At 76.3% G+C, this 57,671-nt stretch carries 49 protein-coding genes and 1 pseudogene (1 of these 50 running past the window's edge); 40 read left to right on the forward strand and 10 right to left on the reverse strand.

Going from position 1 to position 57,671, the window contains the following annotated elements; translation table 11 throughout:
- Positions 1-198 (reverse strand): annotated as a pseudogene (locus AB0J00_RS18140) (YbaK/EbsC family protein); the annotation flags it as partial.
- 351 nt (positions 199-549) lie between these two features.
- Here AB0J00_RS18140 and AB0J00_RS18145 point away from each other — a divergent pair.
- From AB0J00_RS18145 to AB0J00_RS18170, 6 genes are read left to right on the forward strand one after another with little or no spacing between them, the layout of a single operon-like run.
- Entirely contained in the window at positions 550-882 is a 333-nt protein-coding gene (locus AB0J00_RS18145; protein WP_357747348.1) for a DUF6504 family protein, read from the forward strand.
- Positions 882-1,721 carry an SAV_6107 family HEPN domain-containing protein gene (locus AB0J00_RS18150; RefSeq protein ID WP_357747350.1) on the forward strand — a complete coding sequence of 280 codons (840 nt, stop codon included), beginning with the start codon at positions 882-884 and terminating at the stop codon, positions 1,719-1,721. The genes AB0J00_RS18145 and AB0J00_RS18150 overlap by 1 nt, the downstream gene beginning before the upstream one ends.
- Positions 1,718-5,479 (forward strand): DNA polymerase III subunit alpha, encoded by a 3,762-nt coding sequence (locus tag AB0J00_RS18155; RefSeq protein WP_357747352.1) that lies wholly within the window; start codon positions 1,718-1,720, stop codon positions 5,477-5,479. Before AB0J00_RS18150 ends, AB0J00_RS18155 begins: the two co-directional genes overlap by 4 nt.
- Positions 5,480-5,530: 51 nt before the next feature.
- Positions 5,531-6,040 carry a hypothetical protein gene (locus tag AB0J00_RS18160; RefSeq protein ID WP_357747355.1) on the forward strand — a complete coding sequence of 170 codons (510 nt, stop codon included), beginning with the start codon at positions 5,531-5,533 and terminating at the stop codon, positions 6,038-6,040.
- Positions 6,041-6,070: 30 nt separating this feature from the next.
- Positions 6,071-6,814, forward strand: a complete 744-nt coding sequence (locus AB0J00_RS18165) for a methyltransferase domain-containing protein (protein WP_357747357.1) — start codon at positions 6,071-6,073, stop codon at positions 6,812-6,814.
- A complete protein-coding gene (locus AB0J00_RS18170; protein WP_357747359.1) occupies positions 6,811-7,962 on the forward strand; it encodes a nucleotide pyrophosphatase/phosphodiesterase family protein in 1,152 nt (383 codons plus the stop codon). Before AB0J00_RS18165 ends, AB0J00_RS18170 begins: the two co-directional genes overlap by 4 nt.
- A gap of 3 nt (positions 7,963-7,965) precedes the next feature.
- Here AB0J00_RS18170 and AB0J00_RS18175 read toward each other — a convergent pair whose 3' ends face one another.
- From AB0J00_RS18175 to AB0J00_RS18185, 3 genes are read right to left on the reverse strand one after another with little or no spacing between them, the layout of a single operon-like run.
- Complete coding sequence (locus AB0J00_RS18175; RefSeq protein ID WP_357747362.1) at positions 7,966-8,955, reverse strand: sucrase ferredoxin; 990 nt, start codon at positions 8,953-8,955, stop codon at positions 7,966-7,968.
- Positions 8,936-10,267: a cupin domain-containing protein gene (locus tag AB0J00_RS18180; RefSeq protein WP_357747364.1), complete on the reverse strand. Its 1,332-nt coding sequence runs from the start codon at positions 10,265-10,267 to the stop codon at positions 8,936-8,938. Before AB0J00_RS18180 ends, AB0J00_RS18175 begins: the two co-directional genes overlap by 20 nt.
- A gap of 4 nt (positions 10,268-10,271) precedes the next feature.
- Positions 10,272-10,562 (reverse strand): BatC protein, encoded by a 291-nt coding sequence (locus AB0J00_RS18185; RefSeq protein WP_357747367.1) that lies wholly within the window; start codon positions 10,560-10,562, stop codon positions 10,272-10,274.
- A 123-nt stretch (positions 10,563-10,685) separates the two neighbouring features.
- On the opposite strand from AB0J00_RS18185, the gene AB0J00_RS18190 reads away from it, so the two are divergent.
- The 6 genes from AB0J00_RS18190 to AB0J00_RS18215 all read left to right on the forward strand — a co-directional run bounded on the left by AB0J00_RS18190 (position 10,686) and on the right by AB0J00_RS18215 (position 15,809).
- Positions 10,686-11,681, forward strand: coding sequence for an acyl-CoA dehydrogenase family protein (locus tag AB0J00_RS18190; protein WP_357747369.1), 996 nt, complete (start codon positions 10,686-10,688; stop codon positions 11,679-11,681).
- Positions 11,678-12,421, forward strand: coding sequence for a PIG-L family deacetylase (locus AB0J00_RS18195; protein WP_357747371.1), 744 nt, complete (start codon positions 11,678-11,680; stop codon positions 12,419-12,421). The genes AB0J00_RS18190 and AB0J00_RS18195 overlap by 4 nt, the downstream gene beginning before the upstream one ends.
- Positions 12,418-13,032, forward strand: a complete 615-nt coding sequence (locus tag AB0J00_RS18200) for an SAM-dependent methyltransferase (protein WP_357747373.1) — start codon at positions 12,418-12,420, stop codon at positions 13,030-13,032. Before AB0J00_RS18195 ends, AB0J00_RS18200 begins: the two co-directional genes overlap by 4 nt.
- A complete protein-coding gene (locus AB0J00_RS18205; protein WP_357747375.1) occupies positions 13,029-13,757 on the forward strand; it encodes a glycosyltransferase in 729 nt (242 codons plus the stop codon). Before AB0J00_RS18200 ends, AB0J00_RS18205 begins: the two co-directional genes overlap by 4 nt.
- A 219-nt stretch (positions 13,758-13,976) precedes the next feature.
- Entirely contained in the window at positions 13,977-15,254 is a 1,278-nt protein-coding gene (gene dinB / locus AB0J00_RS18210; protein ID WP_357747378.1) for a DNA polymerase IV, read from the forward strand.
- 144 nt (positions 15,255-15,398) lie between these two features.
- Complete coding sequence (locus AB0J00_RS18215) at positions 15,399-15,809, forward strand: DUF3040 domain-containing protein (protein ID WP_357747380.1); 411 nt, start codon at positions 15,399-15,401, stop codon at positions 15,807-15,809.
- Positions 15,810-16,009: 200 nt separating this feature from the next.
- On the opposite strand, the gene AB0J00_RS18220 is transcribed toward AB0J00_RS18215, so the two are convergent.
- From AB0J00_RS18220 to AB0J00_RS18230, 3 genes are read right to left on the reverse strand one after another with little or no spacing between them, the layout of a single operon-like run.
- Complete coding sequence (locus AB0J00_RS18220; RefSeq protein WP_357747382.1) at positions 16,010-18,361, reverse strand: DUF3488 and transglutaminase-like domain-containing protein; 2,352 nt, start codon at positions 18,359-18,361, stop codon at positions 16,010-16,012.
- Positions 18,358-19,719, reverse strand: coding sequence for a DUF58 domain-containing protein (locus tag AB0J00_RS18225; RefSeq protein ID WP_357747384.1), 1,362 nt, complete (start codon positions 19,717-19,719; stop codon positions 18,358-18,360). Before AB0J00_RS18225 ends, AB0J00_RS18220 begins: the two co-directional genes overlap by 4 nt.
- A 5-nt stretch (positions 19,720-19,724) precedes the next feature.
- On the reverse strand, positions 19,725-20,705 hold the full coding sequence (locus tag AB0J00_RS18230) for an AAA family ATPase (RefSeq protein WP_357747565.1): 981 nt from the start codon (positions 20,703-20,705) through the stop codon (positions 19,725-19,727).
- 470 nt (positions 20,706-21,175) lie between these two features.
- Between AB0J00_RS18230 and mraZ the strand changes: the two genes are divergently transcribed.
- The 20 genes from mraZ (at position 21,176) to AB0J00_RS18330 (ending at position 42,639) form a co-directional block, all read left to right on the forward strand.
- Positions 21,176-21,610, forward strand: a complete 435-nt coding sequence (mraZ, locus tag AB0J00_RS18235; protein WP_357747386.1) for a division/cell wall cluster transcriptional repressor MraZ — start codon at positions 21,176-21,178, stop codon at positions 21,608-21,610.
- Between the two features lie 347 nt (positions 21,611-21,957).
- Entirely contained in the window at positions 21,958-22,941 is a 984-nt protein-coding gene (rsmH, locus tag AB0J00_RS18240; RefSeq protein WP_357747389.1) for a 16S rRNA (cytosine(1402)-N(4))-methyltransferase RsmH, read from the forward strand.
- Positions 22,938-23,519, forward strand: a complete 582-nt coding sequence (locus tag AB0J00_RS18245) for a hypothetical protein (RefSeq protein WP_357747391.1) — start codon at positions 22,938-22,940, stop codon at positions 23,517-23,519. Before rsmH ends, AB0J00_RS18245 begins: the two co-directional genes overlap by 4 nt.
- A 2-nt stretch (positions 23,520-23,521) precedes the next feature.
- Complete coding sequence (locus AB0J00_RS18250; protein WP_357747394.1) at positions 23,522-25,384, forward strand: penicillin-binding protein 2; 1,863 nt, start codon at positions 23,522-23,524, stop codon at positions 25,382-25,384.
- A gap of 178 nt (positions 25,385-25,562) precedes the next feature.
- Complete coding sequence (locus tag AB0J00_RS18255) at positions 25,563-27,116, forward strand: UDP-N-acetylmuramoyl-L-alanyl-D-glutamate--2,6-diaminopimelate ligase (protein ID WP_357747396.1); 1,554 nt, start codon at positions 25,563-25,565, stop codon at positions 27,114-27,116.
- Positions 27,113-28,534: a UDP-N-acetylmuramoyl-tripeptide--D-alanyl-D-alanine ligase gene (gene murF / locus AB0J00_RS18260; protein WP_357747398.1), complete on the forward strand. Its 1,422-nt coding sequence runs from the start codon at positions 27,113-27,115 to the stop codon at positions 28,532-28,534. Before AB0J00_RS18255 ends, murF begins: the two co-directional genes overlap by 4 nt.
- Positions 28,531-29,610 carry a phospho-N-acetylmuramoyl-pentapeptide-transferase gene (gene mraY, locus AB0J00_RS18265; RefSeq protein ID WP_357747400.1) on the forward strand — a complete coding sequence of 360 codons (1,080 nt, stop codon included), beginning with the start codon at positions 28,531-28,533 and terminating at the stop codon, positions 29,608-29,610. The genes murF and mraY overlap by 4 nt, the downstream gene beginning before the upstream one ends.
- Positions 29,611-29,646: 36 nt before the next feature.
- Positions 29,647-31,077 carry a UDP-N-acetylmuramoyl-L-alanine--D-glutamate ligase gene (murD, locus tag AB0J00_RS18270; RefSeq protein WP_357747403.1) on the forward strand — a complete coding sequence of 477 codons (1,431 nt, stop codon included), beginning with the start codon at positions 29,647-29,649 and terminating at the stop codon, positions 31,075-31,077.
- Between the two features lie 7 nt (positions 31,078-31,084).
- Positions 31,085-32,812, forward strand: a complete 1,728-nt coding sequence (ftsW, locus tag AB0J00_RS18275) for a putative lipid II flippase FtsW (RefSeq protein ID WP_357747406.1) — start codon at positions 31,085-31,087, stop codon at positions 32,810-32,812.
- Positions 32,769-33,926, forward strand: coding sequence for an undecaprenyldiphospho-muramoylpentapeptide beta-N-acetylglucosaminyltransferase (gene murG, locus AB0J00_RS18280; RefSeq protein WP_357747408.1), 1,158 nt, complete (start codon positions 32,769-32,771; stop codon positions 33,924-33,926). The genes ftsW and murG overlap by 44 nt, the downstream gene beginning before the upstream one ends.
- Before the next feature lie 79 nt (positions 33,927-34,005).
- Positions 34,006-35,457 carry a UDP-N-acetylmuramate--L-alanine ligase gene (gene murC / locus AB0J00_RS18285; protein ID WP_357747411.1) on the forward strand — a complete coding sequence of 484 codons (1,452 nt, stop codon included), beginning with the start codon at positions 34,006-34,008 and terminating at the stop codon, positions 35,455-35,457.
- Positions 35,454-36,257: an FtsQ-type POTRA domain-containing protein gene (locus AB0J00_RS18290; protein ID WP_357747414.1), complete on the forward strand. Its 804-nt coding sequence runs from the start codon at positions 35,454-35,456 to the stop codon at positions 36,255-36,257. The genes murC and AB0J00_RS18290 overlap by 4 nt, the downstream gene beginning before the upstream one ends.
- A gap of 322 nt (positions 36,258-36,579) precedes the next feature.
- The gene (ftsZ, locus tag AB0J00_RS18295; protein ID WP_357747415.1) at positions 36,580-37,863 is read left to right on the forward strand and encodes a cell division protein FtsZ; all 1,284 of its coding nucleotides are present in this window, start codon (positions 36,580-36,582) and stop codon (positions 37,861-37,863) included.
- 16 nt (positions 37,864-37,879) lie between these two features.
- A complete protein-coding gene (gene pgeF, locus AB0J00_RS18300; protein ID WP_357747417.1) occupies positions 37,880-38,611 on the forward strand; it encodes a peptidoglycan editing factor PgeF in 732 nt (243 codons plus the stop codon).
- Entirely contained in the window at positions 38,608-39,339 is a 732-nt protein-coding gene (locus AB0J00_RS18305; protein WP_357747419.1) for a YggS family pyridoxal phosphate-dependent enzyme, read from the forward strand. Before pgeF ends, AB0J00_RS18305 begins: the two co-directional genes overlap by 4 nt.
- An 80-nt stretch (positions 39,340-39,419) precedes the next feature.
- The gene (gene sepF, locus AB0J00_RS18310; RefSeq protein WP_357747421.1) at positions 39,420-40,286 is read left to right on the forward strand and encodes a cell division protein SepF; all 867 of its coding nucleotides are present in this window, start codon (positions 39,420-39,422) and stop codon (positions 40,284-40,286) included.
- 62 nt (positions 40,287-40,348) lie between these two features.
- Positions 40,349-40,648 carry a YggT family protein gene (locus tag AB0J00_RS18315; protein WP_357747424.1) on the forward strand — a complete coding sequence of 100 codons (300 nt, stop codon included), beginning with the start codon at positions 40,349-40,351 and terminating at the stop codon, positions 40,646-40,648.
- Between the two features lie 97 nt (positions 40,649-40,745).
- Positions 40,746-41,468: a DivIVA domain-containing protein gene (locus AB0J00_RS18320; protein WP_357747427.1), complete on the forward strand. Its 723-nt coding sequence runs from the start codon at positions 40,746-40,748 to the stop codon at positions 41,466-41,468.
- Positions 41,469-41,575: 107 nt separating this feature from the next.
- The gene (locus AB0J00_RS18325; RefSeq protein ID WP_357747430.1) at positions 41,576-42,238 is read left to right on the forward strand and encodes a hypothetical protein; all 663 of its coding nucleotides are present in this window, start codon (positions 41,576-41,578) and stop codon (positions 42,236-42,238) included.
- A 53-nt stretch (positions 42,239-42,291) separates the two neighbouring features.
- Positions 42,292-42,639: a hypothetical protein gene (locus tag AB0J00_RS18330; RefSeq protein ID WP_357747432.1), complete on the forward strand. Its 348-nt coding sequence runs from the start codon at positions 42,292-42,294 to the stop codon at positions 42,637-42,639.
- A 29-nt stretch (positions 42,640-42,668) separates the two neighbouring features.
- Here AB0J00_RS18330 and ileS read toward each other — a convergent pair whose 3' ends face one another.
- On the reverse strand, positions 42,669-45,818 hold the full coding sequence (gene ileS / locus AB0J00_RS18335; RefSeq protein WP_357747434.1) for an isoleucine--tRNA ligase: 3,150 nt from the start codon (positions 45,816-45,818) through the stop codon (positions 42,669-42,671).
- Positions 45,819-45,895: 77 nt separating this feature from the next.
- Here ileS and AB0J00_RS18340 point away from each other — a divergent pair, with 77 nt between their 5' ends.
- Positions 45,896-47,407: a potassium/proton antiporter gene (locus AB0J00_RS18340; protein ID WP_357747436.1), complete on the forward strand. Its 1,512-nt coding sequence runs from the start codon at positions 45,896-45,898 to the stop codon at positions 47,405-47,407.
- Here the strand turns inward: AB0J00_RS18340 and mqo are convergent.
- Entirely contained in the window at positions 47,404-48,924 is a 1,521-nt protein-coding gene (gene mqo / locus AB0J00_RS18345) for a malate dehydrogenase (quinone) (protein WP_357747437.1), read from the reverse strand. The genes AB0J00_RS18340 and mqo overlap by 4 nt on opposite strands.
- A 238-nt stretch (positions 48,925-49,162) precedes the next feature.
- Here mqo and lspA point away from each other — a divergent pair, with 238 nt between their 5' ends.
- The 6 genes from lspA to AB0J00_RS18375 all read left to right on the forward strand — a co-directional run bounded on the left by lspA (position 49,163) and on the right by AB0J00_RS18375 (position 56,415).
- The gene (gene lspA, locus AB0J00_RS18350; RefSeq protein ID WP_357747440.1) at positions 49,163-49,750 is read left to right on the forward strand and encodes a signal peptidase II; all 588 of its coding nucleotides are present in this window, start codon (positions 49,163-49,165) and stop codon (positions 49,748-49,750) included.
- Positions 49,751-49,805: 55 nt separating this feature from the next.
- Positions 49,806-50,759, forward strand: a complete 954-nt coding sequence (locus tag AB0J00_RS18355) for an RluA family pseudouridine synthase (RefSeq protein ID WP_357747443.1) — start codon at positions 49,806-49,808, stop codon at positions 50,757-50,759.
- Positions 50,760-50,780: 21 nt separating this feature from the next.
- Complete coding sequence (locus AB0J00_RS18360; RefSeq protein WP_357747445.1) at positions 50,781-51,602, forward strand: CPBP family intramembrane glutamic endopeptidase; 822 nt, start codon at positions 50,781-50,783, stop codon at positions 51,600-51,602.
- A 14-nt stretch (positions 51,603-51,616) separates the two neighbouring features.
- Positions 51,617-52,039 (forward strand): GNAT family N-acetyltransferase, encoded by a 423-nt coding sequence (locus AB0J00_RS18365; protein ID WP_357747448.1) that lies wholly within the window; start codon positions 51,617-51,619, stop codon positions 52,037-52,039.
- Between the two features lie 139 nt (positions 52,040-52,178).
- Positions 52,179-55,739 (forward strand): DNA polymerase III subunit alpha, encoded by a 3,561-nt coding sequence (dnaE, locus tag AB0J00_RS18370; RefSeq protein WP_357747451.1) that lies wholly within the window; start codon positions 52,179-52,181, stop codon positions 55,737-55,739.
- Between the two features lie 46 nt (positions 55,740-55,785).
- Positions 55,786-56,415, forward strand: coding sequence for a DUF2567 domain-containing protein (locus AB0J00_RS18375; protein WP_357747454.1), 630 nt, complete (start codon positions 55,786-55,788; stop codon positions 56,413-56,415).
- Here the strand turns inward: AB0J00_RS18375 and AB0J00_RS18380 are convergent.
- Complete coding sequence (locus tag AB0J00_RS18380) at positions 56,412-57,281, reverse strand: LON peptidase substrate-binding domain-containing protein (RefSeq protein ID WP_357747457.1); 870 nt, start codon at positions 57,279-57,281, stop codon at positions 56,412-56,414. The two genes, AB0J00_RS18375 and AB0J00_RS18380, sit on opposite strands and share 4 nt — an antisense overlap.
- Before the next feature lie 97 nt (positions 57,282-57,378).
- Here AB0J00_RS18380 and hisD point away from each other — a divergent pair, with 97 nt between their 5' ends.
- Positions 57,379-57,671, forward strand: the beginning of a protein-coding gene (gene hisD / locus AB0J00_RS18385) for a histidinol dehydrogenase (protein WP_357747460.1). 1,009 nt of this gene lie beyond the right edge of the window; the window shows 293 of its 1,302 coding nt (coding positions 1-293); the start codon lies at positions 57,379-57,381; its stop codon lies beyond the right edge, outside the window.

Genomic DNA, 57,671 nt, shown 5'->3' on the forward strand with positions numbered 1-57,671 from the left:
GGTGAGCCCCAGCCGCGGCGCGCCGTCCCCGACTAACCCCAGGCTGGTGCCCCCCGCCCCCCCCGCCCCCCCCCGGGGGGGGGCGGCGGTCGCCGCGGGGGGGGCGCTGCCGGGCAGCGCCCGCACCTCGCCGGCGGCCCCGGCGGCGCGCAGCGCGCGGACCACCTCGGCCACCCGGGGGTGCTCGGGCGCGGTCATGGCGGTGATCCTGCCATCGACGCGGCGGCGGCGCCCCGGCCGGACCGGTGCACACCGCTCCGCGGTCCCCTCGCGGGCCGGTCCGTGGACGAGCTCGTCCCGATCGTCAGAGGTGGGGTGCAGGATGCGCCGGTGTCCGGGCTGGTCAGGCCGGTGGCGCGGTCGTTGCTGTGACTGCACCGACACGGTCCACGGACACGCCGCGTCGGCTTGACGCTGTCGGTGGGGTCCGGTCTACTTCTCGGTGTTCGAACACCTGTTCGAACACCGAGCACGTGACCCGGCGCCTCGCGAGGCGGCTTCCCTGTCGGGGTGCGGCACTCGGTGGGGGGCGAGAGTGCGGAGTCTGTCATGAGCCGGGTGCTCGTCGGGGCCGGTGGCCACGTCAGTGAAGAGGTGCAGGTCGAGCGGGGGCCGTCGGGGCCGGCCGGGTTCTGGCGCGGCCAGACCCGCTACGAGGTGGGGGAGCTGCTCGACTCCTGGGTGGAGACCGCGCCGTGGTGGGAGGGCGTGACCGGCGGGGGCCGGCAGGGCGGCGCGTCGGCCGACCTGGTCGCCACCCGGCAGGTGTGGCGGGTGGAGGCGGTGCGGGTCGGCCGGTCGCGGCGCACCTTCGCCGGGGTGTTCGACCTGTCCTGGGAGCCGGCGGGCAACCAGTGGCTGCTGGTCCGGGTGCACGACTGATGGGCGCCGGTCTGGTGGGCGCCGGTCTGGTGGGTGCTGGTCTGGTGGGTGCTGGAGAGGCCCTCAGCCTGCTGCCCGCCGACGAGCTGCCGGCACCGGTGCGCCGGGCGCGGGCCGGGCGGGGCGCGCAGCGCGAGCCGAACCGGGTGGCCCGGCTCGAGTCGGCCGGGAGCGGTGCGGTGCAGGGCGAGCTGGAGCTGGTGCCGGCGCAGCCGGAGCCGGCCACGACGCACGGGACGCACGACGGGACGGGGTGGGGACGCGTGGACCAGGAGCGGACGACGAGGGCGCAGGCCCCGGTCGAGGCACCCGCGGTGGCGCCCGCGCCCGCACCGGCGCCCGCTCGGGCCGCCGCGCCGTCGCAGCCGCAGCTGCCGCTCCCGCCGGCCCTGCCGGTGGCCGCGGCGCAGCTGCTCGGCCAGGCCCACCGCGGGCTGGCCGAGGCGGCCGCCGAGCCGGCCGCCGGCTGGCGGTACGCCACCGCCCACCTGGCCGCGCTGCGCGGCGCCGCGGCGGTGCTGGCCGCCCGCACCCAGCCGGAGACCGGTCGGCGCCGCCCGCGCAGCGCGTGGGTGCTGATCAGCCAGGTCGCCCCCGAGCTGGGGGAGTGGGCCACCTTCTTCGCGGCCGGGGCGCCGAAGCGGGCCGCGGCCGAGGCGGGGCTGTCCTCGGCGGTCACCGACCGCGAGGCCGACGACCTGGTGCGCGACGCCGCCACCTTCCTGCGGGTGGTCGAGACGGCGATCAGCCGGACGCCGCCGAGCGCCCCGGTGCGCCCGCGACCGGGGGCCGGCGACGGCCGCCGTCCGGGGCCCGGCCGGCCGCGTCCCCGCCCGTGAGCGGCGGCACCGACCCCTTCGTCCACCTGCACACCGCCTCGGGCTACTCGATGCGGCACGGCGCCAACCACCCGGCCGACCTCGTCGCCCGGGCCGCCGAGCACGGCATGGGCGCGCTGGCGCTCACCGACCGCGACGGGCTGTACGGCGCGGTCAAGTTCGCGGTGGCCTGCCGGTCGGCCGGCATCCGCCCGCTGTTCGGTGTCGACCTCGCCGTCGACCCGCTCGCCGGCGGCGAGCCGGAGGAGCCGGGGCGGATCCGCGCCGCGGAGCTGCACCGGCGCGCCCACCCGGCGGGCCGGCGGCTGCCCGCCCGCGGCGGGGCCAGCGTCGACCCGCGGCTGCCCCGGGTCACCTTCCTCGCCCGCGACGGCGCGGGCTGGGCGTCGCTGTGCCGGCTGACCAGCGCCACCCACCTGGGCGGCACCCGCGGTGAGCCGGTGAGCTCGCTGCGGCTGGCCGCCCAGCACGCGACCGGGCTGCTCGCGCTGCTCGGGCCCGGCTCCTCGGTGGGCCGGGCGCTCGCCGCCGGGCAGGCCGACCTGGCCCGGGCCCGGCTGGCGGCCTGGCGGTCGGTGTTCGGCGAGGCGGGAGGTCAGCTGGCGGTCGAGGTGGTCCACCACCTCGGCCAGGGCGACCGCACCCGCGCCCAGGCGCTGCTGCGGCTGGCCGAGGAGGCGGGGGTGCCGGCGGTGCTCACCAACGCCGTCCGGTACGTCGACGCCCTCGACGCGCCCACCGCCGACGTGCTCGACGCCGCCCGCCGGCTGGTGCCGCTGGGCCAGCGGCACGTCGACCGGCGCACCGCCGAGGGGTACCTGAAGTCGGGGAAGGAGATGGCCGCGGTCGCCGACGACCTCGCCGGGCCCGACCGCGACGTCGCGGCCCGGTTGCTGGCCACCACTGCGAAGGTCGCCGAGCAGTGCGCCGTCGACGTCCGCGAGGACCTCGGCATCGGCACCGTCCGCTACCCCGAGCTCGACGTGGTCACCACCGCGGCCGAGCGGGGAGCGGGTCCGGCCCAGGTGCTGCGGGCCCGCTGCGAGGCCGGCTTCGGCCGGCGCGGCATGGCCGGCACCACCGCCGTCCGCCGCCGGCTGGACGAGGAGCTCGCCGTCATCGAGCAGCTGGGCTACCCGTCGTACTTCCTCACCGTCGCCGACGTGGTGGCGCTGGTCAAGCAGCTGCGGGTGCGTGCGGCCGCCCGGGGCTCGGGCGCCGGCAGCCTGGTCACCTACCTGCTGGGCATCTCCGACGTCGACCCGATGCGCTACGGCCTGCTGATGGAGCGGTTCCTCTCGCCGCTGCGCCACCAGCTGCCCGACATCGACATCGACGTGGAGTCCGCCCGGCGGATGGAGGTCTACGACGCGGTCATCGACCGGTTCGGGGCGCACCGGGTCAGCTGCATCTCGATGATGGACACCTACCGGGTGCGGCACGCCATCCGCGACGTCGGCGCCGCGCTCGGGCTGCCGCCGGGCGAGGTCGACGCGGTGGCCAAGGCGTTCCCGCACATCCGGGCCAACCAGGTGCACGCGGCGCTGCGCGACCTGCCGGAGCTGCGGGCCAGCCGGCTGGGCAACCGCCGCGGCGGCGGCACCGGCGACCTCGACCTGATGTTCGACCTGGTCGCCCGGCTCGACGGGCTGCCCCGGCACATCGCGCTGCACCCGTGCGGCGTGCTGCTGTCCGACGCCACGCTGCTCGACCGCACCCCGGTGGAGAACAGCTACCTCGGCTACCCGATGAGCCAGTTCGACAAGGACGACGTCGAGGAGCTGGGGCTGCTCAAGCTCGACCTGCTGGGCATCCGGATGCAGTCGTCCATCGCGCACGCGATGGACGAGGTGGCCCGGGTCGACGGGACGGAGCTCGACATCGACGCGGTGCCGCGCGACGACCCGGCGACCTTCGAGCTGATCCGCAGCACCCGCACGCTCGGCATGTTCCAGATCGAGTCGCCCGGGCAGCGGGAGCTGGTCGGCAAGTTCGGCCCGCAGACGTTCGAGGACCTGATCATCGACATCTCGCTGTTCCGGCCCGGACCGGTGAAGAGCGACATGGTCACCCCGTTCCTGATGGCCCGGAACGGCTGGCGCGACCCGGAGTACCCCCACCCCGACCTGGCGTTCGCCCTCGAGGAGACCGCCGGCGTGGTGGTCTTCCACGAGCAGGTGCTGCAGATCGTGGCCCGGATGGCCGGCTGCACCCTGGCCGAGGCCGACGAGGTGCGCCGGGCGCTGGGGGAGAAGGACGCCCATCCCGAGGTGCGGGCCTGGTTCATGCCCCGGGTGCTGGGCGCCGGCTACGCCGAGGAGGTGGCCGAGCGGGTGTGGGAGGTGCTGGTCGCCTTCGGCTCGTTCGGCTTCTGCAAGGCGCACGCGGCGGCGTTCGCGCTGCCCACCTACCAGTCGGCCTGGCTGAAGACCCACCACACCGCGGCCTTCCTGGCCGGGGTGCTCACCCACGACCCGGGCATGTACCCGAAGCGGCTGATCCTCGACGACGCCCGCAACTTCGGGGTGCGGGTGCTGGGGCTGGACGTGAACGCCTCGGCCGGCACCTACCGGGTGGAGCGGGTCGAGCCCGACCCGGAGGAGCCGCCCGCCGAGCGGCCCGGGTGGATGCCGCCGGCGATGCCCGCCCCGGGCCGGTACGGCATCCGGTTGTCGCTGGCCGACGTGAAGGGGATCAACGACGACGAGGTGGCCCGGATCGTCGCCGGGCAGCCCTACCGGTCGCTGGCCGACTTCTGGACCCGGGCCCACGTGTCCCGGCCGGTGGTGGAGCGGCTGGTGCTCGCCGGCGGGTTCGACTCGGTCTACGGGTTCGGGGTGCGCGACAGCGAGGGCGGGCGGCCGACCCGGCGGCGGCAGTCGGTCACCCGCCGCGACCTGCTGCTGCAGATCGGCGAGCTCGACCGGTGGAGCCGCAGCGGCGCGAAGGCCGCCGGCACCGGCCAGCTGGGCCTCGACCTCTTCGGGCTGGCGGAACCGGGCCCGGCGGAGGACGCCCCGGGGCTGTTCGACGTCGCCGGCACCGATGCCGGCGGCCCGCCGGAGTTCGTCAGCTCCGGGTTGCCGGAGTTCACCGACGCCGAGCGGGTGCGCGCCGAGCTCGAGGTGCTGGGGCTGGACGCCAGCCGGCACGTGGTGGAGTTCTACCGGCCGTTCCTGGCCGCGCTCGGGGCCGTGCCGGCGGGCGAGCTGCTGGGCTCGCGCAGCGGCGCGGAGGTGCTGGTGGCCGGGGTGAAGGTGGCCACCCAGACGCCGCCGATCCGCTCCGGGCGGCGGGTGGTCTTCGTGACCCTCGACGACGGCACCGGCTGCACCGACTCGACCTTCTTCGAGGACGTGCAGGGCCCCTATGCGGCCACCGTCTTCCACTCGTGGCTGCTGGTGGTCCGCGGGGTGGTCCGCCGCACCGGGCCGCGGGGGGTCTCGATGCGGGCCACCGGGGCGTGGGAGCTGCCGGCGTTGCACGAGGCGTGGGAGGCCGGCGGGTTGGCCGCGGTCGCCGAGGCGATGGTCGCCCCGGGCGAGTACACCGAGCAGGCGATCACCGGCGCGGCGGCCTCCCGCAGCTCGCGCCCGGTGATGACCCGCCCGGTGCTGGTGCACCCGACCGGTTTCCGGATGTCGCCGTACGCCGACATCAAGCCGGCCGGCGAGGACGCCGCGACGGCGGCCCGCCGCGCGGCGAGCGCACCGCCGCGCAAGCTCTGGCACTCCAGCCCGGGCAGCTCGGGTCACTGAGCGGTGGGGCGTCGACCAGGAACGTCAGCAGCTGGTGCCAGGGTCCACGGCATGACCGGCACCGGTACCGACGCCTTCGACTTCCTGCACGGGCGCTGGGAGGTGCACAACCGCAAGCTCCGCGACGTCACCGACCCCGGCTGCACCGAGTGGGTGGAGTTCGCCGCCACCAGCGAGGTGCGCCCGGTCCAGCACGGGCTCGGCAACGTCGACCAGATGGAGGTGCCCGACCCGCCGGACGGCCCGCCGTTCGAGGGCCTGAGCCTGCGGCTGTGCGACCCGGGCACCGGCACCTGGAGCATCTGGTGGAGCTCCACCCGCGCCCCCGGCCGGCTGGACCCGCCGGTGGTGGGCCGCTTCACCGGGCAGCAGGGTCTCTTCGAGTGCGCGGACGTCCTCGGTGGCCGTCCGGTGCTGGTCCGCTTCGAGTGGCGGGCCGACGCGCACACCCCGGTCTGGCAGCAGTCGTTCTCCTTCGACCAGGGCCTGACCTGGACGGTCAACTGGGTGATGTCGTTCCGCCGTCCGGCGGGTGGGCCCCCGCCGGTGCGGACCCGGTGAGGGGGCGCTCCCGCCACTAAGCTCCGACGGGTGCCCCTGACCGACTCCGCCGCCGCCCAGGCCCCCGCCCGCACGGCCGCGATCTGGGCCGCGCTCGACCCGCTGGTCTCCGCCGGCACCCCGCTGCGGGTGCTCGACGTCGGCGGCGGGAGCGGCATGTTCGCCGTCCCGCTGGCGCAGCTCGGCCACGCGGTGACCGTGCTGGACCCGAGCGCCGACGCGCTGGCCACGCTGGCCCGCCGGGCCGCCACCGCCGGCGCCGGCGACCGCATCCAGGGCGTGCAGGGCGACGGCGACCGGGTGCTGGCCGTGCTGCCCGACGCCGGCCGGCAGCAGTACGACCTGGTGCTGTGCCACTTCGTCCTCGAGGTCGTCGACGACCCGGCGAGCACGCTGCGGTCCATCGCCGACGTGCTGCGCCCCGGTGGCACCCTCAGCACCGCGTCGGCGAACCGGGCCGGCGCCGTCCTCGCCCGCGCGGTGAGCGGCCACCCGGTCGAGGCGCGGGCGCTGCTCACCGGCGCCGACCCCGCCCCCGGCCGCGACCACCGCCCGGCCCGCCGCCGGTTCAGCCCCGAGGAGCTGCTCGGCCTGGTCGCCGCAGCCGGCCTGCAGCCGGGGGAGTGGCGCGGCGTCGCCGTCGTCGCCGAGCTGCTCGGCGCCGCCTCCACCGCCGACCCCGACGCCGTCCGGGCCCTCGAGCTCGCCCTGGCGCCCACCTCGCCCTACCGGGACGTCGCCGGTGGGGTGCACGTGCTCGCCACCCGTCCGTGACCCTGCCGGGCGACCTGCACCTCCCGCCCTACGGCGCGGGCACCCTCGCCGACGTGCTGCCCGGTGCGGCCGCGGTCCTGGGCGCCCCGCGCGGCGGGCCGGCCGACCCGCTCGGGCTGGTCCCGGCCCTCGACGGCGTCCGCCGGGTCGCGGTGCTGCTGGTCGACGGGCTGGGTGCTGACCTGCTGGCCGCCCACCCCGACGACGCCCCGGTGCTCACCGCGCTGGCCACCCCGGCCGGCGTCCTGTCCGCCCCCTGCCCGAGCACCACCCCGGTCAGCCTCGCCAGCCTCGGCACCGGCCTGCCCCCGGGCAGCCACGGCGTCCTCGGCTTCGTCACCGAGGTGCCCGGCCGGCACCGGGTGCTCAACCACGTGCAGTGGACCGACGACCCCGACCCGCGCGCGTGGCAGGCCCAGCCGACCGTCTTCGAGCAGCTGACCGCCGACGGCGTGGCCTGCACCGTGCTGGCACCGCACGCCTTCGAGCGCTCTGGGCTGACCCGGGCGGTCTACCGCGGCGCGCAGTTCCGGTCGGCGGTCGGCCCCGGTGACCTGGTCGCCGGGCTGCACCAGGCGCTGGCGGCCGGCCCCCGCGCCCTGGCCTACGGCTACGTGTCCGAGCTGGACACCACCGGCCACGTCCGCGGCGTCGACTCGCCGGCCTGGCGGCACCAGCTCGCGCTGGTCGACCGGCTGGTCGAGCAGGTCGTCGCGGAGCTGCCCGCCGACGCCGCGCTGCTGGTCACCGCCGACCACGGGATGGTCGACGTCCCGGCCGCCACCCGGCTGGACACCGAGGCCGATCCGCGGCTGACCGCCGGCGTCCGGCTGCTCACCGGCGAGCCGCGTGCCCGCTACGTGCACACCGAGCCCGGCGCCGCCGACGACGTGCTGGCCGCCTGGACCGAGGTGCTCGGCGACCGCGCCTGGGTGGCCGGCCGCGACGAGGCGGTGGCCGCCGGGGTGTTCGGCCCGGTCGCCGACGGGCTGGCCGGGCGCATCGGGAACGTCGTCGCCTTCGCCCGCGGCAGCTGGGCGTTCGTCGCACCCGCGCACGAGCCGGGGCCCGCCCGGCTGGCCGCCTTCCACGGCTCGCTCACCCGCCCGGAGCTGGCCATCCCGCTGCTGGTCGCGCGCGGCGCCTGACGGTCAGCGCGCCGCGACGGGCGCGGTGCTGGGGGTGAGCGACACCAGGTGCCAGGTGCGCCAGTGCACCGGGTGCAGCGCGCGGCAGGTGGTCAGCGCCGCCACCTCCGAGGGGCGGCTCTCCACGGTGACCAGCACGTCGCCGTCCGGCCCGGCCAGGGTGACCGCCCACCGGTCGACCCCGGTGGCCGGGGACGGCAGGTGGTCGACCTCGCGCGGGTCGAGGTCGTGCACGCCGAGCAGGCCCAGCTCCTCGCGGGCGCACTGCTGGGCGGCCTGCGCGGCCGGCGACCAGCCGGCGCGCCCGCGCAGCCAGGGCAGCGCCACCTCGCCGCGGGAGTGCGCGGCCACCAGCTCCGCGCCGTCCGCCGGCACCTGCCCGTAGACGTGCCCGGTGGGCAGCACCAGCACGTTGGCCGCGAACCGGTCGCCGCCCAGGTGGCTGGTCTCCCACACCTCGGCCGCGCCCGCGGCGGTCAGGCCCTGCGCCAGCGGCCGGCCGCGCACGGCGCAGCACGCGTCGTGCGCACCGTGGGTGCACACCAGGTACGTGGGGACGGCGGACGGCTCGCCCACCGACCCGTCCCACGCCACCTCGAGCAGGTCGGCGTCCGCCTCGCGGGTCGACCACCACACCGTCTCCACGCCCGGGGTGGTGTCGGCGATCGCCCAGCGCATGCCGGAGTCGCCCAGCCTGCCGCCGGGGCGGCGCACCAGCTGGATCCGGACGCCGGCCGCCCGGGCCCGCGCCGCCAGCGGCCGGGCCACCGCCGGGTCGAACCGCGAGCCCAGCAGCGCGTCGGGCCCCCACGGGCCGGGCTGCTCGACCAGCAGCCAGCGGCGCGCGGGGGGAGCCGTCGCCGTGACGGCGTCCCCCCGCAGCAGCGCCTGCACCGAGCAGCGCCCGGCGTCCAGCCGCCCGGCCGGGCGGGCCGGCGCGACCGGCTCCTCCTGGCAGAAGTCGGGGGAGTCCTCACCCACCGACCGCGTCATGCCCTCCATCGTGCCCCGTCGCCGCCAGCGGGGGCTCGGCCACCGCGTCGGGGACCACCGCGACCGACTCGGTGACCAGCCGGCGGGCCAGCGTCAGCTGGTCGGCCGGTTCCAGGCCGGGCAGGTCGCCCACCTTGAGCTCGCCGGCCGCGACCAGCGCCGCGAGCGCCGGGGCGGTCGCCGCCGGGAGGTCGTGGTTCCGCCGGCCGCCGACCAGGGTGACCCGGTCGGCCACCGGCTCGCGCAGCTGCACCCGCAGCCGTGGCCGCAGCCGCAGGACCGTGTCGGCGTCCAGCGCGGCAGCGGCCGCGGACTGGGCCAGCGGGGCGACCGGCTGCGGGCGCACCTGCGCCCAGGTCCGCGCGCGCAGCGCCTCGGCGACGGCGGCCGGGTCGACCCGGTCCAGCCAGGTCCGCAGCCCCGCCACCACCGCGGCGACGTCGTCGGCGACGACGTCGGGCCGGGAGAGGTCCAGGCCCAGCGGCATCGCGTGCCGCAGCTCGGGGTCGTCGGCGGCCAGCGTGCGCACCTGGTCGAGCACCTGTTCCGCGGCCGCCCAGCGGGTGACCGAGTGGACGCCGATGGTCAGGTGCGCGCTGATCTGCCCGAGCGCGGTCGCCGAGTGCAGGTAGCCGCGGGGGAGGTAGAGGACGTCGCCGGGCTGCAGCACCGCGTCGATCACCGGCTCGCGCTCGGCGGCAGCGGCCACCGCGGCGGCGCGGTCGTTCCACGGCTGGGTGCGCAGCGGCTCGGTCAGCACCGGCTCGTGGATGGTCCAGTGCTTCTCGCCGGCGACCTGCAGCACGAACACGTCGTGCACGTCGTAGTGCGGGTTGAACCCGCGGGAGGCCGGCGGGGTGACGTAGGCGTTGACCTGCGTGGGGTGCCCGAGGTCGGCGGCGAGCTGGTCGGCGAACTCGACCACCGGCGGCCACAGCCGGTGCAGGCCCTGCAGCACGACGGTGGCCCCGTCGGCGAACAGCCGCAGCACCGAGTCGGAGGAGACCTGGTCGGCCACCTCGGCGCCGGCGCCGCCGGTCGTGGTGAACCGCTTGGGGTCGATGACGGCGCCGTCCTTGGCCATCCGCAGGAACGGCGTGCGCAGCCCGCGGCGGGACAGCAGCTCGTCGACGTCGGCGAGGGTGAGCAGGTCGGCGAACGAGGCGCCGGTGTCCGCGGCGCGCACCAGCAGCGGCCGGCGCGACCAGTACTCGGCGGCGAAGACCTCGGGGTCGAGGGCGGTGGCGCGGCGCAGGGCCGGGCGGTCGTCCTCCGCGGAGGACGCCGCCCGGCCCGGGGAGCTCAGGGACACGGGGTCAGGCCGAGCCGTCCGCGCCGCCGTCGTGCACGCCCGCGGCGCCGCCGTCGGCCGCACCCGAGTCGGCCGGGCCCTCGGCCCCGCCGTCCGCGCCGCCGTCGGCCCCGCCGTCCGCGCCGCCGTCGTGGCCGGCGCCGCCGTCAGCGCCGCCGTCCGCGCCGCCGTCGTGGCCCGCGCCGCCGTCAGCGCTGCCGTCGGCACCGCCGTCGTGCTGGCCGGGCGTGCCCTCGCCGGCGCCGGAGTCGGCCGGCCCCTCGGTGCTGGTCATGTCCTCGTCGTCGAGCGCCATCGGGTTCTCCGATCGTCGTCGTACCGGCCACCGTGCGGTGGCCGCCGGGGTCTTCCTACCGCAGTGATCCACTCGTCACACATGCCGGTCGCGCGCAACCGGTCTGTGGCAAGGTCAACCCCGATGTCCACCTCGCTGGACGCCGGTGAGCCGCGCCGGACACCCCACGAGGACGCCGTCCGGCGTGCCTCGTCGGCGTTCCGCGCGCTGCTCGACGCCGGCTGGTCCCTCCCCCTGCCGGGCGCCGGCGCCACCCTCGACCGCTGGTGCGCGCTCGCCGACCTCGGCGCGCGCGACCTGGCGCTGGCCCGGCTCGCCGAGGGGCACGCCGACGCGGTGGCGGTCCTCGCGGAGCTGGGCGGTCCGCCGGTGCCGGCGACGGCCCGGCTGGGGGTGTGGGCGGCCGAGCCCCCCGGGGGCGGGGTGCGCGCCCGGGAGGCGGCGGACGGCTGGCGGCTCACCGGCCGCAAGCAGTGGTGCTCGGGCGCCCGGGTGCTCACCGCCGCCCTGGTCACCGCCACCGCGGACGACGGGCGCCGGCTCTTCCTGGTCGACCTGGCCGACCCGGGGGCCGCGGCGCGGCCGGGGAGCTGGGCGAACGCCGGGATGGCCGGCAGCGACACCGCCGACGTGCTGCTCGACGGGGTGCCGGCCGTACCGGTGGGCGGACCACGCGCCTACCTGGACCGGCCGGGGTTCTGGCACGGCGGGATCGGGGTCGCCGCGGTCTGGGCGGGCGGTGCCCGCGGCGTGGCCGCGGCGCTGACCGCGGCCGCTCGCGAGAGGGGGCCCGACCCGCTGCGGGACGCCGCGCTCGGCGAGGTCGACGTCCAGCTGTCCGGGGTGGACGCGGCGCTGCAGGTCGCGGCCGCCGAGGTCGACGCCGACCCGCTCGACCGCGCGGGCACCGCCCAGCTCCGGGCGCAGCGGGTGCGCGCGCTCACCGCCACCGCGGCGGAGCGGGTGCTGGCCGTCGTGGGCCGGACGCTGGGCGCCGGTCCCCTCGCGCACGACGGGGAGCACGCCCAGCGGGTCGCCGACCTGACCGTGTACCTCCGCCAGCACCACGGCGAGCGGGACCTCGCCGCGCTCGGCGCGCTGGTGCGGGAGCGGGCGTGACCGAGGACCGGATCGCCGCCCCGGGCACCGGGGAACCGGTCTGGACGGCGTGGCTGGACGGGCAGCGCTGGCCGCGGTGGGCGCCGGACCCCACCTGGCGGCGGGTGGCGGTCTGCGCGGCGCACCCGGACGACGAGGTGCTGGGTGCCGGCGGCGTGATGGCGCTGCTGGCTGCGGCGGGCGTGGCGCTCACCCTGGTCGCCGCCACCGACGGCGAGGGCAGCCACCCCGGCAGCACCGTGCACACCCCCGGGGAGCTGGCCGCGCTGCGGGTCGCCGAGACGGGGCACGCGCTGGCCGCGCTCGGCGTCGCCGCGGAGACCACCCGGCTGCGGCTGCCCGACTCGGGGCTGGCCGCGCGCGAGCCCGAGCTCACCGACCGGCTCGCTGCCGCGGTGGGCGGCTGCGACGCCGTCCTGGCGCCGTGGACCGGGGACGCGCACCCGGACCACGAGGCCGTCGGCCGCGCCGCGGTGGCCGCCGGCCGGGCGCTCGGGGTGCCCGTGTGGCAGTACCCGGTGTGGACCTGGCACTGGGCGGTCCCGGACGACCCGCGGGTGCCGTGGCGGAGCGCGCACCGGGTCGACCTGCCGCCGGCGGTGCGCGCCGCCAAGCGGGAGGCCGTCGGGCGGTTCACCACCCAGGTGCGCCCCGTGGGCCCCGCCCCGGCCGACCGCGCGGTGCTGCCGCCGGACGTGCTCGCCCACTTCGACCGGGACACCGAGGTGCTGCTGGCATGACGCTGCCGCCGAGCTTCTTCGACGCGATGTACGCCGCCGCGGACGACCCGTGGTCGATGCGCACCCGCTGGTACGAGGAGCGCAAGTACGCGCTGACCACCGCCGTGCTGCCGCTCCGGCGGTACGCCGAGGCGCTCGAGGTGGGCTGCTCGGTCGGCGAGCTCACCGCCCGGCTCGCGCCCCGCTGCGACCGGCTCACCGCCTGGGACGCCAGCGGCGCGGCGGTGCGGCGCGCTGCCGCGCGGGTCGCCGGCGACCCGCACGTGCGCGTCGAGCAGGCCGTGGTGCCGCACCGCCCGCTGCCCGCGGTCGACCTGCTGGTGCTGTCCGAGGTCCTCTACTACCTGGGGGACGACGACCTGCAGGCGTTCCTCGCCCAGGCGCGCACCGCGGTCCGGCCCGGCGGCACGCTGGTCGCGGTGCACTGGCGGCACCCGGTGCCGGAGTACCCGCAGACCGGGGACGCCGTCCACGCGGCGCTGCGGGCCGCGCTGCCGTGGCCGCGGGTCGCCACCCACGAGGAGCCGGACCTGCTGCTGGACTGCTGGGTCGCGGCGCCCGCCGGCGACGTGCGGGCGGCCTCGGTGGCCGCCGCCGAGGACCTCTGGTGAGCCGGGTCGACGTGCTCGCGGTCGTGGTGCCCGCCCGCGACGAGGCGGCGTTGCTGCCCGGCTGCCTGGCCGCGCTGGCCGCCGCGGCGGCCCACCCGGGCCTGACCGGGGTGGCGGTGGGGGTGCTGGTCGTGGCCGACGGCTGCACCGACCGGACCGCGGCCGTCGCCGAGGCGGCCGGGGTCGCCGTCGTGCCCGGAGCCGGCCGGGGCGTGGGTGCGGCCCGTGACCTCGGGGCCCGGCAGGCCCTGCGCACCGCGGCGCGGGAGTGGGTCCCCGCCGACCGGGTCTGGCTGGCGTGCACCGACGCCGACAGCCGGGTGCCCCCGGACTGGCTGGTCGGGCAGCGGACGGCCGCCGAGTCGGGGGCCGACGCGGTCGCCGGCACGGTGGTCGTCGACGACTGGTCGGGCTTCCCGCCGGGGGCCGAGGCGGGGTTCACCGCCGGCTACGACGGCTGGCGGGCCGTGCCGGGTGCCGAGCACCCGCACGTGCACGGCGCGAACCTCGGCGTCCGGGGCAGTGCCTACCTCGCGGCCGGCGGGTTCCCGCCGGTGCTGGTCGGCGAGGACCACGGCCTGGTCGACGCGCTGGTGGCCGCCGGGGCGGAGGTGCTGCGCAGCCCGGTGGCGCCGGTGCGGACGTCGTCCCGGCGGGTGGCCCGCGCGCGCCACGGCTTCGCCGCGGACCTCGACCGGCTCGCCTCCCGGCTCGCGGCGGACTGACCCGCTACCCTGTCGAACACGTGTTCGACGTGGGGACGTCGGGTGCGTGCGGGCAGGGGTACCGGGAGCAGGGGAGCAGGGCGCGGGCCGGGCGTGGGGACGCCGCGGCACGGTGACCCCTGCCCTCGGGACGGCGGGGAGGCGACGAGGGTGGGCTGGGCGGGCAGAACAGGAGCCGGGGCGGCGGGGAGCGGGACCGGTCGCGCGGCGGGGTGCACGGTGCTGCACGTCGACATGGACGCGTTCTTCGCCAGCGTCGAGGTCCGCCGGCACCCCGAGCTGGCCGGGACGCCGGTCATCGTCGGCGGCGCCGGCAACCGCGGCGTGGTCACCTCGGCCACCTACGAGGCCCGGGCGTACGGGGTGCACAGCGCGATGCCGACGTCCCGGGCGCTGCGGCTGTGCCCGACCGCCACCGTGCTGCCCGGCGACCTGGCGCTGTACGCCGAGGTCTCCCGCTCGGTGATGGCGCTGTTCCGCTCGATCACCCCGCTGGTCGAGCCGCTGAGCCTGGACGAGGCGTTCCTGGACGTCTCCGGGGCCGGGCGCCGGCTCGGCAACCCGGTCGCCATCGGCGAGTACATCAGGGGCCGGGTCTTCGACGAGCAGGGCATCACCTGCTCGGTCGGCGTGGCCGGCAGCAAGTTCGTCGCCAAGCTCGCCTCCACCCGGGCCAAGCCCGACGGGCTGCTGGTGGTGTGCCCGGCGGAGGTCATGGACTTCCTGCACCCGCTGCCGGTCGGCGCGCTGTGGGGGGTCGGGGCGAAGACCGAGGAGGTGCTGCTGCGGCTGGGCCTGCGCACCGTCGGCGACCTGGCGCACGTGCCGGCGCGCACCCTGCAGCGCGCGCTCGGGCCGGCCGCCGGGGCGCACCTGCACGAGCTGGCCTGGGGGCGCGACCCGCGGCGGGTGGTGCCCGACGAGCCGGAGAAGTCGACCGGGGCGGAGGAGACCTTCGGCACCGACGTCGACGACCCGGCGGTGGTGCACCGCGAGCTGCTGCACCTGGCCGAGCGGACCGCCGGGCGGCTGCGGTCGGCCGGGCACCTGGCGCGCACGGTGAGCATCAAGGTCCGGTTCGCCGACTTCACCACGATCACCCGCTCGCGCACCCTGGAGGTGCCCACCGACGTCGGGCAGGAGCTGTACGACACGGCGCGGGCGCTGTACGACGCCCTCGGGCTGGACCGGGCCCGGATCCGGCTGGTCGGGGTGCGGGCCGAGCGGCTGGTCGAGGCCGACGGCACGCCGCGGCAGCTGGAGCTGGGGGCGCGGGAGCACGGACGCCGGGACGCCGAGCTCGCCGCCGACCGCGCCGCCCGCCGGTTCGGTGCCGGTGCGGTGCGGCCCGCCACGCTGCTGGCCCGCACCCGGGTGCCGGGGGGCGGCACCGGGGCCGCGCTGCCCTCCCGCGGCGACCTCCGGGCGGGCACCCCGCCGACCAGCGCGGACACCGGTCGTGGGCACCGTCCGGACGCGCCGAGGCCGCCGGGCTGACCGACCGTGCGGCTCATGTCACCCTCCGGACGGGGACACCGTGCCCGCTCGCCTTTCGCAGCCCGCGAACGGCTCGTATCCTCGGAGGCACCGCGGGCGGATCGCCGCCGGTGGCCCTTTTGCATTGCGCCCATGGAGGTCGACGTGCCGCTCTCCGAACACGAGCAGCGTCTGCTGGAGCAGATCGAGCGCAGCCTCGTCGATGAGGACCCGAAGTTCGCCTCCGCCGTGCGCAGTGGCAGCCGCAGGTCCAAGGCCCGCCGCCGGTTCCAGCTCGGGGTGGTGCTCATCCCGATCGGCCTGGCCGGCATGGTCGGTGGCGTCGCCGTCCCGTCGGTGGTGCTCGGCGTCATCGGTGCCCTGGTGATGTTCGCCGGCGGGGCCCTCGCCGTCCTGAACTTCAAGACCGGCACCAGCAACGCCCCCGAGGCGGCCGCGCCCGGTGCGCGTCCCGCCGGCGGCCGCCGCGGCGCCGGCCCGAAGGGCCCCAAGGCCCGCAAGCAGCCGCTGAAGAACCGGCTCGAGGAGCGCTTCCGCCGCCGCTACGACCAGTAGCCCGTACTCCGCCGAACGGCCGCCGTCCTCCGGGACGGCGGCCGTTCGCCGTTCCGGGTGCGGACGACGTGCAGCGCGGCTCGACCCGGCCGGCGGCAGGGTCGAGCCGGGTGACCGGAGGTCGAGCCGTGCCGTGGCGCGGCCCTACGTCAGCTCCAGCGGGTCGACCCGGCCGGGGGGAGGGTCGAGCCGCGCGGGCGTCAGGCGGCGGGGCGGGTCCGGCGGGGAGTGTGCGCCGCGACCCACTCCGCCGCCGCGGTCAGCGTCGACGCCGGCGCGAGCGCCGCCCGCACCCGCTGGCCGCGGGTCGCCGCACGGCCCACCGACCGCAGCACGGTGCGCAGCGCCGCGCGCAGCTCGTCCGGGTCGGCCGCGGCCGCGGGCGCGTAGACCGACCGCTCCTCCGCCGTGGCCAGCGTGCGGACCGCCGGCAGCACCTCGGGATCGCTGCCGCCGAGCCGTTCGGAGAGCTCGCGGCCCAGCTGCCGGGGCGTGGCCGTGCCGGCGGCGGGGGTGCCGAGGTCGGTGAGGCGGGCCAGCAGCTCGTCCCACAGCGCGCCCGGGCTGCCCTCGGCCAGCCGCCGGGCCCGCTGCCGCCGGCGTACCAGCGCCGGGGTGAGCGCCAGCACGAGCACCACGCCCGTGAGCGCTGCGGCGACCAGCCACCCGGTCGGCGTCTCGTCCTGCACCGCCTGCGCGGTCGGCAGCGGCACGTAGTCCTGCTCCTCGGGGAGCTGCGCGGGCGCGGGGGCGGGCTCCTGCGCCGGCGCATCCGCGGTGTCCGGGGTGCTGGTCATCGGCTGGGCGGAGTCCGCCCGCGGCGCCCAGGCGAGGGTCGCGGCGCGGCCGTCGGCGATGGGCGTCGGGTCGAAGGGCACCCAGCCGATCCCGGAGAAGAAGGCCTCCACCCAGGCGTGCGCGTCGCTGGTGCTGATCACCCGGTCGTCGCCGCGCTTCTCACCCGCGGTGTAGCCCAGCACCACCCGGGCCGGCACCCCGGCCGCCCGCACCAGCACTGCCATCGACCCGGCGTACTGCTCGCAGTAGCCGCGCTTGTTCCGCAGGAAGTCGACCAGCTGGTCGCCGCTGGTGCCCGGGGACGTCGACAGGCTGTAGGTGAAGCCGTTGCTCCGGTCGGTCAGGTAGTCGTAGATCCCCATGACCCGCTCGTAGGGCGACTGGCCGGGGTCGGTCAGCTCGTCGACCAGGTCGGTGACCTCGGGGGCCAGCGGCGGCACCTGGGTGAAGCGGCGGGTGAACCGGTCGCCGGGGGAGGGTTCCGGTGCCGCCGCGAGCGCCTCCGGCGAGGGGGTCGGCTCGGCGGCGCTCACCGTGTAGGTCTTCCCGGCGGTGGTCTGGCCGCGCCCGAAGATGGTGCCGGTGTCCGGGTCGTACCGCCACGCCGCGCCGCCGCCCTGCATGCGCACCCGCAGCGGGCCGTAGGGGACCGGGAGGAACTGGTCGTCGTGCTCGACCACCTGGACGGTCTCGGTGATCGACCGGTAGGAGCCCTGGTCCACCGGCTGCTGCAGCAGCCCCGGGCCGGCGATCGACTGGTCGCCGTCCAGCCGGCCCATCCGCCACCCGCCGTCGGTGTAGTCGTCGAGCGCGACCGCCCGCAGGTAGCCGGGGTCTTCGACCGAGGAGCGCACCCGCAGCAGCGCCACCGGGTCGGGCTGGGTCAGCTGCCCCTGCAGCTCGGCCACCGGGTCGAGCTTGGTGCCGGTGCTCGCGGGCCCGCCGCCGTCGCCGAACCCCTTGGCCAGCGACCCCTCGCCGAGCATCGGCACGACCAGCGGCAGGGCGACGCCGGCCACCAGGGCCAGCGCGCCGATCCGCAGCGCCGCCAGCGTGCCGGTGCCCAGCGGCGAGCCGGCGCCGGCCCGGCTGGCGGGCAGCCGCGAGCGCTGGTCGGCCCACAGCAGCAGGGCCAGGCCGCAGGCCGGGGCGAGGAACGCGACCAGCGGCACGTGGCCGGTGATCGTGCTGACCGGGACGCAGTAGACGACCAGCAGGGCCAGACCGCCGAGCGCCGGTTGCCGGGCCGCGACCAGCAGGTCGACGGCGAGCGCGATGAGCGCCACGAACACGGTGGTGAGCGCGACGAGACCGGTCAGCGGCAGCGCGGGGGTGGCCTGCTCGTTCACCGCAGTGACGCCGGTGGAGAGCACGTGGCCGAGGTCGGCGGTGCTCGCCCAGGTGGGGACGACGCCGGCCCACGCCTGCTCGGGTGCGTAGCCCGCGGTGAGCATCGCGAACACCAGCAGCAGCTGCACGAGCGGCACCAGCGGCCGGGTCAGGGCGCGCGCGGGGCCGTCGAGCCGGGCGGCGAGCGCCCGCAGCCCGGCGCCGGACAGCGCCACCAGGGCCACCGCCGTCACCACCGGGGGCAGCCACGACCGGCCGGCGAACACCGGGTCCAGCGCGAGCGAGCCGAGCACCACCGCGACACCGCCGGCGATCGCGGTGCCCGCGGCCGGGCGGCCGTCGGGGTGGACGGCGGAGGTGGCCGAGGCGCGCACCGTCGCCCGGGGCGGCAGGGTGGCGGTCACGCCGGCACCCCCGTGGCCCAGGGGACGGGCGCCGCGGCCGGTGCGGCCAGCTGGGCCCACACCTGCTCGACGGTCCGGTCGGCGCGGGCGGCCACGACCTGCCAGCCCGCGGCCCGCAGGGTGCGGGTGGCGGCGTCCTGCCGCTCGAGGAGGTAGGTGCGGGCGCTGGCGTTCATCGGCCGCCGCCCGCGGGTGGCGCCGGCGTCCAGCCAGCTCGCCGGGTCGATGAGCACCGCGATGTCCTGGCCGGGGCCGGAGCGGCTGCCGGCCAGGGCGGCGACGTCCTCGGGCTCGACGGCGCCGAGCAGGCAGACCAGCGGACCGTTCCCGGCGCGCCGCAGCGCCTCCAGGCCGACCTGCAGCCCGGCCGAGCGGGACGGCGTCAGCACCGCGAGCTGCTCGAGCAGGTCGCCGGTCGTCAGCCCGCCGCGCCGGGTCGCCGGCAGCAGCTCGCCGGTGTCGGTGACCACCCGCACCGCCGCGCCGCGCTCGAGCAGGTGGGCGCCGATGGTGGCCGCGGCCTCGACCAGCCACTCCAGCGTGTCCGGGGGCGCCCCGGGGTCGGCGGGCGTGGCCGCGCCCCGGCCGCCGAGCAGGTGGGCGGTCGCGCGGGTGTCGAGCAGGACGGTGGCCGAGGCGCGGGAGGGCCGCTCCTCCTGCCGGACCATCAGCTCGCCGGTGCGGGCGGTGGCCCGCCAGTGCACCAGGCGCAGGTCGTCGCCGTGCCGGTACTCCCGGGTGCTCACGTCGTCCTCGCCGTGGACGGCGATCGACCGTCGGGCGCCCTCGCCGCCGTCGCCGCCCGCGCCGGCGAGCGACGGGCCGCCCTGCAGGGTGCGCACCCGCGGCACCACCAGCAGCGACGCGGTGTCGGTGCCGGCGACGGTGCGCCGCACCAGGCCGAAGGGGTCGACCAGCCGCAGCCGCAGCGGGCCGAGGGTGAACCGGCCGCGCCGGCCGCCGTGCAGGCCGTAGCGCAGCGCGGCGGTCGCGCCGCTGCCCAGCCGGTCGACGACGAAGCGCGGCCGGGCCTGCAGCTCCGGCGCGAGCTGCTCGGACAGCACCCAGAGACCACCGGCGCGGCGGTCGGTGTTCGAGACCTCCAGCAGCACCTCGGCGTCGGCGCCGCGGGCCAGCCGGGGCGGGGTGACGGTGCGCCGGGAGGCGAGCCGGAACCGCTGCCGGGCCACGCCGACCGCGGACAGCACCGGCAGCGCCAGCACGAACAGCGCGAGCTGCACCAGCGACCGCTCGCCGAGCAGCGCACCGAGCACGAGCAGGGTCAGGCCGCCGGCGACCAGGCAGCGGCCGCGCACGGTCAGGGTCGAGGCGGCGTCCGCCAGACGCCCGCGTGCCACGGCGGTCAGTGCCGGGGGACCGGGACGGAGGCGACCAGGTCGGTCACCACGCGCGCGGCGTCCCGGCGGGCCAGCGCGGCCTCGGGGGAGAGCAGCAGCCGGTGGGCCAGCACCGGCACGGCCATCGCCTGCACGTCGTCGGGGAGGACGTGGTCGCGGCCGGCCAGCGCGGCGGTGGCCCGGGCGGCGCGCAGCAGCTGCAGCCCGGCCCGGGGCGAGGCGCCCAGCCGCAGGTCGGGGGAACGGCGGGTGGCCTCGACCAGCGACACCACGTAGCGCCGCAGCGCCTCGGCGACGTGCAGCCGGCCGACCGCGCTGACCAGCGCGCGGACCATGGCGGCGTCGGCGACCGGGGTGAGCGCGGTGAGCGGGTCGGTGACCGCCCGCTCGTCGAGCATGGCGATCTCGGCGTCCCGGCCGGGGTAGCCCATCGACACCCGGGCGGTGAACCGGTCGCGCTGCGCCTCGGGGAGGGGGTAGGTGCCCTCCATCTCCAGCGGGTTCTGCGTGGCGACCACCATGAACGGCCGGGCCAGCTCGTAGGTGACGCCGTCGACGGTGACCTGGCGCTCCTCCATGCACTCCAGCAGCGCGGACTGGGTCTTCGGCGAGGCGCGGTTGATCTCGTCGGCGACCACCAGGTTGGCGAAGACCGCGCCCGGCTTGAACTCGAACGCCCGGCTCTCCTGGTCGTAGACCGCCACGCCGGTGACGTCGCTGGGCAGCAGGTCGGGGGTGAACTGGATGCGGCGCACGGTGCCGTCGATCGAGCGGGCCAGCGCCTTGGCCAGGGTCGTCTTCCCGACGCCCGGCACGTCCTCGATGAGCAGGTGGCCCTCGGCCAGCAGCACCACCAGGGCCAGCCGGACGACGTCGGGCTTGCCCTCGACGACCCGGCTGATGGAGGCCGCGAGCCGGGCGCCCTCGGCGGCGACGTCGAGCTGCGCGGGGTCGAGCCGCGCGGGGTCGGCCTCCGCGCGCTCCAGGTCGGGGACGGGCACGGGGTGCAGCGCCCCCAGTCCGGTGCGGCCCGACTCCAGCTCTGCGGTCCCCTCGCTCACCGGACCACGGTACGTCGAAATCGTTATCGAGCGGTGACCAAGCCGGGCGGCCCGTGCGGGGGCCGACCCACCCCGCCCCACGGTCGCTCCCCACCCCGCCCCACGAACCGCCCCACCGGCCCCCACCAGGAGCCGGTCGCGGCTCCCACCTCCCCCCACCGGAGCCCGCCCGGCCGCCACCGCGGGCCGGCGCCGGGTGCCGGCGGACCCCCGGACGGCGTCCTGAGCAGTCAGGACGCCTCCCGTCGGCACGGCGGGGAGGGGAGAGGGGCGCGACACGGGTCAGAGTGGTGTCGAGTGGGGGCCAGTGGGTTAGTGTGTGGAGCAATGGGGAGGCAGGGTCCACGGAGCGGGCCCAGCAGAGCCACGGGAGGCCAGATGCGGGGGGTGCACCGGTGTTCGTCGGCAGCTACCCCCTGCGCCTCGACGAGAAGGGCCGGCTCGCCCTCCCGGTCCGCTACCGCGAGCTCGTGGCCGACGGCATGGTGATCAAGAAGGGCCAGGAGCGCTGCATCTACGGGCTGACCATGGCCCGGGTCGCCGAGCAGAGCGCCGCCCTCAAGTCGATGGCCCCCGCCGACACCAACGCCGCGCGCATGCACGCGCGGATGAGCTTCGGGTCGATGGTCGAGGTCGAGCCGGACAAGACCGGCCGCATCACCATCCCCGCCAACCTGCGGGAGTACGCCGGCCTGGACCGCGACGTGGTCGTGGTCGGGGTCGACACCCGCTTCGAGATCTGGGACGCCCCCTCGTGGGACGCCTACGTCGAAGAGCAAGAGGCCGTGTTCGCCGCCATGGAGAGCGAGGGGATGCCGACCCTGTCGTAGCTCCCCGTCCACCCCTCGAGACCCCTGCACCACCAGCACCACCCGGTCCTCCGGCCGAGCCGTCTTCCCCGCGGCTCGACCACCCCGGGCAGGCGAGCCGACTTCCCCCCGGCTCGACGCCCACCCCGCACGGGTCGGGTCCCCACCCGACCGCCCGCCCGGCCGCCCCGGCAGGGTCCCCTCCTGGCACCGCTTCCCCGGCGCCAGGGCGGCCCTGCGGGGCGGCGGGCCGGCGGAGCGCCCCGGGCGCCCACCCCCACCAGCACCAGCCCACCTGCTCCCTCTCCCCAGGGGGCCGTCGCCGGGCAGTCCCTCCGCGAGGGGCCCGGCACCCCGAGGAGACGACGATGAGCAGCCACGAGCCCGCCGGGCCCGCGCTGCACGTCCCCGTCCTCCTCGACCGGGTCACCGAGCTGCTCGCCCCCGCCCTGGCCACCGACGGCGCCGTCCTCGTCGACTGCACGCTGGGCCTGGCCGGGCACTCCATCGCCCAGCTGCGGGCCCACCCCGGGCTGCGGCTGATCGGTCTGGACCGCGATCCCGACGCCCGCGCCGAGGCGGCCGCCCGCCTCGAGGCCGCCGGCGTGGCCGACCGCGCCACCCTCGTTCCCGCCGTCTTCGACGAGCTGCCCGACGTGCTCGAGCGGCTCGGCGTCGACGAGGTGCAGGGCGTGCTGTTCGACCTCGGCGTCTCCTCGCTGCAGCTGGACCGCCCCACCCGCGGCTTCAGCTACTCCACCGACGCCCCGCTGGACATGCGGATGGACCCCAGCGGTCCGCGCACGGCCGCCGACGTCGTCAACACCTACTCCCGGGGTGAGCTCACCCGGGTGCTCAAGGTCTACGGCGAGGAGCGCTTCGCCGGCCGGATCGCCGCCGCCATCGAGCGGGAGCGGGCCCGCGAGCCGTTCACCACCACCGGCCGGCTGGCCGAGCTCGTGCGCGCCTCGATCCCCGCGGCCACCCGGCGCACCGGCGGGCACCCGGCCAAGCGCACCTTCCAGGCGCTGCGCATCGAGGTGAACGACGAGCTCGGCGCGCTCACCCGGGCGCTGCCCGCGGCGATCGACGCGCTGGCCGTCGGCGGCCGGGTCGCCGTCATCACCTTCCACTCGCTCGAGGACCGGATCGTCAAGCAGACCCTGGCCGCCGAGGCCACCGACCGCACCCCACCGGAGATCCCCGTGCCCCTGCCCGAGCACGCCCCCGTCCTCCGGCTGCTGACCCGGGGCGGCGAGGCCCCGGAGGACGCCGAGACCACCGCCAACCCGCGGGCCGCCTCGGCGCGCGTGCGGGCCGCCGAGCGCATCCGGCGGGAGGGCCGGCGGTGAGCGCCCCCGCTCGGGCGCGCACCGCCCGCACCGCCACCGGCCCGGTGCCGGTCCGGCGCAGCACCGGCCCGGTCGCCGTCCGCCCGCAGCTGCGGCTGGTCGACGCCCAGCGCACCCCCGTGCGCACCGGCCGGGCGCCGCGCACGGCCGCCCGCCGCCGCGCCCCGTTCGTGCTGCTGGTCGTCGGGCTGATCGTCGTCACGGCGCTGTCGCTGCTCGCGCTGAACACCGCGATCGCGGTCGACTCGCTGGACGCCACCCGCCAGGAGACGGCCAACCGGACCGCCCAGGACCGGGTCGACCGGCTCGAGCAGCAGGTCGTCTCCGGCGGCACCACCGCCGAGCTGGCCCGCCGGGCCGCCGAGAACGGGCTGGTGCCCGCCGGGGTGCCCGGCCACCTGGTGCTCGGCCCCGACGGCAGCTCCCGGCTGCAGGGCACGCCGGCCCCCGCGCCGACCCCCGCCCCGGCGTCCACCCCCGCCCCCGCCTCCGGCGAGGCGCAGCAGCCCGGCGAGCCCCCGCAGTCCGGCGAGGCCCCGCAGTCCGGCGAGGCGCCGCCCGCGGCGGAGGGGGACTGACCGTGACGTCCCCGCGCACCCCCGGCGGCCGACCCGGGGCCCGCCGGGGCTCCGGCCGGCCGACCAGCGGCGGCGCCGGGCCCTCCCGCTGGGCGCCGCCGGGCGGAGGCGGCGGCCGGACCCCGCGCACCCGGGGCCTGCTGTCCGGCCGTGGCCGCGAGCGGCGGCACCGGCTGGGGCTGGGCTTCATGGTGCTGCTGCTGGTCGTGGTGGTGGGCAAGCTCGTCGTCCTGCAGGGCGTCGACAGCGCCTCCTACGCCCAGGCCGCCGAGAACAGCCGGATGCGGTCGTTCCCGATCACCGCGGTCCGCGGCGAGATCACCGACACCAAGGGTGCGGTGCTGGCCTACTCGGTCGACGCGGAGAAGGTCGTCGTCGACCCGACGCTGATCACCGACAAGGAGCGCACCGCGCTCGCGCTCACCACCCTGCTCGACGTACCGGTGCCCGAGCTCACCGAGAAGCTGTCGGCGAAGGGCCGCTACTCGGTGCTCGCCGAGCACGTCCCGACCGACGTCACCGACCAGGTCCGCGACCTCGGCTACGGCGGCGTCTTCTTCGAGGACGACCCGGTGCGGCTGTACCCGGCCGGCGCGGTGGGCGGGCAGATCGTCGGGTTCGTCGGCCGGGACGGCGCGGGGCTGGCCGGCATCGAGTCCAAGTACCAGGACCTGCTCGCCGGCAAGGACGGCGAGAACCGGTTCGAGGTCGACGGCAGCGGCAACCGCATCCCATCGGGCATCGACGACACCACGCCCGCCGTCGACGGCGGCAGCGTGCAGCTGACCATCGACGAGGACCTGCAGTACGTCGTGCAGCAGCGGCTGGACGCCGCCTGCGCCGACGGGCAGACCACCTCCGCGTCGGCGGTGGCGCTGGACGTGCACACCGGCCAGGTCGCCGCGATGGCCTCCTGCCCCGGCTACGACCCGGCGCACTACAACACCACCGATCCCGACCTGCTGGGCAACCCGACCGTCTCCGACGTCTACGAGCCCGGCTCGGTGATGAAGGCGGTCACCATGAGCGCCGCGCTGGAGGAGGGGAAGGCCACCCCCGACACGGTGCTGACCGTCCCCGGGCACATCCAGGCCGGCGACAAGGTGGTGCGCGACGCCACCGACCACGCGCCGCGCGACTACACGGTCACCGGCGTGCTGGCCCACTCCAGCAACGTCGGCACGATCATGCTGGCCCGCGAGGTCGGCGACAGCACGCTGGAGAAGTACCTGCGCGCCTTCGGTCTCGGCTCGAGGACGGGCGTGGAGCTGCCCGGTGAGAGCGCCGGCATCCTGGAGGACAGCAAGGACTGGACGGCGAGCCGCGCGGCGAACGTGCCGATCGGGCAGGGCATCTCGGTGACCACCCTGCAGCTGGCGTCGGTCTACCAGACCATCGCCAACGACGGCGTGCGGATCCCGCCGCGGATCGTGAAGTCGGTGACCGCGCACGACGGCACCGTCCGCCAGGAGCCGCAGCCGGCGGGCACCCGGGTGATCAGCCAGCAGACCGCCGACTCGATGGCCTACATGCTGGAGTCGGTGACCAGCGCCCACGGCACCGCGCCCAAGGCCCGCATCGACGGCTTCCGGGTCGCCGGCAAGACCGGCACGGCGCAGCGCGCGAACCCCGAGACCGGCAGCTACGTCGGCGGTGGCTACTTCACCACCTTCGTCGGCTTCGCCCCGGCCGACGACCCGCAGTACGTCATCGCCGTCGACCTCGAGCGGCCGACCAGCTCCGCGGAGGGCGGGCAGGTCGCCGCCCCGGTCTTCGCGGACCTGATGCGCTACGCGCTGACCACCGGCGGGGTGGTGCCCTCCGGGGCGCCGACCCCGGACTTCGTGCTCGAGAAGAAGCCCTGACCGGCACCTGCCGCCCGGCACCGCGCACGGCTCCGCGACCCCGACACGGGGTGGAGCGGGCGCGCGGGTGCCGGGCGGTCGGCTCGGTAGATTGGCACCCCGGGAGCGAGCGGACCCGCCCGCCCCGAGGAGCAGCAGCCCCGCGAGCGCTGCCGACGAGCGCCAGCGAGGAGGACGCGTGAGCCCGACCGCCCCGGGGCCGGTGCCCCGGCCTGCCGGCACCCCGCCGCTCCCGCTCCGGGAGCTGGCCGACCTGGTCGGTGCGCCGGTGCAGGGCGACCCCGCCACCGCGGTCACCGGCGTCACCCTGGCGTCGTCCGCGGTGCAGGCGGGGGACCTCTACGCGGCGCTGCCCGGTGCCAACACCCACGGCGTGCGGTTCGCCGCCGACGCCGTGTCGCGGGGTGCGGTGGCCGTGCTCACCGACCCCACCGGCGCCGACCCGGCCCGGGCGACCGGCGTGCCGGTGCTGGTCGCCGACGACCCGCGCGCGGTGCTCGGCGCGGTGGCCGGGCGGGTGTACGGCCGGCCCAGCGAGCGGCTGACCGTCCTCGGCGTCACCGGCACCAACGGCAAGACGACGACGAGCTACCTGGTCGAGGCCGGGCTGGCCGCGGCCGGCTGGACCAGCGGCCTGATCGGCACCGTGCAGACGCGCACCCGCGGCACCGCCGCCGACGGCTCGCCGGTGGTCACCACGCTGCCCAGCGCCCGCACCACCCCGGAGGCGCCGGACCTGCACGCGCTGCTGGCGACGATGGTCGAGGACGGCGTCCGCGCGGTGGTCATGGAGGTCTCCAGCCACGCCCTGGCGATGGGCCGGGTCGGCGGGGTGGGCTTCGCCGCCGCCGGCTTCACCAACCTCTCCCGCGACCACCTCGAGTTCCACGGCGACATGGAGGGCTACTTCCGGGCGAAGGCCCTGCTGTTCGACGGCCGGGCCCGCACCGAGGTGGTCGACGTCGACGACGAGTACGGCCGCCGGCTGGTCAAGGAGGGCACGGTCACCGTCTCCGCCACCGACCCCGCCGCCGACTGGTCGGCCGGCGACGTGACGCCGCTGCCCGCCGGCGGCTCGACGTTCACCCTGCACGGCCCGGGCGGGCGCAGCTGGCCGGCCCGGCTGCGGCTGCCCGGCGGCTTCAACGTGGCCAACGCGGTGCTCGCCGTCGCGCTGCTGGACGCCGCCGGCGTGCCGGTCGACGCCGCCGTCCGCGGGCTCGCCGACACCGTGGTGCCGGGGCGGATGGAGCCGGTGGACGCCGGCCAGCCGTTCGTGGCCGTGGTCGACTACGCGCACACGCCGGACGCCGTGGCGACCGCGCTGACCGCGCTGCGCGCCGCCACCCCCGGCCGGCTGCTCACCGTGCTCGGCTGCGGCGGCGACCGCGACCCCGGCAAGCGCCCGGCGATGGGCGCGGCCGCGGCGGCCGGCAGCGACGTGCTGGTGATCACCGACGACAACCCGCGCTCGGAGGACCCGGCGGAGATCCGCCGCGCCGTCCGGGCCGGTGCCGAGGAGGTGCCCGCCGACCGGCGCGCCGAGGTGCACGAGGTCGGCGACCGGCGGGCGGCGATCGCCACCGCCGTCGCGCTGGCCCGGCCCGGCGACACCGTGCTGGTGGCGGGCAAGGGGCACGAGACCGGCCAGGAGACCGCCGGGACCGTCGTGCCGTTCGACGACCGGGAGGTGCTGCGCGAGGTGCTCGCCGGACTCGAGGGGACCGCATGATCCCGCTGACGCTGGCCGAGGTGGCCGAGGCCGTCGGCGGTGAGCTGGTCGGGGACGGCGCCGCCGTGGTCACCGGCGCGGTCACCGTGGACACGCGGCTGCTGGGCGGCGGCGACCTGTTCGTGGCGCTGCCCGGGGAGCGGGTGGACGGCGCGGACTTCCTGCCCACCGCCGCGGCCGCCGGCGCCGCCGGGGCGCTGACCACCCGGCCCGACCCGGCGCTGCCGTGCGTCGTCGTCCCCGACCCGGTGCCGGCGCTGGGCCGGCTCGCGCACGCGGTGCACGAGCGGCTCACCGCCCAGGGCCTGACCACCGTCGGCATCACCGGCTCGTCGGGCAAGACCTCGACCAAGGACCTGCTCGGCCAGGTGCTGGCCACCGCCGGGCCCACGGTCAGCCCGCAGGGCTCGTTCAACAACGACATCGGGCTGCCGCTCACCGTGCTCACCGCCGACGCCGCCACCCGGTACCTGGTGCTGGAGATGGGCGCGCGCGGCCCCGGGCACATCGCCCGGCTGTGCGCGGTCGCCCGGCCGCAGGTCGGCGTGGTGCTCAACGTCGGCTCCGCCCACCTGGGCGAGTTCGGCAGCCCCGAGGTCATCGCGCAGAGCAAGGGCGAGCTGGTCGAGGCGGTGCCCGCTGACGGCACCGCGGTGCTCAACGCGGACGACCCCCGGGTGCTGGGCATGGCGCCGCGCGCCGCCGGCCGGGTGGTCACCACCGGGGTCGACGCGGCCGACGCCGACGTCCGGGCCACCGGCGTCGAGCTCGACGACCGGGCCCGCCCCCGCTTCACGCTGGTCGCCGCGGGCGAGGAGCACCCGGTCGCGCTGCAGGTCGTGGGGCTCCACCAGGTGGCCAACGCGCTGTCGGCCGCGGCCGCGGCGCTCGCCGCCGGGATGACGCCCGCCGCGGTCGCCGCCGCGCTGTCCGGCGCCACCGCGCGCAGCCGGTGGCGGATGGAGGTCGACCGCCGCAGCGACGGGGTGACCGTGGTCAACGACGCGTACAACGCCAACCCCGAGTCGATGCGCGCCGCGCTGGCTGCGCTCGGCCGGCTGCCCGGGCAGCGGCGGATCGCCGTGCTCGGTGCGATGGGGGAGCTGGGCCCGGCGGCCGACGCCGAGCACGCCCGGCTGGGCCGGGACGCCGTCCGCGCCGGGGTGGACCTGCTCGTCGCCGTGGGCGACGACGCGGTCGGCATCGCCACCGGTGCGCGGGCGGAGCGCTCGGCGGAGCGGGGCAACACCGACGAGGGGGAGACCGACGACGTGGTGGAGGTGCCCGACCGGGAGGCGGCCCGGCAGTGGCTGGCGGGCGTGCTCGCCCCCGGTGACGTCGTGCTGGTGAAGGCCTCGCGCAGCTACGGGCTGGAACGGCTGGCGGCCGACCTGCTCGCCGAGGGTGTCGACTCGTGAAGTCGATCCTCATCGCCGCCGCCTTCGGGCTGGTCATCTCGATCCTGCTGACCCCGCTGGCGATCAAGGCGTTCCGCCGGCACGGGTTCGGCCAGGAGATCCGGGACGACGGCCCGCAGACCCACCTGGCGAAGAAGGGCACCCCGACGATGGGCGGCACCGTCATGGTGCTGGCCACGGTCGGGGGCTACCTGATCGCCCACCTGTTCCTGGTCAACCAGCCCGGGCGGGGGGTGACGGCCACCGGCCTGCTGCTGATCCTGCTGCTGGTGGGGCTGGGCACCGTCGGGTTCCTCGACGACTACCTGAAGATCCGCTACCGCCGCAGCCTGGGGCTGAACAAGACGGCGAAGCTGGTGGGCCAGCTGGTGATCGGCCTGGCGTTCGCGGTGCTCGCGCTGCTGGCGAAGGACGAGGACGGGATCGCGGTGGCGAGCCGGTCGATCTCCTTCGTCCGCGACATCGGGCAGCTGACCGTGCCCGCGGTGGTCTTCGCGGCGCTGGCCTACCTGTTCATCGCCGGGTTCTCCAACGCGGTCAACCTGACCGACGGCCTGGACGGGCTGGCCGCCGGCTGCTCGGCGATGGTCTTCGGCTCGTACGTGATCATCTCGTTCTGGCAGTTCGGGCACGACTGCACCGCCAAGGCCGCGGCCGGCTGCTACGAGGTGCGCGACCCGCTGGACGTCACGCTGATCGCCGCCGCCGCGATGGGTGCCTGCCTGGGCTTCCTGTGGTGGAACACCTCCCCGGCGCGGATCTTCATGGGCGACACCGGGTCGCTGGCGCTGGGCGGACTGATGGCCGGCCTGGCCATCGTCACCCGCACCGAGCTGCTGCTGGTCGTGCTCGGCGGGCTGTTCGTCGCGGTGACCCTGTCGGTCGTCATCCAGGTGGCCTTCTTCCGGGCCACCGGACGGCGGGTGTTCCGGATGGCGCCGCTGCACCACCACTTCGAGCTCGCCGGCTGGGCGGAGAACACGGTCATCGTGCGGTTCTGGCTGGTCACCGGCATGGCCGTGGCCTTCGGGATCGGGCTGTTCTACGCCGACTGGCTGTCGTTCGCGGGACTCTGACCCGGCGGCGCCCGGCCCTCCTGTGAGGATGGCCGGGTGACCTCCCTGCCCTCCCGCGTCCTCGTCGCCGGTCTCGGCGTCTCCGGTGCCGCCGCGGCCCGCGTGCTGCTCGCCCGCGGGCACGACGTCGACCTCACCGACGCCGCCGAGCCGGCCGTCCTCGCCGACCTGGTGGCCGCCGGCGGGCGGTGGCTCGGGCCGGTCACCACCCCGCCCGAGGACGTCGAGCTGGTCGTCACGTCCCCGGGCTGGCGGCCGGACCACCCGCTGCTCACCGCGGCCGCCGCCCGCGGCCTGGAGGTCGTCGGCGAGCCCGAGCTCGCCTGGCGGCTGCGCGCCGTCGACGCCGCGACCGGCGAGCCGGCCCCCTGGTACGCGGTCACCGGCACCAACGGCAAGACCACCACGGTGACCATGCTCGAGCAGGTGCTGCTGGCCGGCGGCCGCCGCGCGGTGGCGGCCGGCAACGTGGGGCGGCCGCTCGTCGAGGTGGTCACCGCGGTGGACGCCGACGGCCGGCCGGAGTTCGACGCGATCGCGGTGGAGCTGTCGAGCTTCCAGCTGCACTGGTCGTCGTCGATCGCCCCGGCGGCGGCCTGCGTGCTCAACGTCGCCGACGACCACACCGACTGGCACGGCACGTTCGAGTCCTACCGCGACGCGAAGGCGAAGCTGCTGCGGTTCGCGCCGGTCGCGGTGGCCGACGCCGGCGACCCGGTGGCCGCGGCGCTGGTCGCCGGCCACCGGCACCCGGTGACCGTGACGCTGGCGGAGCCGGCGGCCGGTCAGCTCGGCGTCCGCGCCGCGGCGCTGGTCGACCGCGCGTTCGGCGACGCCCCCGCCGGTGACGTGCTGGTCGAGGTCGACGCGCTGCAGGTGCGCGGCCCGCACAACACCGTCAACGCGCTGGCCGCCGCGGCGCTGGGCCGCGCCGCGGGGGTGGCCCCGGCGGACGTCGGCCGCGGGCTGGCCGGCTTCCGCGGCGGAGCGCACCGCAACGTGCTGGTCGGCACCGTCGGCGGGGTGGACTTCGTCGACGACAGCAAGGCGACCAACCCGCACGCCGCCGGCGCCTCGCTGGCCGCCTACCCGCGGGTCGTCTGGATCGCCGGTGGCCTGCTCAAGGGCGCGGACGTCGACCCGCTGGTGGCCGCCGTCGCCCCGCGGCTGGCCGGCGTGGTGCTGCTCGGCCGGGACCGCGGGCAGCTGGCCCGCTCGCTGGCGCGACACGCCCCGTCGGTCCCACGGATCGAGGTGCCCAGCGGGGACGATGGGGCGGTGGTGACCGATGGGGGCAGTGCAACGCACGGGGACCAGGTGATGCGCGAGGTGGTCGCGGCGGCCGTGCGCCTCGCCCGGGCCGGCGACACCGTGCTGCTCGCTCCGGCGGCCGCCTCGATGGACGTCTTCACCGACTACGCGCACCGCGGGCGGGCCTTCGCCGACGCGGTCCGGGCGCTGGGCTGACCCCCCGGTGACGGCGAGCACCCGCGAGCGGCCGGCGGCCGCGCGCACCCCGCGGCCCACCCTGACGGTGGGCGGCCTGCGGCTGCGCGCGCCCGAGTGGCTCGAGGGCCCGATGACGAGCTCGCACCTGGTGCTGGGCTCGGCCGGGCTGCTGCTGGCCATCGGGCTGGTCATGGTGTTCTCCGCCTCCTCGATCGACGCGGCGAAGGACGGGCTGCCGGTCTGGGTGCCCGCGGTGCGGCAGACCGTCTTCGCGCTGATCGGGCTGGTCGCCATGCTCGTGGCGCTGCGGGTGCCCACCGGGAAGCTGCGCCGCTGGTCCGGCCGCGGCATGGTGCTGTCGCTGGTGCTGCTGGCCGTCGTCGCCATGCCGATCCCGGGCCTCACGCTGGAGCTCAACGGCTCGCGCGCCTGGTTCAACCTCGGCGTCACCAACTTCCAGCCCTCGGAGCTGGCCAAGCTGGTGTTCGCGCTGTGGGGCGCGCACGTCATCGCGCTGCGCGCCCGGTACCTGACCTCGAAGGGGCTGGCCCTCGCCGTCGTCCCGATGTTCGGGCTGATGTCGCTGCTGCTGCTGCTCGAGCCGGACATGGGCGCGGTCGTCAGCCTCGGCCTGGTGCTCGCCGGGCTGCTGTGGGCCGGCGGTCTGGGCTGGCGGTGGATCGCCGGCGGCAGCCTGGGCGCCGCGCTGCTGGTCGTGGTGATGATCGCCAGCGCCGGCTACCGCACGGCGCGCATCACCTCGTTCATCGACCCCTGCTCCGACGCCGCCGACGGCGGCTACCAGGCCTGCCACGGCCTGTACGCGCTGGCCAGCGGCGGCGTGTGGGGCAAGGGCCTGGGCAACAGCGCGATGAAGTGGAACCTGCTGCCGCACGCCGAGTCCGACTACATCTTCGCGATCATCGGCGAGGAGCTGGGCTTCCTCGGCTGCTGCGTCGTGGTGTTCCTCTACGGCGTGCTGGCCTGGGCCGGGTTCCGGATCGCCCGCCGCGCCGAGGACCGGTTCGTGCAGCTGGCCAGCGTCGGCATCACCGTGTGGCTGATCGGCCAGGCCACGATGAACATGGGCTACGTCGTCGGCCTGCTGCCGGTCACCGGCGTGCAGCTGCCGCTGATCAGCGCCGGCGGCACCTCGCTGGTGCTCACCCTGCTCATCATCGGGCTGCTGGCCCGGTTCGCCCGCTCGGAGCCCGCGGCCGTCGCGCACCTGCGCACCCAGCCGCGCAGCCGGCTGGCGAAGCTGCTGCTGCCGGCCCCGGCCGAGCCGGTCGACCCGCTGCCCAGCCGCCGCCGGCGGCCCCCGGCGCGCGAGCGGGCGGAGCGCCGGCCGGCCGAGCCGGTCCCGCGCCAGCGGTCCGCCGGCCGCCGGACGCCGGGCCGCACGCCCGGGCGCACCGTGGCGCGGGTGCCCGAGCGCGGTGGGCGGATGCCCCGCCCGGTCGACTTCGAGCGCAACCGGGTCGCCCCGGCCCGCCCGGATCCCGAGCGCCCACCGCTGCGCCACCCCGAGCCGGTGGTCGCCGAGCGCGTGCCGTTCTGGGCCGCCCCGGTCGAGCGCGACCGGCCGGCCGCGCGGCAGACTGTCCGGCGGCAGGCCGCGGCGGACCGTCCGCTGCGCCGGTCCGCCGACGGACCCTCCCCGCGGACCACCTCCCGCCCCGCCCCACGAACGGAACGGCCAGACCCCAGTGACCTCCCCGCAGCCCGCCCCGGGCGCCCCGGGCGCGGCTGAGCCCTCGGCCAGCCGCCCGCGCCACGTCGTCCTCGCCGGCGGCGGCACCGGAGGGCACATCGAGCCGATGCTCGCCCTCGCCGACGCGCTCGTCCGCCGCACCGACCTCCCCGGGGGCGCACCCCGGATCACCTGCCTGGGCACCGCCCGCGGCCTGGAGACCCGGCTGGTCCCCGCCCGCGGGTACGACCTGCGGCTGATCCCGCCGGTGCCGCTGCCGCGCAAGCCCACCGTCGACCTGCTCCGGGTGCCCGGCCGGGTGCGCCGCGCCGTCGCCGAGACCCGCGACCTGCTCGTCGAGCTGGAGGCCGACGTGCTGGTGGGCTTCGGCGGCTACGTGTCGCTGCCGGCCTACCTCGGTGCCCGGTGGGCGAAGGTGCCCGTCGTGGTCCACGAGGCGAACGCGCTGCCGGGCCTGGCCAACCGCGTGGGCGCCCGGGTGGCCGCACGGGTCGCGGTGACCAGCCCGGGCACCCGGCTGCGGGGCGCCGAGCGCGTCGGCATCCCGCTGCGCACCTCGGTCAGCCGGCTGGACCGCAGCGGCCTGCGCGCCGAGGCCCGGGCCGCGTTCGGCCTGGACGCCGACCGGCCGACGCTGCTGGTCTTCGGCGGCTCGCAGGGCGCCGCGTCGCTGAACCGGGCCGCGGCCGGTGCCGCCGACGCGCTCACCGCCGCCGGCGTGCAGGTGCTGCACGCCCGCGGGCCGAAGAACACCGACGTCACGGTGCCGCCGCGGGCGCCCGGGAAGGCGCCCTACGTGGTGGTCGACTACCTGGACCGGATGGACCTGGCCTACGCGGCGGCCGACCTGGCGCTGTGCCGCTCCGGCGCGGTGACCGTCGCCGAGGTGTCCGCGGTCGGGCTGCCGGCGGTGTTCGTGCCGCTGCCGCACGGCAACGGCGAGCAGCGGCTCAACGCCGTCCCGGTGGTGGACGCCGGCGGCGGCATGCTGGTCGCCGACGCCGACCTGTCGCCGGGGTGGGTGACCGAGCACGTCGTGCCGGTGCTGACCAACCCGGGCCGGCTGGCCGCGCTGGCCGAGCAGGCCGCGGCGGCGGGCATCGCCGACGCCGACGAGAAGCTGGCGGACATGACGCTCGAGGCGGCCCGATGAGCGCAGCGAACACGACGGGCGAGCGAGCATCGCAGGGAGCGCCAGCGACCGAGGAGCGGAACGAGTCCGGAGTGGAGCGATGAGCGCAGCGGACGTGGCTGCCTGGAAGGACCCCATCCCGGCGCTGGCCGACCTGGGCGCGGTGCACTTCGTGGGCATCGGCGGGGCCGGGATGAGCGGGATCGCCCGGATCATGCTGGCCCGCGGGCTCACCGTCTCCGGCACCGACCGCCGCGAGTCGCCCACCACGCGGGCGTTGGCCGCCCTCGGGGCACGGGTCGAGGTCGGGCACGCCGCCGAGCACCTCGGGGACGCCGACACCGTCGTGGTGTCGACCGCCATCCGCGCCGACAACGCCGAGCTGGTCGCCGCCCGGGAGCGGGGCCTGCGGGTGGTGCCGCGGGCGGTCGCGCTGGCCGCGGTGATGGCCGGGCACCGCAGCGTCGCCGTCGCCGGCACGCACGGCAAGACCTCGACCACCTCGATGCTCACGGTCGCGGTGCAGGCGTGCGGGGTCGACGCGTCGTTCGCCATCGGCGGCAACCTGAACGAGTCCGGGTCGAACGCGCACGCGGGGGAGGGCGACGTCTTCGTCGCCGAGGCCGACGAGAGCGACCGCTCGTTCCTGCTGCTGGCCCCCTTCGGCGGGATCGTGACCAACGTGGAGGCCGACCACCTCGACAACTACGGCGACCTGGCCGCGGTCGAGGCGGCGTTCCAGACGTTCGTGCGCACCGTGCACCCCGACGGCTTCGTCGTGCTGTGCCTGGACGACCCGGGGTCGGCGGCGCTGGTGGGCGCATCCCCCCGCGCCCGGGTGCGCACCTACGGCACGACCGAGGGCGCGGACCTGCTGCTGCGCGACATCACCGTCGGCCCGGACGGCACCCGGTACACCGCCGTCCTCGACGGCCGCGAGCTCGGACCGGTGCACCTGCAGCTGCCCGGTGCGCACATGGCGCGCAACAGCGCCGCCGCGCTGCTCGCCGGCCTGGAGCTGGGGTTCGACGCCGCCGGGCTCATCGGCGGGCTGGGCCGGTTCGGCGGCGTCCACCGCCGGTTCGAGCTCAAGGGCCTGGCCGCCGGGGTGCGGGTCTACGACGACTACGCCCACCACCCGACCGAGGTCGCCGCCCAGCTGGCGGCTGCGCGGGCGGTGACCGGTGACGGCCGGCTGATCGTGCTGTTCCAGCCGCACCTCTACAGCCGGACGGCGGAGTTCGCGACCGCGTTCGGCGAGGCGCTGGGCCTGGCCGACGAGGTCGTGGTCATGGACGTCTACGGCGCCCGCGAGGACCCGGTCCCCGGTGTCACCGGCGCCCTGGTCGCCGACGCGGTGCCGCTGCCGCGGGAGCACGTGCGCTTCGAGCCCTCGTGGTCTGCGGCCGCGCCGGCGCTGGCTGCGCTGGCCCGCCCCGGCGACCTGGTCGTGACCATGGGGGCCGGCGACGTGTCGATGGTCGGGCCCGAGGTGCTGGCCGCGCTGGCCGACCAGCCGGGCGACGGCGACGACGGGGGACCGGCGCGGTGAGCCGGCCGGGGAGGACCACCAGCGACCGGGCCCGCGCGACCCGGCGCGGCGCCTCCCCGGACGACCCGGCGGTCACGCCGCTGCGAGCCCGTCGTCGCTCCCGGCAGCAGGAGCGCCGGCGCCGGCTGCTGACCGGGGCCGCGGTCGTCGTGGTGGCCGCCGGGCTGGTCGCGTGGGTCGTGCTGGGCAGCTCGCTGCTGGCGGTGCGCACCGTGCGGGTCGACGGCGTGACCGCGCTGCCGGCCGACCAGGTCGCCCGGGCCAGCGGCATCCGCACCGGCACCCCGCTGGTCCGCGTCGACACCGCCGCGGCGGCGGCCCGGGTGCGCGAGCTGCCGCAGGTGGCCGGGGTGGCGGTCGACCGCGGCTGGCCGCACACGGTGGTGGTCACGGTGACCGAGCGGGTGCCGGTCGCCGTCGTCGTCGCCGGTGACCGGCGCGAACTGGTCGACCGCGACGGGATCGTCTTCGACACGGTCACCGGCGACCCGCCGGCCGGCGTGGTGCCGCTGGACGTCGCCCGTCCCGGGCCGGACGACCCGGCGACCCGCGCCGCCCTGGCCGCGGTCACCGCGCTGCCGCGGGAGGTCCGCGCGCAGGTCACCGGCGTGGTGGCGCACACCCCGGACGACGTGACGCTCACCCTGACCGACGGGCGGTCGGTGCTCTGGGGGAGCGCGGACCGGACGGCGCGCAAGGCCCAGGTGCTGAGCGCGCTGCTGGCCCGCATCGAGGCCGGCGACCTCGACCCGGCGGCGACGCTGGACGTCAGCACACCGGACTCCGTCGTCCTCCGCTGACCGCGACCGGCGCCGCGCCCGGGCGCGCCCGACACGCCCGGGCCGAAAACGATCTGCAGATCCCGTTCGCGGGCACGTCCGGGGCCGTCGGACCGGTCTCGACCCCGACATGAGACGTTCGACGCGCGGGTCGTCACGCCCAGTGAGACCGATGTGACCGACGGGTCCGAGGTGGCCGGGGAGTCGGACGGAGCTGGACACGCCGAGCCCCGGAGGGTGCTTGCTGCCCCTCGGAGCCCCACCTAACTTCGGTCCGAACGCCACGAGTTGACATAACTATAAGGCTCTACATGAGGATGAGGGTCCAGTTGGGGAGCGCAGCATGACACCTCCGCACAACTACCTCGCGGTCATCAAGGTCGTCGGCATCGGCGGCGGCGGCGTGAACGCGGTGAACCGGATGATCGAGGTCGGCCTCAAGGGGGTCGAGTTCATCGCCATCAACACCGACGCGCAGGCGCTGCTGATGAGCGACGCCGACGTCAAGCTCGACGTCGGCCGCGAGCTCACGCGGGGCCTGGGCGCCGGCGCCCAGCCCGACGTCGGCCGGCAGGCCGCCGAGGACCACCGCGAGGAGATCGAAGAGGTGCTCAAGGGCGCCGACATGGTCTTCGTGACCGCGGGCGAGGGCGGTGGCACCGGCACCGGTGGCGCCCCCGTCGTTGCGTCGATCGCGCGGAAGCTCGGGGCGCTGACCATCGGCGTGGTCACCCGGCCGTTCTCCTTCGAGGGGAAGCGCCGGGCGGTCCAGGCCGAGTCGGGCATCGAGGAGCTGCGCAACGAGTGCGACACGCTCATCGTGATCCCGAACGACCGGCTGCTGCAGCTGGGCGACCGGAACGTCAGCGTCATGGACGCGTTCCGCACCGCCGACCAGGTGCTGCTGTCCGGCGTCCAGGGCATCACCGACCTGATCACCACGCCCGGCCTGATCAACCTGGACTTCGCCGACGTCAAGTCGGTCATGTCCGGGGCGGGCTCGGCGCTGATGGGCATCGGCAGCGCCCGCGGCGACAACCGCGCGCTGCTGGCCGCCGAGCAGGCGATCGCCTCGCCGCTGCTGGAGGCCTCGATGGAGGGCGCCCACGGCGTGCTGCTGTCGATCTCCGGCGGGTCGGACCTCGGCCTGTTCGAGATCAACGAGGCCGCCTCGCTGGTCAGCGACGCGGCGCACCCGGACGCCAACATCATCTTCGGTGCCGTCATCGACGACGCCCTGGGTGACGAGGTGCGGGTGACCGTGATCGCGGCCGGCTTCGACGGCGGCAAGCCCGGGCACAAGCAGTCCGCGGCGCACACCGTGACCGCCGCGCCCGTCAGCGCCCCGGCTCCGGTCGCGCCGGCCGCCCCGGCACCGGTCGCGCCGGCGCCCGCGGTGACGCCGTCGGCGACGGGGGAGCGGCTGGTCAGCGCGCCGCCGACCGCCGCCGCCCCGGCCGCCTCGCCGGCCGCCCCGCGCCCGGGTCAGCCCGGCGCCCAGGGTGGGGGCATCACGGTGCCGCCGCTGCCGCCCATCCCGGGCAACGCGAGCGGCAGCCGCCGTCCGCTGGCCTCCGAGGACTTCGAGGAGGAGCTCGACATCCCCGAGTTCCTCCGCTCGCAGTGACCGGCGGGAACCCGCAGTGACAGCAGGACCGGCCGCTGCGCCGGCGGTGCGCGCCCGACGGGTGTTCACCGACCGGCGGGGCGGCCGTTCCGCGTCGCCCTACGACTCGTTCAACCTGGGCGACCACGTCGGCGACGACCCGGCCGCGGTCGCGGCGAACCGGGCCCGGCTCGCCGGCGAGCTGGGCGTGCCCGGCGAGCAGGTCGTGTGGATGACCCAGGTGCACGGCACCGGCGTCGCCATCGTCGAGGACGCCGGGGAGAACCCGGTCGCCGACGTCGACGCGCTGGTGACCGCCACCCGCGGGCTGGTGCTCTGCGTGCTGGTCGCCGACTGCGTGCCGGTGCTGCTCGCCGACCCGGTGGCCGGCGTGGTCGCGGCGGTGCACGCCGGGCGCGAGGGCGTGCGCCGCGGCGTCGTCCCGGCCGCGCTGGCGGCGATGACCCGGCTGGGTGCCCGCCCGGCCGACGTCGAGGCGCTCCTCGGCCCCGCGGTCTGCGGGGCCGACTACGAGGTGCCCGCCGCGATGCAGGCCGAGGTGGCCCGGGTCGCCCCGGACGCCGCGGTGCGCACCCGCACCGGCACCCCGGGCCTGGACCTGCGGGCGGGGCTGGCCGGCGTGCTGCGCGCCGCCGGGGTGCGCACCGTCGTCCACGACCCGCGCTGCACGGTCGAGGACCGCGCCCTGTTCTCCCACCGGCGGGACGGCGTCACCGGCCGCCAGGCCGGCGTCGTCTGGCTCGAGTGAGCGGGGCGCACGGCGGCGAGCCGGTCGACGACCGGCTCGCCGAGAACCTCCGGCACGTGCGGGCGCGGATCGACGCCGCTGCCCGGGCGGCCGGCCGGGACCCGGCCGGCGTCCGGCTGCTCGCGGTCAGCAAGACCTGGCCCGCGGCCGACGTCCGGGCGCTGGCGGCGCTCGGCCAGCGCGACTTCGCCGAGAACCGGGTGCAGGAGCTCGCCGGCAAGGTCGCCGAGCTCGCCGACGTGCCCGGTCTGCGCTGGCACCTGGTGGGCCAGCTGCAGCGCAACAAGGCAGCGGCCGTCGTCCGGCTCGGCGCCACCGTGCACTCGGTCGACCGCAGCAGCCTGGCCGAGGCGCTCGCCCGCGCCGCCGAGCGCGAGCAACAGGTGGTCGACGTCCTCGTCCAGGTCGACCTCGGCGGGCCCGAGGGGGAGCTGGGAGCGCGCGGTGGGGCCGACCCCGCCGACGTCCCGGCGCTGGCCGACGCGGTGGCCGAGCTGCCCGGCCTCGCCCTGCGGGGGCTGATGGCGGTGGCGCCACGGGGGCAGGACCCCGCGCCGGCGTTCGCCCGGCTGGCCGCGCTCGCCGAGCAGGTGCGCGCCGCGCACCCCTCGGCATCGGAGCTCTCGGCAGGCATGAGCGGCGACCTGGAGGCCGCTGTTGCAGCAGGGGCGACTGAGGTGCGTGTCGGAACCGCGTTGTTCGGCGCGCGCCCCCTAGCCTCGCCCTGAAGTCGTCCCTGCGGTCCCGTGCGGCCGCAGGAGTCACACCAGCACCGCCCGTCACACCACGAACCAGGGGGAGTCGCCCGATGGCCGGAGCCATGCGCAGGATGGGTGTCTACCTGGGGCTCGTCGAGGAGGACGAGACCCGGGCCGGCTACGACCGGTACAGCGCCCGCCAGGCCGATCACTTCGGCGACTACGACGCCGAGTACGACGGCGGGCACTTCGACGAGGCCCCCGACGACCGCGGGTGGGACCGGGACCGGCCCCGCGAGCGCGTCCGCGAGCACGCCTACGAGCGCAACCACGTGCGCCGGTACGACCGCTTCGACGACGACGACCTGCGGGACGACGCGCGCCGTGACGTGCGCAGCGCCGACCTGCGTGGTGCCGACCACCGTGGTGCGGAGCTCCGCGGCGACCGGTACGGCGCCGGATACGACGCGCCCGCCGAGGACCGCTTCGAGCCGGCCGACGACCTGCCCGCCGACCCCGAGCCGCTCGCCCGCCGCGCATCCGCCCGCCCGCTGGGCCTGGCCGGTGTCGGGAACGGTGCCGGTGCCGCGGGTGCCACCGGGCTGACCGCGCTGCGCGAGCCGGTCGCTGCGGCCCCGGCCCCGGTCGCTCCGGCTCCCGCCCCGGCGGCGGCCCCGGTCAAGGCCGCGGCCCGCGAGCCCTACCGGATCACCACCGTGCACCCCAAGTCGTACAACGAGGCGCGCACCATCGGTGAGCGCTTCCGCGACGGCTCGCCGGTGATCATGAACCTGTCGGAGATGGACCACGCCGACGCCAAGCGGCTCGTCGACTTCGCCATCGGTCTCATCTTCGGGCTGCACGGTAGTATCGAGCGGGTCACGGCGAAGGTGTTCCTGCTCAGCCCGCAGGACGTCGACGTGACGGCCGAGGACAAGGCCCGGATCCTCGAGGGCGGGTTCTCGGACCAGCCCTGACCTGCGCGCGAGCGCACCGGACGAGAACGCAGCCTGCGGGCTGCCCCGAGCGAGCGAGGACCGTGTCCCTTCTCCTGAGCATCCTCGCATCGCTGTTGACGGTGTTCCTGGTCCTGCTGTTCGCCCGGTTCGTCGTGGACTGGGTCATGCTGCTGGCGCGCAGCTGGCGGCCGCAGGGCCTGGTGGCCGCGCTGCTCGAGCTGGTCTACACGATCACCGACCCGCCGCTGAAGCTGCTCCGCCGGATCATCCCGCCGCTCAACCTGGGCACGATCCGGCTGGACCTCGGGTTTATGGTGCTGTTGATCGCCGTGATCCTGCTCCGCGGCGTGCTCTACAGCCTGGCCAACTCCGTCGCATGACCCGTCTCCACTTCCCGGAGCGGGGTGCGGACCGGCACCGGTTCGCCGCCCGTCTGCGTCCGTCCCCGTTCCTCCCGTCCGACCTGAGGTGAGCCGCATGCCCCTGACGCCCGCCGACGTGCACAACGTCGTCTTCAAGAAGCCGCCGATCGGCAAGCGCGGTTACGACGAGGACGAGGTCGACGCCTTCCTCGACGTCGTCGAGGCCGAGCTGGCCCGGCTGATCGAGGAGAACAACGACCTGCGCGCCTCCGGGAGCAGCGGCAGCAGTGCCCGCGACGAGCGGCCGGCCGCCGCACCGGTCGCCGCCCCCGCGCCGCCGGCCCCGGCGTCGACCCGCGAGGACGACAGCATCCGCGCCTCGCGCATGCTGACCCTGGCCAGCGAGACCGCCGAGCGCTACGTCAACGAGGCGAAGGCGCAGGCCGACCAGATGGTCAGCAGCGCCAAGTCCAACAGCGACCGGATGATGTCCGAGGCGCGCTCCAAGAGCGAGCAGATGCTCAGCGAGGCCAAGAACCGCGCCGACGCGATGATCGGCGACTCGCGCACCCGTGCCGACACGATGGAGCGGGAGGCCCGCGCCAAGGCCGCCGCCCTCCAGCAGGACGCCGAGCGCAAGCACGTCGAGGCGCTGGCCAGCCTCGAGGAGAAGCGCGCCAACCTGGAGCGCAAGGTCGACGAGCTGCGCACCTTCGAGCGCGAGTACCGCACCCGGCTGCGGTCCTACCTCGAGTCGCACCTGCGCGACCTGGACAGCCGCGGGTCCGCCGAGCCGTCCTCGGCCGGCACCCGGCAGAACCAGCACGTCGGCGCCTGAGGCCGATCGACACCTCGCACCGGAGCCCCTCCCGACCTGGTCGGGAGGGGCTCCGTCGCGTCCGGCCCCGGTGCTGACGACGCGGTCGTCGGGCTAGGCTCCCGGACGTGATCGTGGTCGCGGCGGCATTGCTCCTGGTGGCCGTGGGGCTGCTCGCCGGCGGGATCGCGCAGGGGTCCTCGACGCTGGAGTGGGCGTCCTTCGCCGCCAGCGCGCTGGCCGTGCTGGCGCTCGTCGCCAACGCGGTCCGCCGCCGGCAGACGAGGGCGGCGGCCGCGCCCCAGGCCGGCCCGGCCCAGCGGGGAACCGCGCAGCGGGAAAGGGCGCAGGCCGCCGCCCCCGCGGCGACCACCCCGCCGGCGCGGGTCCGCCCGCCCGAGGTGCCCGGCCCGTCGACCGGCCGCCACGGCGCCCCTGACCCCGACGTCGAGGCGCCGCGCCGGGTCGCCCCGCCGCCGGTGCCCCCGCCGAGCTCGCCGTCGATCCCGGTGACGCCGCCGCCGGCCCCGCCCGCCCGGAGCGCGGTCGGTGAGCCCCCGGCCGAGGACACCGAGTTCACCGACCTGCTGATGATCATGGACCTCACCGACGAGGTGGTCGTGGTCGACGAGCACCCGCGCTACCACCTGGCCGGCTGCCCGCACGTGGCCGGCCTCGACGTGATCCCGGTGCCGCTGGACCAGGCCCGCGCCGACGGCTTCACCCCGTGCGGGACCTGCCGGCCCGACCGCACCTTCGCCGACCGGGAACGGGCCCGCCGGGGGAACTGATCCCGCGCCGCACGGCGGACCGCGACGCCGTCCGCCGTGCCACCCTCGGGCGGGTGACCGAGGTGACCGACGACGACATGCGCCGGATGCTGGCGGGGAGCCGCCCCTACAGCCTGGTGGTGCTGCAGGACGGCCCGGAGGCCGGCGGGCCCGGCGCGGACGCCGTGCTGTGGGAGCACGGCCGGCGCAACTTCCAGCTGCGGGCCGAGGGGCGGCTGGCCGTCGTCTGCCCGGTGCCCGACGACACCGCGCTCGCCGGCGTCGGCATCTTCACTGGGTCACCGGAGGAGGTCGGCCGGCTGCTGGACGAGGACCCCGCGGTGCGGGCCGGGGTGCTGACCTACGCGGTGCACCCCTGCTTCGGCTTCCCCGGTGACGCGCTGCCCGACCCGGCCGCCTGAGCGACGGGCCGGGCAGCGCGCCGGGGCGATCAGGCCCGGGCGATCCAGAACCGCGAGCCGGCCGGGCCCTCGAGCCCGGCACCGTCGCCGGGGGTCTGCGCGAGCACCGTGGTGGCGAGCACCTCGGCGGCCCACTGCTCCTGGTGCTCACCGAGCGCCTCGGCGACCTGGCCCTCGCCGGTCCAGCGCACGGTGATCCGGTCGCTGACCTCCAGCCCGGTGTTCTTGCGGGCCTCCTGCACCAGCCGCACCGCCTCGCGCACCAGCCCGGCGCGCTCCAGCTCCGGGGTGAGGGTGAGGTCCAGCGCCACGGTCAGCCCGGCCGCGGACGCCACCGCCCAGCCCTCGCGGGGCGTCTCGGTGACCACCAGGTCGCCGTCCTCCAGCGCGACCGGCGCGCCCTCGACGTCGACGGTGGCAGTGCCCGCCCGGTAGGCGGCGACCAGCGCGGCGGCGTCCGCGGCCGCGACGGCCGCGGCCACGGCCTGCACCTGCTTGCCCAGCCGGCGCCCGACCGCGCGGAAGTCGACCTTCACCGACACGTCGACCAGCCCGCCGTCCACCGCGGACAACCCGGTCAGCTCGACGACGTTCAGCTCCTCGGCGACCTCGGCGACCAGGTCGCGCGGCAGGCCGTCCCAGCCGGCGGCGCCGACCAGCGCCCGGGCCAGCGGCTGGCGGGTGCGCACCTTCGACGCCGTGCGGGCCGAGCGGCCCAGCTCCACCAGCCGGCGCACCAGCGCCACCTGGCCGACGAGCGCGTCGTCCCGGGCGTCCTCGTCGACCTCCGGCCAGCTGGCCAGGTGCACCGAGTCGGCGCCCTCGACCAGGCCCGGCGCGACGGCGGTGCGCCACACCCGCTCGGTGATGAACGGGGTGAACGGCGCCATCAGCCGGGTCAGGCCGTCCAGCACGGTGTGCAGGGTGGCCAAGGCGGCGGGATCGCCGTCCCAGAACCGGCGCCGGCTGCGCCGGACGTACCAGTTGGACAGGTCGTCGACGAACTCGGCGAGCAGCCGCCCGGCGGTCTGGGTGTCGAAGGCCTCCAGCGCGTCGGTGACGCCCCGGGTGACCGACGCGAGCTCGGCGAGCGCCCAGCGGTCCAGCAGCGGGCGCTCCTCGCGCGCCGGCGCCGGCGCCGGGTCCGCGGACGGGTCCCAGCCGTTCGTCTCGGCGTAGAGCGTGAAGAAGCTGGCGGTGTTCCAGTAGGTCAGCAGGACCTTGCGGACCACCTCGGACAGCGTCTCGTGCCCGACCCGGCGGGCCGACCACGGCGAGCCGCCGGCCAGCATGAACCAGCGGACGGCGTCCGCGCCGTGCCGGTCCATCAGCGGCATGGGCTCGAGGATGTTGCCCAGGTGCTTGCTCATCTTCCGGCCGTCCTCGGCCAGGATGTGGCCCAGGCACAGCACGTCGCGGTAGGAGCTGCGCCCGAACACGACGGTGCCGACCGCCATCAGCGAGTAGAACCAGCCGCGGGTCTGGTCGATCGCCTCGGCGATGAAGTGCGCCGGGTAGGCCGCCTCGAACTCCGCCAGGTTGCGGTGCGGGGCGCCCCACTGGGCGAACGGCATCGAGCCGGAGTCGTACCAGGCGTCGATCACCTGCGGCACCCGCCGGTAGGTGCCCTCCTCACCGGGCAGGGTGAAGGTGACGTCGTCGATGTAGGGGCGGTGCGGGTCGAGGTCGGTCAGGTCGCGGCCGGTCAGCTCCGACAGCTCGGCCAGCGAGCCGACGACGACCATCCGGCTCCGGTCCTCGTCGTTGCGCCAGATCGGCAGCGGCGTGCCCCAGAACCGGTCGCGGGACAGCGCCCAGTCGACGTTGTTGTCCAGCCAGTCGCCGTACCGGCCCCACTGGATGTTCTCCGGGTGCCAGTTCGTCTTCTCGTTCTCCGCGAGCAGCTGGTCCTTGACCGCGCTGGTGCGGATGTACCAGGACGGCTGCGCGTAGTACATGAGCGGCGTGTGGCAGCGCCAGCAGTGCGGGTAGCTGTGCTCGTACCGCATCTCCCGGTACAGCACGCCGCGCTGCTCGAGGTCGGCGACGAGCGTGGGGTCGGCGGCCTTGAAGAAGTGCCCGCCGACCATCGGCACCTCGGGGAGGAAGTGCCCGGACGGGTCGATCGGGTTGACCACCGGCAGGCCGTAGGCCCGGCCGACGGCGAAGTCGTCGGCGCCGAAGGCGGGGGACTGGTGCACCAGGCCGGTGCCGTCGTCGGTGGTGACGTACTCGGCGAGGACGACGAAGTGGGTGTCGCTGCCCTCGGGGAAGTCGACCAGCTCGAAGGGCCGCTGGTAGCGCACCCGCTCCCAGTCGCGGCCCTGCGTGCGGGCCAGCACCTCGGCGTCCTCGCCGAGCGCCGCGGCCAGCAGCGGCTCGGCGACCACGAAGGTGCCCTGGTCGTTGCGGGCCACCACGTAGGTGACGTCGGGGTGGACGGCGACGGCGGTGTTGCTCGGCAGCGTCCACGGGGTCGTCGTCCAGACCAGCAGGTCGGCCCGGCCGGCCCACTCGCCGCTGGTGACCGGCAGCCGGACGTAGACCGACGGGTCGACGAGGGTCTCGTAGCCCTGCGCCACCTCGTGGTCGGACAGGCCGGTGCCGCAGCGCGGGCAGTACGGGGCCACCCGGTGGTCCTCGACGAGCAGGCCCTTGTCGAAGACCTGCTTGAGCGACCACCAGACGCTCTCGACGTAGCTGGCGTCCATCGTCCGGTAGGCGGTGGACATGTCCACCCAGTAGCCCATCCGGCTGGTCAGCTCGGCGAACGCGTCGACGTGGCGCTCCACCGACTCGCGGCACCGCGCGTTGAACTCCGCGATGCCGTAGCGCTCGATGTCGGGCTTGCCGGCGAAGCCCAGCTCCTGCTCCACGGCGATCTCCACGGGCAGGCCGTGGCAGTCCCAGCCGGCCCGGCGGGGCACGTGCCAGCCCTGCATGGTCTTGAACCGGGGGAAGACGTCCTTGAACGCGCGCGCCTCGATGTGGTGCGTGCCCGGCCGCCCGTTGGCGGTCGGCGGGCCCTCGTAGAAGACCCACTGGGGCTTGTCGGCCGACCCCTCCAGCGTGCGGGCGAAGACCTTGTCGGTCTCCCACTGCTCGAGCACCTCGTGCTCGAGGGCCGGCAGGTCGACCTGCGGGGGAAGGGCCCGGAAGGGCCCGGAAGGCGCACTCACGACCCCATTGTCTCAGCTCCGGCAACCGGTGCCGCGCAGCTGCACGGGTACGGGAGACTGGCCGGTGTGAGCGCCCTGTGAACACCACGGTCACGGTGGCGCTCGCCGTCGGTGCGCTGGTCGTCCTGGTGTCCGCCGTCGCCCTCCGGCTGGCCGACCGGATCGGGCTGCCGTCGCTGCTGCTGTACCTCGCGCTGGGCGTGGCGCTGGGGGAGAGCGGGTTCGGCGTCCCGTTCGAGGACGTCGAGCTGACCCAGACCCTGGGCGTCGCGGCGCTGGTGGTGATCCTGGCCGAGGGCGGGCTGACCACCCGCTGGGCCGACGTCCGCCGGGCGATCGGGCCGGGGGTCGCGCTGAGCACCGTCGGTGTGCTCGTCAGCGTGTTCGTCGTCGCCGTCGTCGGCGTGTGGCTGCTGGACCTGCCGTGGCTGTTCGCGCTGCTGCTGGGCGCCGTGGTCGCCTCCACCGACGCGGCCGCGGTGTTCGCCACGCTGCGCCGGCTGCCGCTGCCGCGCCGGATGGCGGCCGCGCTGGAGATGGAGTCCGGCCTCAACGACGCCCCGGTGGTGCTGCTGGTCGTGGTGCTCTCCGACCGGCTCACCGGGCACGCCGGGCACTCCTGGTGGCTGATCGCGGCCGAGGTGGCCGGCGAGCTGGTCGGCGGCGTCGTACTGGGCATCGCCGTCGGCCGGGGCGGCGCCTGGCTGCTGCGGCACGCCGCCCTGCCGCTGACCGGCTTCTACCCGCTGATGGCGCTGGCGCTGTGCGTGCTCGCCTACTCCACGGCGAACCTGGCGCACACCTCCGGTTTCGCGGCGGTCTACCTGTGCGGGCTGGTGCTGGGCAACGCGGCGCTGCCGCACCGGGCGGGCACGATCGGGTTCGCCGAGGGGCTGGCGACGCTGGCCCAGATCGGGCTGTTCGTGCTGCTGGGGCTGCTCGTGTCGCCGTCCCGGCTGCCCGGGGTGCTGCTGTCGGCGCTGCTGGTGGGCGGCGTGCTGCTGCTGGTCGCGCGGCCGCTGTCGGTGTTCGCCAGCCTGGTCTGGTTCCGGATGCCGCTCTCCCAGCAGCTGTTCGTCTCCTGGGCGGGGCTGCGCGGCGCGGTGCCGATCGTGCTGGCGACCTTCCCGATCGCGGCCGGGGTGCCCGGCGCCACCCGGGTGTTCGACACGGTGTTCGTGCTGGTCGTCGTCTTCACCCTGGTGCAGGGCTGGTCGCTGCCGGCGGTGGCCCGGCTGCTGCGGATCGCCACCCCGGTCACCCCGCGCGACATCGACGTGGAGTCGGCGCCGCTGGACGAGCTGGGTGCGGAGCTGATGCAGCTGCGGGTGCCGCCGACGTCCCGGCTGCACGGCGTCTACCTGCCCGAGCTGCGGCTGCCCGAGGACGCCGCGGTGGTGCTCGTCGTCCGCGACGGCAAGCCGTTCGTGCCCGACGCGACGACCCGGCTGATGCGGGGTGACCAGGCGCTGCTGGTGGCGGCGCGGACCTCCCGGGCCGAGGCCGAGCGGAGGCTGCGCGCGGTCAGCCGGGCCGGCCGGCTGGCCACCTGGCGCGGCGAGAGCGGCACGCCCTCCGAGACCGACTAGCCCTGCAGCTCGAGGGTCTTGGTGGTCTCGGCGTGCACCTCGGCGAACAGCGCCGCGTCCTCCGAGAGCTTCCGGCCGTAGGAGGGGATGACCTCCTGCAGCTTGGGCAGCCACGCCTGCTGCTGCTCGGGGAAGGCCCGCTCCAGCAGCGTGAGCATCGCCGAGACGGCGGTCGAGGCACCCGGGGACGCGCCCAGCAGGCCGGCGATCGACCCGTCGGCGCCGACGATGAGCTCGGTGCCGAACTGCAGGACGCCGCGGCCGGCGGTGTCCTGCTTGATCACCTGCACCCGCTGGCCGGCGGTGATGAGCTCCCAGTCGCCGTGCTCGGCGGTGGGCACGAACTCCTCCAGCGCCCGGAACCGCGACTTCGTCGACTGGAGCACCTGGCCGATGAGGTAGCGGGTGAGCGGGATGTTGGCGCGCCCGGCGCCGAGCATCGAGCCGATGTTGCCGCCGCGCACCGAGCGCGGCAGGTCCCAGAACGACCCGGCCTTGAGGAACTTGGGCGAGAACCCGGCGTAGGGGCCGAACAGCAGCGCCTGCTCGCCGTCGATGAGCCGCAGGTCCAGGTGCGGCACCGACATCGGCGGGGCGCCGACCTTGGCCTGGCCGTAGACCTTGGCCTGGTGCTGGGCGACCAGCGCGGGGTTGCGGGTGCGCAGGAACTGGCCGCTGACCGGGAAGCCGCCGAAGCCGCGGATCTCCGGGATGCCGGCACCCTGCAGCAGCGGCAGGGCGCCACCGCCGGCGCCGACGAACAGGAAGCGGCTGCGCACGGTGCGGTTGCGGCCGCTGGTCAGGTCGCGGACGGTCGTGGCCCACCGGCCGTTCCGCTCGCGGCGCACCTTCACCACGCGGTGGCTGGTGTGCAGCTGCACGCCGCGGGCGACGGCGCTGTCGAGCAGCAGCCGGGTGAGCGCGCCGAAGTTGACGTCGGTGCCGGCCAGCGAGCGGGTCGCGGCGACCACCTCGGAGGGGTCCCGGTCCTTCATCATCAGCGGCACCCAGGAGTCCAGCTCGGCGGGGGAGTCGGTGTACTCCAGGCCGGTGAACAGCGGCTGGGCCGCGAGCGCGGTGTACCGGTTGCGCATGTAGCTGCGCCCGTCCTCACCGGTGACGAAGCTGATGTGCGGCACCGAGGTGATGAACGACTTGGGCGAGTCGGTGAGCCCGGCGCGGACCAGCGACGACCAGAACTGGCGCGAGACCTGGAACTGCTCGTTGATGCCCACGGCCTTGGCCGGGTCGACCGTGCCGTCGGGGCGGGCCGGCGTGTAGTTGAGCTCGCACAGCGCCGAGTGGCCGGTGCCGGCGTTGTTCCACGGCCCGGAGCTCTCCTCCGCGACCTGGCTGCCGGACTCGAAGACCTGGACGGTCCAGTCGGGCGCCACGATGCCGAGCAGCGCGGACAGCGTCGCGCTCATGATGCCGCCGCCGACGAGGACGACGTCGGGTTCGGCCCCCGCGTCGACCTGGCGGGTGGCGTCGGTGTGCGAGGGACCTGCCGCGGTCACGATGTGCCTCCAGAGCTCCGGTGCTTCCGTCCCCATCGTCGCCCCCGGCCCCGGACCTGATGCCCCGGAGGGGTCGATCTGCCCGAATCGGCCCGGTGAGATCACTCACAGGGTGACCCGCGGTGGTCGCGCGCACCACTCGCGACCCGCGGCCCCGCGCGGCCCGCGCCGGGGTCGCAGCCGTGGCGGCTACTGTCTGGCGGACGCGGCGGGAGCGCCGCGGTGGAGGAGGACGACGGTGCCCGAGGAGTCCACCGGGCCGGCCGGCGGCCCGACGACCAGCACGCGCCCGCGCCGGCGGCGCACCGGGCTGCTGCTGACGCTGGCGGCGGTGGTGCTGGCGGTCGACGTCGTCAGCAAGCTCGTCGTCGTCGCCACCCTGTCCGACCGCGCGCCCGTCCGGCTGCTCGGCGGCGCGCTCTACCTGACCGAGCTGCGCAACACCGGGGCGGCCTTCTCGTTCGCCGCCGGGGCCACGGTCGTGTTCAGCCTGATCGCCGCGGTCGTGGTCGTGGTCATCGTGCGCAGCGCCCGCAAGCTGGCGTCCACCGGCTGGGCGGTCGCGCTCGGCCTGGTGCTCGGCGGCGCGGTGGGCAACCTGATCGACCGCGTCCTCCGCGACCCGGGCTTCCTGCGCGGCGGCGTCGTCGACTTCATCTCCCTGTTCGCCCCCGACGGCTCGGTCTGGCCGGTGTTCAACGTGGCCGACTCGGCGATCGTCTGCGGCGGCGTCCTGGGCGCGGTGCTCGCCGTGCGGGGCGTCGACTTCGACGGCTCGCGGGGCAAGGACGACGACGAGCCGGCCCCGCGCGACGGCGCGGAGTGACCACGCCCCGGCCCGCCGGGACCGGCCCGTCGGCCACCCGGGCCACAATGGAGCCGTGACCAGCAGTCCCCGCGCCACCGCACCGGGCGAGCACCGTGCGCTCCCCGTGCCCGACGGCCTCGAGGGCCAGCGGGTCGACCAGGCGCTGTCCCGGCTCTTCGGCCTCTCCCGCGCCGTCGCCGCCGAGCTGGCCGACGCCGGGCGGGTCGTCGTCGACGGCCGCGCCCGCGGCAAGGGCGACCGGCTCACCGGCGGCAGCTGGCTGGAGGTCGAGCTGCCGCCCCCGCCGGGCGAGCCGGCGCCGCCGCAGCCGGTCGAGGGCATGACCGTCGTGCACGACGACGACGACGTGGTGGTCATCGACAAGCCGGTCGGCGTCGCCGCGCACGGCAGCCCCGGCTGGGACGGTCCGACCGTCACCGGCGGGCTCGCCGCGGCCGGCTACCGGATCTCCACCAGCGGCGCGGCCGAGCGGCAGGGCATCGTGCACCGGCTGGACGCCGCGACCACCGGGTTGATGGTGGTGGCCAAGAGCGAGCGCGCCTACACCGTGCTCAAGGCCGCGTTCAAGGAGCGCACGGTCGACAAGGGCTACCACGCCCTGGTCCAGGGCCACCCCGACCCGTCGAAGGGCACCATCGACGCGCCGATCGACCGGCACCCCAAGGCCGACTGGCGCTTCGCCGTCGTCACCGGCGGGCGGCCCTCGGTCACGCACTACGAGGTGGTGGAGGCGTTCGCCGCGGCCAGCCTGGTCGACATCCACCTGGAGACCGGCCGCACCCACCAGATCCGGGTGCACTTCTCCGCGCTGCGCCACCCCTGCGTCGGCGACACGACCTACGGCGCCGACCCGACGCTGGCCGCCCGGCTGGGCGTCTCGCGGCAGTGGCTGCACGCCGTCCGGCTCGGCTTCGCCCACCCCGCCGACGGCCGCTGGGTCGAGTTCACCAGCGACTACCCGGCCGACCTGGCGGGTGCCCTGGCGGTCCTGCGAGCCGAGAGCTGACCGGCGACCGGTGAGCGCGCTGTGACCGCCGACCTGCCCCGGGCGCTGGGCGACTTCGGCCCGGCCCAGCTCGCCGCGTCGATGATCGCCGCCTACCTGGTGGTGGGTGAGCCGTTCGTCGGCTGGGTGCTGCACCGGCGGTTCGAGGGCCGGCTGCGCACCGACCCCGCGGCACGGCGGTCGTTCTACCGGCGGCTGCTCGTGCTCGAGTGGGGGCTGGCGGCGGTCACCGCGGTGGTCTGGCTGGCCTCCGACGTGAGCGCCGCGCAGGTCGGGCTGGGCTGGCCGCGGCAGTGGCCGGGGCCGGTGACCACCGTGCTGTGCCTGCTGCTGCTGGCGCTGGTCGTCGTCTCGACCCGGGCGCTGCGCGCCGGCGCGCTCGCCGGTCCGCCGCCCGGTGCCGCCGGGCCGGCCCGCCGGCACCGGCCCGGCGAGCCGCGGCACGCCGAGCCGCCGGGCGCCTCGACGATGGCGCTGCTGCCGCGCACCCGCGCGGAGCGGCAGCTGTTCGCCGCGGTCGGGGTGACCGCCGGGGTCTGCGAGGAGTGGCTGTACCGCGGCTTCTTCCTGGCCCTGCTGTCGGCGCTGTTCCAGGGGCTGCCGACGGTCGTGCTCGTGCTGGTCGCGGCCGCTGCGTTCGGGCTGGCCCACGTCTACCAGGGGGTGACGGGGATCGTGACCACGGGCGTGCTCGGCGGCGTGCTCGCCGCCGTCTACCTGGGCACCGGCTCGCTGCTGCTGCCGGTGCTGCTGCACGCGGTGATCGACCTGCGGTTCCTGCTCGTGCCGAGCTCGGCGCTGCCGGCGATCGCCCGCGGCGGCCGCCCGGCGGCGGCCCGGTGACGCCCGTGGGGGAGGTGGCCACCTCCCCGGACTGGCCGGCCGTCGTCGCGGTGCGCACCCGGGTGTTCGTGCAGGAGCAGGGCGTGCCGGCCGAGCTGGAGCAGGACGACCGCGACGCCACCGCCGTGCACGGCCTCAGCCGGGACGAGGCCGGGCGGGTGGTGGCCACCGGGCGGCTGCTGCTGGACGCCGCCGGCCCGGGCACCGCGGTGGTGGGCCGGATGGCCGCCGACGCCGCGGTCCGCGGGCGCGGGCACGGGGCGGCCGTGCTCGCCGTCCTGGAGCGGGAGGCGGCCGCCCGCGGCCAGTCCGCCGTGGAGCTGCACGCCCAGGCGACCGCCCGCGGGTTCTACGAGCGGGCGGGCTACGCGGTGGTGGGGGAGCCCTACCAGGAGGTCGGCATCGCGCACGTGACGATGCGCAAGCAGCTGGCGTGACGGAGCGGTCCGCGTCACGCGAAACGTTCCTGTCGGTGCTCGCTGGTAGACCTCCGCGGTGCGAGACTCGATGCACCGCAGAACGGCCTTCCCCGCCGGTCCCCCTGTGCCCCGCCGACCGTGAGGAGCGTCCCCGCCCGTGAGCAGCACGTCGCCGTCCGACTCATTCGTGCACCTGCACGTGCACACCGAGTACTCGATGCTGGACGGCGCGGCGAAGCTGGGTGAGGTCACCAAGGCCGCGGCCCAGGAGGGCATGCCGGCGCTGGCGATGACCGACCACGGCAACGTGTTCGGTGCCTACGACTTCTACAAGCAGGCCAAGGCCGCCGGGATCAAGCCGATCATCGGCATGGAGGGCTACTACACGCCCGGCTCGCGGTTCGACCGCGCCCCGTTCGACTTCGGCGACAAGCTGATCGACGAGGAGGGCGACGGCGGCTCCAACCGGGGCAAGGCGGCGTACACCCACATGACGCTGCTGGCCCGCACCACCGAGGGGATGCACAACCTCTTCCGCATCTCCTCGCTGGCCAGCCTGGAGGGGCAGTACCGCAAGCCGCGCTTCGACCGCGACCTGCTGGAGCGCTACGGCACGGGCCTCATCGCCACCACCGGCTGCCCGTCCGGCGAGGTCAACATGTGGCTGCGGGCCGGCAAGGTCGACCGGGCCCGGCAGGCGGCCGCCGACTTCCAGGACATCTTCGGCAAGGAGAACTTCTACGCCGAGATCATGGACCACGGGCTGTCCATCGAGAAGAAGACGAAGCCCGCCCTGCTGGAGATCGCCAAGGACCTGGGCATCCCGCTGCTGGGCACCAACGACCTGCACTACACCCACCGCGAGGACGCCGACGCGCACGACGCGCTGCTGTGCATCCAGACCGGGTCGCGGCTCAACGAGACCAACCGCTTCAAGTTCAACGGCGACGGCTACTACCTGAAGTCCTCCGCGGAGATGCGGGCGCTGTTCCGCGACCACCCCGAGGCGTGCGACAACACGCTGCTGGTCGCCGAGCAGTGCGAGGTGCAGTTCACCGAGGGCGCCGACCTGATGCCCCGCTTCCCGCTCCCCGAGGGCGAGGACGAGACCTCCTGGTTCATCAAGGAGGTCGAGCGCGGGCTGCACAAGCGCTACCCCGGCGGGATCCCCGACCACGTGCGCAAGCAGGCCGACTACGAGGTCGGGATCATCTGCCAGATGGGCTTCCCGGGGTACTTCCTCGTGGTCGCCGACTTCATCAACTGGGCCAAGGACAACGGCATCCGGGTCGGTCCCGGCCGTGGGTCGGCGGCCGGTTCGCTGGCCGCGTACGTCATGGGCATCACCGACCTCGACCCGCTGCAGCACGGGCTGATCTTCGAGCGGTTCCTCAACCCCGAGCGCGTCTCCATGCCCGACGTCGACATCGACTTCGACGACCGCCGCCGCGGCGAGGTCATCCAGTACGTCTCGCAGAAGTACGGCGAGGAGCGGGTCAGCCAGATCGTCACCTACGGCACCATCAAGGCCAAGGCCGCGATCAAGGACGCCGCCCGGGTGCTCGACCGCCCCTACTCGGTCGGTGACGAGCTGACCAAGGCGATGCCGCCGGCGGTCATGGGCAAGGACATCCCGCTGTCGGGGATCTTCGACCCGGCGCACCCGCGCTACAAGGAGGCGGCGGAGTTCCGGGCGAAGTACGAGTCCGACCCCGGCGCGGCCGAGGTCGTCGACCAGGCGCGCAAGCTCGAGGGCCTGAAGCGGCAGTGGGGCGTGCACGCCGCCGGCGTCATCATCGGCCGGTACCCGCTGATCGACTCGATCCCGATCATGCGGCGCGAGGCCGACGGCGCGATCATCACGCAGTTCGACTACCCGACCTGCGAGACGCTCGGCCTGCTCAAGATGGACTTCCTGGGCCTGCGCAACCTCACCGTCATCGACGACGCGCTGCGCAACATCGTGGCCAACGGCAAGGACCCGGTCGACCTCGACGAGATCAGCAAGGACCTCACCGACCCGAAGACTTACGACCTGCTGGCCCGCGGCGACACGCTCGGCGTCTTCCAGTTCGACGGCGGCCCGATGCGCTCGCTGCTGCGGCTCATGCGGCCGGACAACTTCGAGGACATCTCCGCGGTCGGTGCGCTCTACCGGCCCGGCCCGATGGGTGCGAACTCGCACACCAACTACGCGCTGCGCAAGAACGGCCAGCAGGAGATCACCCCGATCCACCCGGAGCTGGCCGAGCCCCTCAAGGACATCCTCGGCGGCACCTACGGCCTGATCGTGTACCAGGAGCAGGTCATGGCCATCGCGCAGAAGGTCGCCGGGTACTCCCTCGGCAAGGCCGACCTGCTGCGCCGCGCGATGGGCAAGAAGAAGAAGTCGGTCCTGGACGCCGAGTTCGTGGGCTTCGAGGCCGGCATGAAGGCCAACGGCTTCTCGGCCGAGGCGGTGAAGACCCTCTGGGACATCCTGGTCCCGTTCGCCGACTACGCGTTCAACAAGGCGCACTCGGCCGCCTACGGGCTGGTCTCCTACTGGACCGCCTACCTGAAGGCCAACTACCCGGCCGAGTACATGGCGGGGCTGCTCACCAGCGTCGGCGACGACAAGGAGCGCCGGCCGGTGTACCTCGCCGAGTGCCGCCGGATGGGCATCAAGGTGCTGCCGCCGGACGTCAACGAGTCCTCCTGGGACTTCACCGCCGTCGGCACCGACATCCGCTTCGGCCTGGCGTCGGTGCGCAACGTCGGCACCAACGTGGTCGAGTCGATCGTGCGGGCGCGCGAGGAGAAGGGCGCGTTCAAGGACTTCGCCGACTTCATGCGCAAGATCGACACGGTGGCCTGCAACAAGAAGGTCATCGAGTCGCTGGCCAAGGCCGGCGGGTTCGACTCGCTGGGCCACTCCCGCCAGGGCATCGCCGCCATCCACGCGCAGGCCGTCGACTCCGCGATGAGCCTCAAGCGCAAGGAGGCCGAGGGGCAGTTCGACCTGTTCGGCAGCTTCGGGGACGGCGACGGCGACGACCCGCTGAGCGCCGCGCTGGACATCCCGATCCCCACCGCCGACTGGTCCAAGGCCGAGCGGCTGGTCTTCGAGCGCGACATGCTCGGCCTCTACGTCTCCGACCACCCGCTGCACGGGGTCGAGCACGTCCTGGCCTCGCACGCCGACACCCCGATCGCCGAGATCGTCTCCGGCGGCGTCGAGGACGGCGCGAACGTGACGATCGCCGGCATCCTGACCTCGGTGGCCCCGCGCACCAACAAGCAGGGCGCGCCGTGGGCGATCGCCACGCTGGAGGACCTGGAGTCCGGCATCGAGGTGCTGTTCTTCCCGAAGACCTGGGCCGAGGTGTCCGAGCGGGTGGTCCGGGACCAGATCGTGGCGGTCAAGGGCCGGATCAGCCGGCGGGACGACACCCCGTCGCTGTTCGGCGCCGAGGTCTCGATCCCGGAGCTCACCGAGGGGCCGCGCGGGCCGGTGCTCGTCTCGATGCCCGCGGCCCGGTGCACCCCGCCGGTGGTGGAGCGGCTGCGCGAGGTGCTCGGCAGCCACCCCGGCACCACCGAGGTGCAGCTCAAGCTGCTCAACGGCGGCCGGGAGACCGTGCTGCGGCTGGACCAGGGGCTGCGGGTGCGGCCGAGCACCGCGCTGATGGGCGACATCAAGGCGCTGCTCGGCCCGACCAGCGTCGCGCTGCTGTGAGGGGGTCCGGAGCGGACCCCACAGGTCGGGCAGCGACACTGGGCCGGTGAGCGAGCCCTCCCCGCCCGGCTGGTCCGCGCCGGCCCCGCCGGTCGCCCCACCCGGGAGCGCCTTCGCCTGGCCGCCGCCGGGTGGGCCGGCGGCCCGGGCGGCGGCGCCGTGGGCGGCCGACCTCCGCCGGGACCTGCGCAGCGCCGCGGTGACCGTCCTGCTGCTGGCGCTCGGCGGGCTGGTCGCCGGGCTGGTCTGGTGGCAGCTCGCCCCCCGGGCGGACTTCACGGTCACCGCCGACGGGATCGAGCCGGTCGGCGGTCCGGTGTCGAACGAGCTGTTCATGGCCGATGACGGCGTCTTCACGCTGGTGCTCGCCGGCCTCGGTCTGCTCGCGGGCCTCGCCGTCTGGTCGCGCCGGCGGCGCCGCGGGGTGGGAGCGGTCGCCGCGCTGACGATCGGCATGCTCGCGGCCGGCGTCGTCGCCTGGCAGCTGGGCCGGGCGCTCGGCCAGGGCCCCAGCCGCGCCGACCTCGCCGACGTCGGCGCCCGGGTGACCACGGCGCTGGACCTCGGCGCGCTCAGCGCCCTCGCGGTCGGCCCGTTCGCCGCGGTGCTGGTCTACGTCGTCGCCGCCACGCTGACCACCGACGACCAGCTCCGCCGCCGGCAGCCCGCCGGCTAGTTTGGCGTCATCGGGGTGGCCAGGTCGCGCAGCGCGACCGGCACCGCCCCCAGCGTCTGCAGCAGCGTGAGCTCACGGCGCAGCAGCCGCGACTCCATCGCCAGCCGCCGGCGGGTGGCCGACTCGGCGAGCAGCGCCTGCCGGTCGTCGGTGGTCAGCAGCGCGGTCGAGGCCACCAGGTAGGACAGCCCGCGGGCGTCGTCGCTGACCTCGCGGAGCATCTCCTCGGTGCCGCCGTCGGCGTCCGGGTCGTCGGGCTCCAGCGCCTCGAGCACGGCGTCGGTGAGCTCGCCGGCCGCGGCGCTGCCCTGCCGGACGGCGACGTCGGCGACGTAGCGGGCGAAGAGGTCGCGCACGTTGCCGGCGAGCAGCTCCAGCGAGCCGCGGGCCACCTCGGTGACCACCTCGTCGGGCGCCGGGCCGCCGGGACCGGTGAGGCCGTCGGCGTCGCCGGCCGCCTCCTCCGCGGCCTCCTCCTCGCCCAGCCACTCGACCACGGCCCGCAGGTAGGGCGGCTCGTCGGCGGCCGGGTCACCGACCAGCACGTCGAGCAGCCGGAACCGGTCACCGCCCACGGCCACCAGCCGGTACCCGCCGTCCGGCTGCGCGGCGACCGCCCGCACGACGGCGGTGCAGCCCACGTCGAACAGCGCCTCGGCCGGCGCGACCCGCTCGACCTCCCAGCCCTGCCGGATCGCCACCACGCCGAAGCGGCGCTGGTCGCCCTCGGGCAGCGCCGTGAGGTCGGCCACCAGCTGCCGGTACCGCGGCTCGAACACGTTGAGCGGGAGCACCACCCCGGGGAACAGGGGAGTGCCCAGCGGGAACAGCGGGATCACCTCGCGGGAGCTGCTGCCGTGCGCCACGACCGGGACTCTAGAGGGCACCGAGCACGCCCACCGGGCGGCGCGGACGCCCCGGCTACGCTTGACAGGACGTCTGCCGCCCCACCGGAGGTGCCCCGTGCTCGCCCGCATCGACCTGCGTGGATCGGCGCTCCCCGGCCCGCGGGAGCTCGCCGACCTGCTGCCCCGTGCCGCCACCGACATCGACGCGGTGCTCGCGACGGTCCGCCCGCTGTGCGAGGACGTGCGGATCCGCGGCGCGCAGGCGGTCCGGGAGATCACCGCCCGCCTGGACGGCGTCGACCTCGAGGACTTCGCCGTCCCGCAGTCTGCGCTGGACGAGGCGCTGGCGTCGGTCGACCCGCAGGTGCGGGCCGGGCTGGAGGAGTCGATCGCGCGGGTGCGGAAGGT

Source organism: Modestobacter sp. NPDC049651 (assembly GCF_040659695.1).
Taxonomy (GTDB): domain Bacteria; phylum Actinomycetota; class Actinomycetes; order Mycobacteriales; family Geodermatophilaceae; genus Modestobacter.

What these genes read in the sequence shown, in the direction of transcription:
- AB0J00_RS18145 (WP_357747348.1), top strand. Translation starts at nt 550, where the DNA reads ATGAGCCGGGTGCTCGTCGGGGCCGGTGGCCACGTCAGTGAAGAGGTG.
- AB0J00_RS18150 (WP_357747350.1), top strand. Translation starts at nt 882, where the DNA reads ATGGGCGCCGGTCTGGTGGGCGCCGGTCTGGTGGGTGCTGGTCTGGTG.
- ftsZ (WP_357747415.1), top strand. Translation starts at nt 36,580, where the DNA reads ATGACACCTCCGCACAACTACCTCGCGGTCATCAAGGTCGTCGGCATC.
- AB0J00_RS18160 (WP_357747355.1), top strand. Translation starts at nt 5,531, where the DNA reads ATGACCGGCACCGGTACCGACGCCTTCGACTTCCTGCACGGGCGCTGG.
- AB0J00_RS18190 (WP_357747369.1), top strand. Translation starts at nt 10,686, where the DNA reads ATGTCCACCTCGCTGGACGCCGGTGAGCCGCGCCGGACACCCCACGAG.
- AB0J00_RS18320 (WP_357747427.1), top strand. Translation starts at nt 40,746, where the DNA reads ATGCCCCTGACGCCCGCCGACGTGCACAACGTCGTCTTCAAGAAGCCG.
- AB0J00_RS18185 (WP_357747367.1), bottom strand. Translation starts at nt 10,562, where the DNA reads ATGGCGCTCGACGACGAGGACATGACCAGCACCGAGGGGCCGGCCGAC.
- AB0J00_RS18200 (WP_357747373.1), top strand. Translation starts at nt 12,418, where the DNA reads ATGACGCTGCCGCCGAGCTTCTTCGACGCGATGTACGCCGCCGCGGAC.
- sepF (WP_357747421.1), top strand. Translation starts at nt 39,420, where the DNA reads ATGGCCGGAGCCATGCGCAGGATGGGTGTCTACCTGGGGCTCGTCGAG.
- AB0J00_RS18175 (WP_357747362.1), bottom strand. Translation starts at nt 8,955, where the DNA reads ATGACGCGGTCGGTGGGTGAGGACTCCCCCGACTTCTGCCAGGAGGAG.
- rsmH (WP_357747389.1), top strand. Translation starts at nt 21,958, where the DNA reads ATGAGCAGCCACGAGCCCGCCGGGCCCGCGCTGCACGTCCCCGTCCTC.
- murF (WP_357747398.1), top strand. Translation starts at nt 27,113, where the DNA reads ATGATCCCGCTGACGCTGGCCGAGGTGGCCGAGGCCGTCGGCGGTGAG.
- murC (WP_357747411.1), top strand. Translation starts at nt 34,006, where the DNA reads ATGAGCGCAGCGGACGTGGCTGCCTGGAAGGACCCCATCCCGGCGCTG.